The sequence below is a fragment of the Pseudactinotalea sp. Z1732 genome (genome assembly GCF_049724975.1).
Classification (GTDB): Bacteria; Actinomycetota; Actinomycetes; order Actinomycetales; family Beutenbergiaceae; genus CALKWS01.
This window is the reverse complement of the sequence record NZ_JBMPQC010000003.1, coordinates 342,463-398,598: the sequence shown is the minus strand read 5'-3', so window position 1 is coordinate 398,598 and position 56,136 is coordinate 342,463. Positions and strand designations below refer to the sequence as shown.

Annotated in this window: 56 protein-coding genes, 1 tRNA gene and 1 riboswitch (2 of these 58 cut by a window edge); of the genes, 33 read left to right on the top strand and 24 right to left on the bottom strand. The window is 69.9% G+C overall.

What is annotated here, in order from left to right; all coding sequences use genetic code 11:
• Positions 1–1,175 carry the 3' portion of an O-succinylhomoserine sulfhydrylase gene (locus tag ACPL7H_RS09095; protein WP_424796626.1) on the top strand. The gene continues 49 nt to the left of window position 1, outside the view, so only the last 1,175 of its 1,224 coding nucleotides appear in the window; the start codon falls outside the window, past its left edge; it ends in the stop codon at positions 1,173–1,175.
• Between the two features lie 80 nt (positions 1,176–1,255).
• On the opposite strand, the gene upp is transcribed toward ACPL7H_RS09095, so the two are convergent.
• The gene (gene upp, locus ACPL7H_RS09090) at positions 1,256–1,891 is read right to left on the bottom strand and encodes a uracil phosphoribosyltransferase (protein WP_424796625.1); all 636 of its coding nucleotides are present in this window, start codon (positions 1,889–1,891) and stop codon (positions 1,256–1,258) included.
• Between the two features lie 407 nt (positions 1,892–2,298).
• Between upp and tadA the strand changes: the two genes are divergently transcribed.
• Entirely contained in the window at positions 2,299–2,730 is a 432-nt protein-coding gene (gene tadA / locus ACPL7H_RS09085) for a tRNA adenosine(34) deaminase TadA (protein ID WP_424796624.1), read from the top strand.
• Positions 2,731–2,774: 44 nt separating this feature from the next.
• Here tadA and ACPL7H_RS09080 read toward each other — a convergent pair whose 3' ends face one another.
• Positions 2,775–3,605: an NAD-dependent protein deacetylase gene (locus ACPL7H_RS09080; protein ID WP_424796623.1), complete on the bottom strand. Its 831-nt coding sequence runs from the start codon at positions 3,603–3,605 to the stop codon at positions 2,775–2,777.
• Between the two features lie 119 nt (positions 3,606–3,724).
• Between ACPL7H_RS09080 and ACPL7H_RS09075 the strand changes: the two genes are divergently transcribed.
• The 3 genes from ACPL7H_RS09075 to ACPL7H_RS09065 all read left to right on the top strand — a co-directional run bounded on the left by ACPL7H_RS09075 (position 3,725) and on the right by ACPL7H_RS09065 (position 6,995).
• On the top strand, positions 3,725–5,062 hold the full coding sequence (locus ACPL7H_RS09075) for an ABC transporter substrate-binding protein (RefSeq protein WP_424796622.1): 1,338 nt from the start codon (positions 3,725–3,727) through the stop codon (positions 5,060–5,062).
• Positions 5,063–5,205: 143 nt separating this feature from the next.
• Positions 5,206–6,081: a carbohydrate ABC transporter permease gene (locus ACPL7H_RS09070; protein ID WP_424796658.1), complete on the top strand. Its 876-nt coding sequence runs from the start codon at positions 5,206–5,208 to the stop codon at positions 6,079–6,081.
• Entirely contained in the window at positions 6,081–6,995 is a 915-nt protein-coding gene (locus tag ACPL7H_RS09065) for a carbohydrate ABC transporter permease (protein WP_424796621.1), read from the top strand. The genes ACPL7H_RS09070 and ACPL7H_RS09065 overlap by 1 nt, the downstream gene beginning before the upstream one ends.
• Before the next feature lie 32 nt (positions 6,996–7,027).
• Here the strand turns inward: ACPL7H_RS09065 and ACPL7H_RS09060 are convergent, their stop codons facing one another.
• The 12 genes from ACPL7H_RS09060 to ACPL7H_RS09005 all read right to left on the bottom strand — a co-directional run bounded on the left by ACPL7H_RS09060 (position 7,028) and on the right by ACPL7H_RS09005 (position 19,752).
• A complete protein-coding gene (locus ACPL7H_RS09060; protein WP_424796620.1) occupies positions 7,028–7,522 on the bottom strand; it encodes a hypothetical protein in 495 nt (164 codons plus the stop codon).
• Between the two features lie 137 nt (positions 7,523–7,659).
• Complete coding sequence (locus ACPL7H_RS09055) at positions 7,660–8,994, bottom strand: YihY/virulence factor BrkB family protein (protein ID WP_424796619.1); 1,335 nt, start codon at positions 8,992–8,994, stop codon at positions 7,660–7,662.
• Between the two features lie 113 nt (positions 8,995–9,107).
• A complete protein-coding gene (locus ACPL7H_RS09050; protein WP_424796618.1) occupies positions 9,108–10,301 on the bottom strand; it encodes an amidohydrolase family protein in 1,194 nt (397 codons plus the stop codon).
• Complete coding sequence (locus ACPL7H_RS09045) at positions 10,298–12,001, bottom strand: DUF885 domain-containing protein (protein WP_424796617.1); 1,704 nt, start codon at positions 11,999–12,001, stop codon at positions 10,298–10,300. The genes ACPL7H_RS09050 and ACPL7H_RS09045 overlap by 4 nt, the downstream gene beginning before the upstream one ends.
• Complete coding sequence (locus tag ACPL7H_RS09040) at positions 11,998–12,936, bottom strand: ATP-binding cassette domain-containing protein (RefSeq protein WP_424796616.1); 939 nt, start codon at positions 12,934–12,936, stop codon at positions 11,998–12,000. The genes ACPL7H_RS09045 and ACPL7H_RS09040 overlap by 4 nt, the downstream gene beginning before the upstream one ends.
• Entirely contained in the window at positions 12,936–13,778 is an 843-nt protein-coding gene (locus ACPL7H_RS09035; RefSeq protein ID WP_424796615.1) for an ABC transporter ATP-binding protein, read from the bottom strand. Before ACPL7H_RS09035 ends, ACPL7H_RS09040 begins: the two co-directional genes overlap by 1 nt.
• Entirely contained in the window at positions 13,775–14,770 is a 996-nt protein-coding gene (locus ACPL7H_RS09030) for an ABC transporter permease (RefSeq protein ID WP_424786477.1), read from the bottom strand. Before ACPL7H_RS09030 ends, ACPL7H_RS09035 begins: the two co-directional genes overlap by 4 nt.
• Positions 14,770–15,723, bottom strand: coding sequence for an ABC transporter permease (locus ACPL7H_RS09025; RefSeq protein ID WP_424796614.1), 954 nt, complete (start codon positions 15,721–15,723; stop codon positions 14,770–14,772). The genes ACPL7H_RS09030 and ACPL7H_RS09025 overlap by 1 nt, the downstream gene beginning before the upstream one ends.
• Positions 15,724–15,730: 7 nt before the next feature.
• Positions 15,731–17,509 (bottom strand): ABC transporter substrate-binding protein, encoded by a 1,779-nt coding sequence (locus ACPL7H_RS09020; protein ID WP_424796613.1) that lies wholly within the window; start codon positions 17,507–17,509, stop codon positions 15,731–15,733.
• A 194-nt stretch (positions 17,510–17,703) separates the two neighbouring features.
• Positions 17,704–18,084, bottom strand: coding sequence for a VOC family protein (locus ACPL7H_RS09015; protein WP_424796612.1), 381 nt, complete (start codon positions 18,082–18,084; stop codon positions 17,704–17,706).
• A gap of 69 nt (positions 18,085–18,153) precedes the next feature.
• On the bottom strand, positions 18,154–19,230 hold the full coding sequence (locus ACPL7H_RS09010; protein ID WP_424796611.1) for an NAD(P)/FAD-dependent oxidoreductase: 1,077 nt from the start codon (positions 19,228–19,230) through the stop codon (positions 18,154–18,156).
• A 75-nt stretch (positions 19,231–19,305) separates the two neighbouring features.
• The gene (locus ACPL7H_RS09005; RefSeq protein WP_424796610.1) at positions 19,306–19,752 is read right to left on the bottom strand and encodes a GNAT family N-acetyltransferase; all 447 of its coding nucleotides are present in this window, start codon (positions 19,750–19,752) and stop codon (positions 19,306–19,308) included.
• A gap of 82 nt (positions 19,753–19,834) precedes the next feature.
• Between ACPL7H_RS09005 and ACPL7H_RS09000 the strand changes: the two genes are divergently transcribed.
• The gene (locus tag ACPL7H_RS09000) at positions 19,835–20,542 is read left to right on the top strand and encodes a YczE/YyaS/YitT family protein (protein WP_424796609.1); all 708 of its coding nucleotides are present in this window, start codon (positions 19,835–19,837) and stop codon (positions 20,540–20,542) included.
• 69 nt (positions 20,543–20,611) lie between these two features.
• Here the strand turns inward: ACPL7H_RS09000 and ACPL7H_RS08995 are convergent, their stop codons facing one another.
• Positions 20,612–22,006: an NAD-dependent succinate-semialdehyde dehydrogenase gene (locus ACPL7H_RS08995; protein ID WP_424796608.1), complete on the bottom strand. Its 1,395-nt coding sequence runs from the start codon at positions 22,004–22,006 to the stop codon at positions 20,612–20,614.
• 163 nt (positions 22,007–22,169) lie between these two features.
• Between ACPL7H_RS08995 and ACPL7H_RS08990 the strand changes: the two genes are divergently transcribed.
• Positions 22,170–23,612 carry an NAD(P)/FAD-dependent oxidoreductase gene (locus tag ACPL7H_RS08990; RefSeq protein ID WP_424796607.1) on the top strand — a complete coding sequence of 481 codons (1,443 nt, stop codon included), beginning with the start codon at positions 22,170–22,172 and terminating at the stop codon, positions 23,610–23,612.
• A gap of 45 nt (positions 23,613–23,657) precedes the next feature.
• Here the strand turns inward: ACPL7H_RS08990 and ACPL7H_RS08985 are convergent, their stop codons facing one another.
• Together ACPL7H_RS08985 and ACPL7H_RS08980 are read right to left on the bottom strand one after the other, a co-directional pair.
• On the bottom strand, positions 23,658–24,641 hold the full coding sequence (locus ACPL7H_RS08985; protein ID WP_424796606.1) for an SIS domain-containing protein: 984 nt from the start codon (positions 24,639–24,641) through the stop codon (positions 23,658–23,660).
• A 7-nt stretch (positions 24,642–24,648) separates the two neighbouring features.
• Positions 24,649–25,944, bottom strand: a complete 1,296-nt coding sequence (locus ACPL7H_RS08980) for a hypothetical protein (RefSeq protein WP_424796605.1) — start codon at positions 25,942–25,944, stop codon at positions 24,649–24,651.
• 128 nt (positions 25,945–26,072) lie between these two features.
• Here ACPL7H_RS08980 and ACPL7H_RS08975 point away from each other — a divergent pair, with 128 nt between their 5' ends.
• A complete protein-coding gene (locus tag ACPL7H_RS08975; protein WP_424796604.1) occupies positions 26,073–27,419 on the top strand; it encodes a nucleotide disphospho-sugar-binding domain-containing protein in 1,347 nt (448 codons plus the stop codon).
• A 12-nt stretch (positions 27,420–27,431) separates the two neighbouring features.
• Positions 27,432–28,886, top strand: coding sequence for an aminobutyraldehyde dehydrogenase (locus ACPL7H_RS08970; RefSeq protein ID WP_424796603.1), 1,455 nt, complete (start codon positions 27,432–27,434; stop codon positions 28,884–28,886).
• Positions 28,887–28,889: 3 nt separating this feature from the next.
• Here the strand turns inward: ACPL7H_RS08970 and thiD are convergent, their stop codons facing one another.
• The 3 genes from thiD to thiM form a co-directional block, all read right to left on the bottom strand.
• Positions 28,890–29,720, bottom strand: a complete 831-nt coding sequence (thiD, locus tag ACPL7H_RS08965; RefSeq protein WP_424796602.1) for a bifunctional hydroxymethylpyrimidine kinase/phosphomethylpyrimidine kinase — start codon at positions 29,718–29,720, stop codon at positions 28,890–28,892.
• Positions 29,717–30,385, bottom strand: a complete 669-nt coding sequence (gene thiE, locus ACPL7H_RS08960; RefSeq protein WP_424796601.1) for a thiamine phosphate synthase — start codon at positions 30,383–30,385, stop codon at positions 29,717–29,719. The genes thiD and thiE overlap by 4 nt, the downstream gene beginning before the upstream one ends.
• Positions 30,386–31,270 carry a hydroxyethylthiazole kinase gene (thiM, locus tag ACPL7H_RS08955; protein ID WP_424796600.1) on the bottom strand — a complete coding sequence of 295 codons (885 nt, stop codon included), beginning with the start codon at positions 31,268–31,270 and terminating at the stop codon, positions 30,386–30,388. It abuts the gene before it with no gap.
• A riboswitch (TPP riboswitch) is annotated at positions 31,259–31,356 on the bottom strand. Its footprint overlaps the gene before it by 12 nt.
• A gap of 257 nt (positions 31,357–31,613) precedes the next feature.
• Here thiM and ACPL7H_RS08950 point away from each other — a divergent pair.
• From ACPL7H_RS08950 to ACPL7H_RS08925, 6 genes are all read left to right on the top strand, one after another.
• Positions 31,614–32,813: an LLM class flavin-dependent oxidoreductase gene (locus ACPL7H_RS08950; protein WP_424796599.1), complete on the top strand. Its 1,200-nt coding sequence runs from the start codon at positions 31,614–31,616 to the stop codon at positions 32,811–32,813.
• An 18-nt stretch (positions 32,814–32,831) separates the two neighbouring features.
• The gene (locus ACPL7H_RS08945; RefSeq protein WP_424796598.1) at positions 32,832–33,449 is read left to right on the top strand and encodes an FMN reductase; all 618 of its coding nucleotides are present in this window, start codon (positions 32,832–32,834) and stop codon (positions 33,447–33,449) included.
• A gap of 119 nt (positions 33,450–33,568) precedes the next feature.
• Complete coding sequence (locus tag ACPL7H_RS08940; protein WP_424796597.1) at positions 33,569–34,762, top strand: LolA family protein; 1,194 nt, start codon at positions 33,569–33,571, stop codon at positions 34,760–34,762.
• Positions 34,759–35,769, top strand: a complete 1,011-nt coding sequence (locus ACPL7H_RS08935) for an ABC transporter ATP-binding protein (RefSeq protein WP_424796596.1) — start codon at positions 34,759–34,761, stop codon at positions 35,767–35,769. The genes ACPL7H_RS08940 and ACPL7H_RS08935 overlap by 4 nt, the downstream gene beginning before the upstream one ends.
• 4 nt (positions 35,770–35,773) lie before the next feature.
• Entirely contained in the window at positions 35,774–36,667 is an 894-nt protein-coding gene (locus tag ACPL7H_RS08930; protein WP_424796595.1) for an ABC transporter permease, read from the top strand.
• A 140-nt stretch (positions 36,668–36,807) separates the two neighbouring features.
• Positions 36,808–37,113, top strand: a complete 306-nt coding sequence (locus ACPL7H_RS08925) for a hypothetical protein (protein WP_424796594.1) — start codon at positions 36,808–36,810, stop codon at positions 37,111–37,113.
• Positions 37,114–37,231: 118 nt separating this feature from the next.
• Here ACPL7H_RS08925 and ACPL7H_RS08920 read toward each other — a convergent pair.
• Positions 37,232–37,304, bottom strand: a tRNA-Lys gene (locus ACPL7H_RS08920).
• 148 nt (positions 37,305–37,452) lie between these two features.
• Positions 37,453–38,286, bottom strand: coding sequence for a transglutaminase-like domain-containing protein (locus ACPL7H_RS08915; RefSeq protein WP_424796593.1), 834 nt, complete (start codon positions 38,284–38,286; stop codon positions 37,453–37,455).
• 146 nt (positions 38,287–38,432) lie between these two features.
• On the opposite strand from ACPL7H_RS08915, the gene ACPL7H_RS08910 reads away from it, so the two are divergent.
• From ACPL7H_RS08910 to pstB, 8 genes are all read left to right on the top strand, one after another.
• Positions 38,433–39,065 carry a hypothetical protein gene (locus tag ACPL7H_RS08910; protein WP_424796592.1) on the top strand — a complete coding sequence of 211 codons (633 nt, stop codon included), beginning with the start codon at positions 38,433–38,435 and terminating at the stop codon, positions 39,063–39,065.
• Positions 39,066–39,073: 8 nt separating this feature from the next.
• Positions 39,074–40,021, top strand: coding sequence for a mycothiol synthase (gene mshD, locus ACPL7H_RS08905; protein WP_424796591.1), 948 nt, complete (start codon positions 39,074–39,076; stop codon positions 40,019–40,021).
• A complete protein-coding gene (locus ACPL7H_RS08900) occupies positions 40,018–42,264 on the top strand; it encodes an RNA degradosome polyphosphate kinase (RefSeq protein ID WP_424796590.1) in 2,247 nt (748 codons plus the stop codon). Before mshD ends, ACPL7H_RS08900 begins: the two co-directional genes overlap by 4 nt.
• Positions 42,265–42,268: 4 nt before the next feature.
• Positions 42,269–43,246 (top strand): NUDIX hydrolase, encoded by a 978-nt coding sequence (locus tag ACPL7H_RS08895; RefSeq protein ID WP_424796589.1) that lies wholly within the window; start codon positions 42,269–42,271, stop codon positions 43,244–43,246.
• A gap of 217 nt (positions 43,247–43,463) precedes the next feature.
• Complete coding sequence (pstS, locus tag ACPL7H_RS08890; protein ID WP_424796588.1) at positions 43,464–44,534, top strand: phosphate ABC transporter substrate-binding protein PstS; 1,071 nt, start codon at positions 43,464–43,466, stop codon at positions 44,532–44,534.
• 102 nt (positions 44,535–44,636) lie between these two features.
• Positions 44,637–45,626 (top strand): phosphate ABC transporter permease subunit PstC, encoded by a 990-nt coding sequence (gene pstC, locus ACPL7H_RS08885; protein WP_424796587.1) that lies wholly within the window; start codon positions 44,637–44,639, stop codon positions 45,624–45,626.
• A gap of 2 nt (positions 45,627–45,628) precedes the next feature.
• The gene (gene pstA, locus ACPL7H_RS08880; protein WP_424796586.1) at positions 45,629–46,681 is read left to right on the top strand and encodes a phosphate ABC transporter permease PstA; all 1,053 of its coding nucleotides are present in this window, start codon (positions 45,629–45,631) and stop codon (positions 46,679–46,681) included.
• Positions 46,682–46,731: 50 nt separating this feature from the next.
• A complete protein-coding gene (gene pstB, locus ACPL7H_RS08875) occupies positions 46,732–47,511 on the top strand; it encodes a phosphate ABC transporter ATP-binding protein PstB (protein ID WP_424786445.1) in 780 nt (259 codons plus the stop codon).
• A 48-nt stretch (positions 47,512–47,559) separates the two neighbouring features.
• Here the strand turns inward: pstB and ACPL7H_RS08870 are convergent, their stop codons facing one another.
• Positions 47,560–47,994 carry a septum formation family protein gene (locus ACPL7H_RS08870; RefSeq protein WP_424796585.1) on the bottom strand — a complete coding sequence of 145 codons (435 nt, stop codon included), beginning with the start codon at positions 47,992–47,994 and terminating at the stop codon, positions 47,560–47,562.
• The gene (locus tag ACPL7H_RS08865; protein WP_424796584.1) at positions 47,994–48,629 is read right to left on the bottom strand and encodes a DUF47 domain-containing protein; all 636 of its coding nucleotides are present in this window, start codon (positions 48,627–48,629) and stop codon (positions 47,994–47,996) included. Before ACPL7H_RS08865 ends, ACPL7H_RS08870 begins: the two co-directional genes overlap by 1 nt.
• 320 nt (positions 48,630–48,949) lie before the next feature.
• Between ACPL7H_RS08865 and ACPL7H_RS08860 the strand changes: the two genes are divergently transcribed.
• The 10 genes from ACPL7H_RS08860 to ACPL7H_RS08815 all read left to right on the top strand — a co-directional run.
• A complete protein-coding gene (locus ACPL7H_RS08860; protein WP_424796583.1) occupies positions 48,950–49,729 on the top strand; it encodes a hypothetical protein in 780 nt (259 codons plus the stop codon).
• Positions 49,730–49,750: 21 nt separating this feature from the next.
• Entirely contained in the window at positions 49,751–50,338 is a 588-nt protein-coding gene (locus ACPL7H_RS08855) for an FABP family protein (protein WP_424796582.1), read from the top strand.
• 11 nt (positions 50,339–50,349) lie between these two features.
• Positions 50,350–51,450, top strand: a complete 1,101-nt coding sequence (locus ACPL7H_RS08850) for a YgfZ/GcvT domain-containing protein (protein WP_424786440.1) — start codon at positions 50,350–50,352, stop codon at positions 51,448–51,450.
• Positions 51,451–51,524: 74 nt separating this feature from the next.
• A complete protein-coding gene (locus tag ACPL7H_RS08845; protein WP_424796581.1) occupies positions 51,525–52,637 on the top strand; it encodes an FUSC family protein in 1,113 nt (370 codons plus the stop codon).
• A 57-nt stretch (positions 52,638–52,694) separates the two neighbouring features.
• Positions 52,695–52,949, top strand: a complete 255-nt coding sequence (locus tag ACPL7H_RS08840; RefSeq protein ID WP_424786438.1) for a type II toxin-antitoxin system Phd/YefM family antitoxin — start codon at positions 52,695–52,697, stop codon at positions 52,947–52,949.
• Positions 52,946–53,371 (top strand): type II toxin-antitoxin system VapC family toxin, encoded by a 426-nt coding sequence (locus tag ACPL7H_RS08835; protein ID WP_424786437.1) that lies wholly within the window; start codon positions 52,946–52,948, stop codon positions 53,369–53,371. Before ACPL7H_RS08840 ends, ACPL7H_RS08835 begins: the two co-directional genes overlap by 4 nt.
• 70 nt (positions 53,372–53,441) lie before the next feature.
• Entirely contained in the window at positions 53,442–53,771 is a 330-nt protein-coding gene (locus ACPL7H_RS08830; protein ID WP_424790284.1) for a DUF2516 family protein, read from the top strand.
• Entirely contained in the window at positions 53,768–54,790 is a 1,023-nt protein-coding gene (locus tag ACPL7H_RS08825; RefSeq protein ID WP_424796580.1) for an asparaginase, read from the top strand. The genes ACPL7H_RS08830 and ACPL7H_RS08825 overlap by 4 nt, the downstream gene beginning before the upstream one ends.
• Before the next feature lie 3 nt (positions 54,791–54,793).
• The gene (gene dtd, locus ACPL7H_RS08820; RefSeq protein ID WP_424796579.1) at positions 54,794–55,219 is read left to right on the top strand and encodes a D-aminoacyl-tRNA deacylase; all 426 of its coding nucleotides are present in this window, start codon (positions 54,794–54,796) and stop codon (positions 55,217–55,219) included.
• 132 nt (positions 55,220–55,351) lie between these two features.
• Positions 55,352–56,136: the beginning of an ATP-dependent Clp protease ATP-binding subunit gene (locus ACPL7H_RS08815; RefSeq protein ID WP_424796578.1), read on the top strand. It continues 1,771 nt past the right edge of the window; only the first 785 of its 2,556 coding nucleotides appear in the window; it begins with the start codon at positions 55,352–55,354; its stop codon lies off the right edge, out of view.

The window sequence follows — 56,136 nt, the reverse complement described above, 5'->3', positions numbered from 1 at the left end:
CCACCGTGGGCGTGCGCGGGGGCCAGCAGCGCACCGAGTTCGGCGAGATCGCCGAGCCGATGTTCCTCACCCAGGGCTACGCCTACGAACGGGCCGCCGACGCCGAGGCGGCCTTCGCAGGTGAACTCGACATCTTCACCTACTCCCGCTACTCCAACCCCACCGTTGCCGCATTCGAGGAGCGGATGCGCCTGCTGGAGCGAGCGGAGGCCTGCTACGCCACCGCCAGCGGGATGTCCGCGCTGTTCGCCGCGATCGCCCCGCTGGTGGAACAGGGCGGGCGGATCGTGGCCGGCAGGGCGCTGTTCGGGTCCACCTTCGTGGTGCTGGACCAGATCATGGGCCAGTGGGGGGTCAGCACCGACTACGTCGACGCCCACCGGATCGAGGACTGGGAGCGGGCCCTGGCCACCCCGGCTGACCTGGTGCTGTTCGAGACCCCCTCGAACCCGATGATGGACCTGGTCGACATCGCTGCGGTTTCACGGCTGGCCCACCGCGCCGGTGCGCTGGTGATCGTGGACAACGTGTTCGCCACCCCGGTGCTGCAGCGGCCGCTGGAACTCGGCGCCGACCTCATCGTGTACTCGGCTACCAAGCACATCGACGGGCAGGGCCGGGTGATGGGCGGGGCGGTGCTGGGCCCGCGCGAGATCATCTGCGGCCCGGTGCAGGACTTCATTCGCAACACCGGGCCCACCCTCAGCCCGTTCAATGCCTGGGTGCTCCTGAAGGGCTTGGAGACGCTCGCCCTGCGGGTGCGGGCCCAGAGCGCCGCGGCGTGGGAGTTGGCGACATGGCTGGAGGGGCATCCCGGGGTGGCCTCGGTGCGGTACCCGCTCCTGGACTCCCACCCCCAGCAGGTGTTGGCCAAGGAGCAGATGAGCGGCGGTGGGACCGTGGTCACCTTCGATGTGGCCACCGATGGCGCCGGTGCTGCCGAGCGGGTCAAGGAGCGCACCTTCGCGGTCCTGGACGCCCTGCGGATCGTGGACCTGTCCAACAACCTGGGCGATGTGAAGTCGATGGCCACCCATCCGTCCACGACGACGCATCGCAAACTGGGTGCGGCCGGTCAGGCCGCGATCGGAGTCACCCCTGCCACCGTGCGGCTGTCGGTGGGCCTGGAGGACGTGCCCGATCTGCGCGCCGACCTCGACCAGGCCCTGCGCTGACGTCGCGGCAGATGCCCTGATCTCGGGTTCGAGGTGGCGCGCGATCACGGTGGATGCCGCGAAGTCAGCGGGCTCCCGGGTCAGACGACGCCGTAGAGGCGGTCGCCGGCGTCGCCCAGGCCGGGCACGATGTAGGCCTTCTCGTTCAGGCCCTCGTCCACCGCGGCGGTCACGATCGTCACGTCCGCGCGGTCTCCCACAGCCTCCTCCACCGCGCCGAGCCCTTCGGGTGCGGCGAGCAGACAGATTGCGGTCACGTCGCGGGCACCGCGTTCGAACAGGTACTCGATCGAGGCCACCAGGGTGCCGCCGGTCGCCAGCATCGGATCCAGCACGAAGCACTGCCGCCCGGTGAGGTCATCGGGCAGCCGGTTGGCGTAGGTGATCGCCTCCAGGGTGTCCTCATCGCGCTGCAGGCCCAGGAACCCGACCTCCGCGGTGGGCAGCAGCCGGGTCATCCCCTCCAGCATGCCCAGTCCGGCGCGCAGGATGGGCACCACGATCGGCTGTGGATCGGCCATCCTGGTGCCGATGGTGGAGGTGACCGGGGTGGAGATCCGCACCGGCTCGGTGCTCACCTCCCGGGTGGCCTCATAGGCCAGCAGGGTCACCAGTTCCTCGGTGAGTTGGCGGAACGTGGGAGACGGCGTGCGCTCATCCCGCAGGGCGGTGAGTTTGTGGGCGATCAGTGGGTGCTCGACTACGTGCAGGCGCATGACGCCCAACCTACCGACCAGGCACACTGGCCACCATGACAACGGGCCCTCAGGAACCAGGTTCGGATCACACCGGCACCGCTCCGACCGCGGGTGCAGGTGCCGACCGCAGTCGTGGTGGTGGCGCCGACCGCGGCGGGGCGGACGGCAGGCGTGCGGGTGGTGCCGACCGCGGCGATGGGGGGGCGGAGGGCAGGCGTGCGGGTGGTGCCGACCGCGGCGATGGGGGGGCGGACGGCAGGCGTGGTGGTGGTGCCGACCGCGGCGATGGGGGTACCGACCGCAGGCGTGGTGGTGGTGCCCACCGCAGTCGTGGGGGTGCGGGCGGCAGCCGCAGCCCGCGCGCCGATCCCACTGCCGACCCCGCCGCCGATCCATCCATTCCCCGGCCCGGCGATGCGGCCGCGATGCGCCTGGCCCTGCGCGAGGCAGCCACGGCCGGCGCCGCCGGTGACGTGCCGATCGGGGCGGTGGTGCTCGACCCCGAGGGTGAGGTGATCGCCGTCGGGCACAACGCCAGGGAGGCCAGTGCCGACCCGACGGCACACGCCGAGATCCTCGCCCTGCGCGCGGCCGGGAGGGCGATGGGCAACTGGCGCCTGACCGGGTGCACGCTGGTGGTGACGCTCGAGCCGTGCGCGATGTGCGCCGGGGCGGCGGTGCTGGCCCGGGTGGCCCGGGTGGTGCTGGGGGCCTGGGACCCCAAGGCGGGCGCGTGCGGATCCACCCGTGACATCGTTCGCGACTCCAGATTGCCGCACCGAACGGAGGTGACCGGTGACGTGCTCGGCCCCGAGTGCGCGCAACTGCTGCGGGACTTCTTCGCCGAGCGACGCTGAGCGGCCCGCTTTCCAGAGGCGACCAGGGGAGCCGGTCCGGTCCGCTACAAGGGTGCCGGTAACGCTGCCACCAGCGCCGTGAGTGTCTCGGAGGTGCCGGCGTGCACCAGCACGTCGGCGAGCGCGTCGCCCCGGGTGCTGCCGCGGTTCACGATCGCCACCGGTTGTCCGTTCCTGGCGGCGTGCCGCACGAACCGCAGACCCGACATCACCGTCAGGGACGAGCCGAGCACCACCAACGCCTCGGCGTCGTCGACCATCGCATAGGCGCGGGCGACCCGGTCCTTGGGGACGTTCTCCCCGAAGTAGACGATGTCGGGTTTGAGGATCCCACCGCACACCGGGCAGGGCAGCACGCGGAAGCCCTCGGTGGCCTCGATCACCGCGTCGGCATCCGGGGCGATCTCCACGTCGGCGACGCTGACCTCATCGGCGAAACCCGGGTTGAGTTCCTCCAGTTCGCGGTGCAACTGGGTGCGGGTCATCCGATGGCCGCAGGTGAGGCAGATGACGGCGTCGTAGTGACCGTGCAGGTCGATCACCCGCTTGGAGCCGGCCGCCTGGTGCAGCAGGTCCACATTCTGGGTGATCACGCCGTTGACCAGTCCGGTGGCCTCCAGGGCGGCCAGTGCCCGGTGCCCACGGTTCGGTTCGGTGGTGCGCACGTGCCGCCAGCCCACGTGGTTGCGGGCCCAGTAGTGGCGGCGGAAGCCATGGTCGGACACGAACTGCTGGTAGGTCATCGGTGTCCGGGGCGGGGAGTCCGGTCCCCGGTAGTCGGGGATTCCGGAGTCGGTCGACATCCCCGCACCGGTCAGAGCGGTCCACTGCCTGCCGCGCAGCAGGTCCACCAGTTCATCCGTCAAGTCGCTCACGCCAGAAGCCTACGGCTGCGGGGCGGTGAGTGAGGTGCCGGGTGCTCGCCGTGCGCAAGGAAGGGCTCGGCGATATCGTCCACCAGACGGCCATGGCACGGAGGCGACGGAGGCGGGTCATGATCTCCCCTGACATCTCTCGACGACACCTCCTCGGACTGGGTCTGGGGCTCGGGGCGGGCACAGCGCTGGGGCTGGCTGGGTGTGCGCCCGCCACGTCCAACCCGAACGACGGTCCGACGCTGCCCCCCGCGGACGGTCCGATCCGGTTGACGTACTGGTCCTGGCTGAAGGACCTGCAGGTGGTCTGCGACATCTGGAACGAGGCCAACCCGGACGTGCAGGTGGAGGCGGTCTGGATCCAGGGCGGCAACGCCGGGGGGTACCAGAAGCTCTTCTCCGCCCTCGCCTCCGGCGGCGGCCCGGACATCGGGCAGGTGGAGTTCCGCCAGATCCCCGCGTTCCTGCTGGTCAACGGCCTGGTGGAGATCGGCCGGTACGGCATGGGCGAGGTCACCGACCGGTACGACGAGGCCCTGATCAACCAGATCACCTTCAACGACGGAATGTTCGGGGTGCCCCAGGACTCGGGCCCGGTGGGCTTCTACTACCGCCACGACCTGTTCGACTCCATCGGCGCGCAACCACCGGGCACCTGGGAGGAGTGGTTGGAACTGGCCCGCGAGGTCCGCGCCACCGGGGCGTACCTGGAGGCCTTCGACGTCGGGGACACCTCTCCGTTCGCCGCCTACGCCACCCAGGCGGGAGCGAACTGGTGGCAGATCGACGGCGATTCCTGGGTGGTGAACATGACCGATGAGGCCACCCTGGAGGTCGCGGACTTCTTCGACCGTGCCGTGGACGAGGACCTGCTGCACACCGGCTTCGGCCCCTACTCCCCGGGATGGTTCGCCGCGGCCGGCAACGATCAGATCTTCGCGGCCACCGGCGCCTCGTGGGCCGATGCCCTGATCCAGGGGGTGGCCGCCACCGAGGGGCTGTGGCACGTGGCCCCGATGCCGGCCTGGGCGCAGGGCTTCGGGTCGACCTACCTCGGTGGGTCCACCGCGGCGGTGATGGCCAATACGCGCTACCCGGCCGAGGCGCTGGACTTCTGCATCTGGATGACCACATCCGAGGAGGGGATCGACGCGATGATCGAGCACTGCGGCATCGGCTGGTCGCCGTCTCCGGACTTCATCGGTTCCTCCCGGAGGGAGCCGTCGGAGTTCTTCGGCGGGCAGAACTACAACGAGGAGGTCTTCGTGCCGGCCGCCGATCAGCAGAACCTGGAGTGGACCTGGGCACCGACGACGCAGCGCGTCTTCGACATTCTCGGTGACGGGTTCCGGCGCAAACTGACCGCGGGGCAGAGTTTCGTGACGTCGATGCACGAGGCCGAGGAAGCCACCGTGAAGGTCCTCGCCGATACCGGCCTGAATGTGAGGTCGGCATGAAGCGCGCCGAACCGGGGCGTACCGGGCCGGGCGGATCTGCCACCGCAACCGGGAATCGCCCGAGCAGGCGCGAGGACGCGGCCGGCGAGCGGAGCGCCGGTGCGCGCCCGGCCCGTGGTGGCAGAACCCACCGCAACGCCCAGATGCGGCGCGCGCCGTGGTTGTTGCTGACCCCGTTCGTGGTGGTGTTCTTCTTCGCGTTCCTGCTCCCGATCGCCTACGCGGTGGTGCAAAGCTTCGTTCGGGTGGAGCGCCAGGGCCTGTTCGGGGAGGAGGGCATCACCTCCACCTTCGCCGGGGTGGGCAACTACGCGGCGGCCCTGGAGAACGCCGAGTTCGTCGCCTCGATCGGGCGGGTGCTGCTGTTCGGCGCGGTGCAGGTGCCGGTGATGATCGTGTTCGCCACGGTGCTGGCGCTGCTGCTGGAGACCGCCTCGGCGAGATGGCCGGCCTTCTTCCGGGCCACGTACTTCATGCCCTACGGGGTGCCGGGGGTGATCGCCACCATCCTGTGGTCCTTCCTGTACCTGCCGGGCCTGAGCCCGATCGTGGACGTGGCCGAGGCGGTGGGGATCTCCATCGACTTCCTGGGGCCCGGGGTGGTGTTGTGGTCCATCGCGAACATCGTGACCTGGACCTACACCGGCTACAACATGCTCATCATCGTCGCCCAGCTCAAATCCATCCCGGGCGATATCTACGAGGCGGCGCGCATGGACGGCGCCGGTACCTGGCGGATCGCCGGGTCCATCCAGCTGCCGCTGATCCGGCCGGCGCTGATGCTCGCCACCGTCTTCTCCATCATCGGCACCCTGCAACTCTTCGCCGAACCTCAGGTGCTGCAGAGCGTCTCCCCGGCGATCAACAACGACTACACCCCGAACCTGTCGGCGTACAACTCCGCGTTCAACTACAACGACTACGGGGTGGCGGCGGCCCAGTCAGTCATCATCGCGCTGGCGGCATTCGTGCTGTCCTTCACCTTCCTACGCCTGGTGAACCGGAAGGAGAAGCTCTGATGACCGCGCTCGCCCCGACCTCCGCGCGCACCGCCCGGCGCCAGGACCGCGCCAAGAACAAGGCCAAGCCCGGCGGCACCCCGCAGTCGCGCATCATCGTCACCGGCCTGCTCGTGGTGGCGGCGCTGTACTTCCTGGTCCCGGTCTACTGGGTGGTCGTGGCGGCCACGAAGAGCACCGATGACCTGTTCGCTACCAACGGGTTCTGGTTCGCCGAGAACATCAACCTGCTGTCCAACATCACCCAGGTGCTCACCTATGACGGCGGCATCTTCGTGCGCTGGTTCGCGAACTCGGTCTTCTACTCCGGTGTCGGTGGTCTGATCGCCACCTACTTCGCCGCCGCCGGTGGGTATGCCCTGGGCAAGTACCTCTTCCCGGGCCGGGAACTGGTGTTCGGGATCGTGCTCGGTGGGGTGCTGGTGCCGGCGACGGCCACGGCGTTGCCCCTGTTCCTGCTGTTCAGCCAACTGGGGATGGCCAACACCTACGCGAGTGTGCTCATCCCCTCGCTGGTCTCTCCGTTCGGGCTGTTCCTGTGCCGGATCTACTCCACGGCCACGGTGCCGGACTCCCTGATGGAGGCCGCCCGGATGGACGGTGCGGGGGAACTGCGGATCTTCCACGTGATCGGGCTGCGGGCGATGGTGCCGGCACTGGTCACCGTGTTCCTGTTCCAACTCGTGGGGATCTGGAACAACTACTTCCTGCCGCTGGTGATGCTGGCCGACCAGGACCTCTACCCGATCACGTTGGGGCTGAACAACTGGCTGGCGCAGGTGGATCGCCTGCCGGAGTTCTATGAACTCACCACCGGTGGGGTGCTGCTGTCGGTGATTCCCCTGGCTATCGCCATGATCGTGCTGCAGCGCTACTGGCGGGGCGGGCTGACAGCGGGTGCGGTGAAGGAGTAATCGCCCCGGCGTCCGGCTGGACGGCGGCGGCCTCACCCCGCCAGCGGCCCCCACCCGGTGAGGAATCCCACGCCGGCCAGGCTGCCGGCAACCAGACCGCCCCACACGATCGCGGCGATGATCTGCCAGATCACCACGCGGGTGCGGGCGTAGCCGACGCTGACCATGATGAACGTGGTCAGGGAGATCGCCAGGACGGTCGGGGCCAGCAGGGAGGCCAGCGGTACCCCGTACCTGTCGGTGCGGGCCACGACCCGGGCCCGGCGGGAGTCGGAGGCGGCAGGCTTGTCGTGCCGCCGGTTCGCTACGGCGCCGCCGGCGAGGCTCGCGATGAGCACCGCGCCGGCGTTCCCCACCACCGCCGCACCGTAGGCCAGCAGCAGCGGTACGCCGGCCACACTGCCGATCGCTGTGCCCAGGTAGGACTCCACGAACGGCACCACGCCCAGCAGCGCGACGGCCAGCACCGAGACCACCGGTGGCAGGTCGGCGACGAAGACTTGAATGTCAGTGACGAACTGGTCCATGTCTGGCTCCTAGGGGCTCGGACCACCGGTGGCGGTATCTGCTGGGATATCTCCAGCATTCCCGCCGAACCTCTCCGTCAGTAGTGCACCGGTTCAGGGATCGCCGTGCATCTGACCCGGGCCGGCCGTGACAGCCGTCATGTGCGGGCCACGTCCGGGGCGGGGTTGTCCCGCTCTCCGGCGCCTTCGGGGGCCTCCCGCTCGCCGGGGTCCTCGGTGGCGTCCCGCTCGGCGGCGTCCCGGCCGGTCTTGTGCTGCAGTTCGGCGTTCAGCACCCCTCCGGTGAGCAGGGCGATGGAACTCAGCCACATCCACAGCACCCCGGCGAGCACCAAGCCGACGGTCTGCGCAGCGGCCTGGACCGCTGAGTCCTGTACCGGGTCCCCTTCCAGTACCGAGGTGCCCGTGTAGGCCAGGTACTGGCCGAAACCGAGGGAGATCCCGATCAGCAGGATGGTGCCCAGCACTGCCCCGGGCAGGCACCGGGTCCACACGGTGTCCACGTTCGGGCCGTACCGGTACAGCATGGTCAGGTAGAGCGCGACCACGGCCGCGACCGCCGGCCAGCGCAGCACGCCCCACGCGATCTCGAAGAAGGCACCGAGCCCGAACTGGTCGGCGATCTCCCGGCCACCGCCCAGCAACGGTCCCACCACCACCATCGCCACCAGTGCCAGCAGTGTGATGACCGCACCGAAAGCCAGCACCAGCCCGAGCGCCTGCAGGCTCAGGAATGCGCGGCGCTCCTGCACCGCGTAGGCATCGTCGAGTGCGCGGATCGCCGCGCGGAACATTCTGCTGGCCAGCCACAACGCCGCCAGGACCGATCCGATCGCCACCCCGGCCCGCTCCTGCGCGAGCAGCCCCTCGATCAGCGGCACCAGCACCTCATCGGTGACGTCGGAGGCGAAGACCGTTGCCACGGCCTCGATGAGGCTCTGTTCGATCTGCCCAACCTGCTCCGGGCCGAGGATCCGTTCCAGAAAGCCCAGGCTCGAGCCCAACGCCAGGCCCAGCGGCACCAGGGAGATCAGCCCGTAGTAGGTCATCTCCGCGGCCAGACCGGTGACTCGCACCTCTTGGACCCGGCGTACCGAGCGGAATGTCAAGGAGACCAGGTTGATCCGGCGCTCCCGGTCCTCCCGGCCCTCCACCCGGTGCTGGATGCGCGTCATCAGGTCCTGGTCGGGGGCGCGTGCGGCCCGGTACCGGCGCAGTGGGTCGAGCCCGAAGTGATTGATCGCCGCGCCCAGATGGGAGAGCAGCAGACCCGCGGCAGCGGCCCCGCCCAGGCTGATCACCGGGCGCCACGGCGCGTGCGTCACTTCCATCAGGCTCAGCCCGGAGGTGAAGGAGCCGAAGACCGACAGGATGGTGGTGGCGGCCGGACTGAGCCAGGTGCGCATCGGGGAGTACCGGCGAAAGGTGGCCGCCACGACGAAGCCCGTCAGCACTACGGCCACGAACAACACGACGACTCCCCGCTTCAACGCGCACTGGTGTGCTCAGGATGGCACGATCATCGGGCCGCGAGGAGCGGACATACCCGCCGGCGCCGAACTGAACGGCGAAGAGGTCCGGGGACTCAGCCCACCACGGTGCCCGCTCGGATCACGGTGCGCGGACGGGACTCGTCCCACAGCGCCGCAGCATCGGTGCGTGGATCGGCATCGAGGATGATCATGTCCGCCACGGCGCCAGGTGCGATCCGGCCCAGGTCCTCACGTCCTAGGATGTCCGCATTCACCCGGGTGGCCGACCGGAGCACGTTGTCCACGCCGTCGGCCTCGATCTGCAGGCGCATCCCGAGGAGCTGGTCGTCCTCCAGGTCACCCATCAGGTCGGTGCCGAACCCGATCGCGACCCCGGCGGCGCGAGCGGTCGTGATCGCCTCCTGGCCGGCGTGGAAGACCTGCCGGTTCTTCTCCTGACCGTCCTCGGAGAGCCCCACCGCGGCGCCCCGGCGGTTCATCGCGTCGTACGCGACCAGCGTCGGAACCAGGAAGGCACCGTGCGTGGCCATCTCCTGTGCGGCTGCAGCATCGAGCAGGTTGCCGTGCTCGATCGTGCGAACACCGGCTCGCACGGCGTGCACGATCGACTCGGGTGAGTAGGCGTGTGCGGCCACGTAACTGTGCCGTCGGGCGGCCTCGGTGCAGATCGCCTCCAGTTCCTGCTCGGAGTACTGCGGCAGCCGGATCGGGTCGGTGGGGGAGACGACACCGCCGGATGCCATCACCTTGATGCAGTGTGCCCCGGTGCGGAGCCGGTCCCGGACGGCAGTGCGCACCGCGTCCACGCCGTCGACCACCTCGGTGATGTGCCCGGACAACGCGCACGAACCCAGATCCGCCGGACGAGGATCGCCGTGCCCCCCGGTCTGGCTCAGGGCCGCGCCGGAGTAGAAGTACCGCGGCGCGGGGATCAACCCGGCCTCGATCGCCCGAGCCAGACCGATGTCCCCACCGGCCACGTCACGCACGGTGGTGAATCCCCGCGCCAGGGCCCGGCGCAGGCGCTGACCTGCGGCCAGCGCGACATAGCTCATCGGTGTCTGGTCGATCCCGAAGGCGTCCAGACCGATGCCGTAGGCGTGGAAGTGGGCGTCGATCAGCCCGGGGATCACTGTGCGACCGTGTGCGTGCACCACGGTGTCGCCGTCCTGGGGCTCCACCGCGCCGACTGCCTCGATGCGTCCATCGACCGTTCTGATCGAAGCGGCCGAGACCCGTCCGTCGTCAAGGATGGCGGCATCGGTGATCGTCAGTGCCCCGCTCACCGTGCACCGCCGTTGTGCACGCGGGTGGCCCATGCGGCCACAGCCCGCTGCACCTCGGTCCGCAACACCTCCAGTGGCACGCTGCCCAGGGCGAGGATCACGTCGTGGAAGTGCCGTAGGTCGAAGTGCTCACCGAGGGTGCCTTCGGCGTGCCTGCGCAGTTCCAGGATCGCCAGTTGCCCCAAGTAGTAGGAGGCGGCCTGGCCGGGCCAGGTGATATAGCGGTCCACCTCGGTGCTGATCTCGTGCTCGGACAACGCGGTGTTCTGCCGCAGGAAGTCCTGGGCCCGCTCCCGGCTCCAGCCCAGGGCGTGGATCCCGGGGTCGATCACCAGCCGGGCGGCCCGCCACATCTGGTAACTGAGCATCCCCATCATCTCGAACGGGGTGCGGTAGATGCCCATCTCCACCCCCAGGCGCTCGCAGTACAGCGCCCAGCCCTCACCGTAGGCGGAGATGTAGACCTCCCGCCGGTAGTCGGGGTTCTGCTCGGCCTCGGCGGCGAAGGCGCTCTGGAACGCGTGCCCCGGGGCCGCCTCGTGCAGAGTCAGCGCCGGCAGCGCGTACAGCGGCCGGGCGGGCAGGTTGTAGGTGTTCAGCGTGTACCGGTCCCGACCGCCGCGGCCGGCGGTGTAGTAGGGCGCCAGGTCCGGCGGCGGTTCGATGATGCCGAACCGGCCGCGCGGGACCAATCCGAAGAACTGATGGACGACGGCGTCGAACAGTTTGCACTGCCAGGCCGCCTCCTTGAGGAGCTGGGCTGGGGTGTCCACGTAGAACTGGGGGTCGGTGCGCATGAACTCCCGCATCGCCGCGGCGTCGTCGAAGCCGGCTTCCTCGGCCACCTGGGCCATCTCGGCCTGGATCGAAGCGACCTCGGCCAGCCCGATCCGGTGGACCTCCTGCGGGTCCAGGTCCGTGGTGGTGTACTCGCGCAACTGGGCGCGGTAGAACTCGGTGCCGCCGGGGGTGGCGGCCACCGAGACGTCCTCGGGTAGGCCGGGCAGATACTCGGTGACGAGGAAGTCCAGCAGGGCGGCGTAGGCGGGGATCACCGTCTGCTCGATCACGGCGGTAGCAGCCGAGATCAGGTCCCTGCGCCGTTCGGCGCCGACCGTGGCGGGCAGGTCGGTGAACGGACGCAGGTAGGCGACCTGGTCGGCGCTGGTGGCCTCGGCCACACTGCGGGCGGTGCCCTCCCGCCCGGCCATAGCCACCCTCGGTGGGGCGAACCCGCGGCGCAGGCCGGTGCGCATGTTCTCGATGTGCTGGTCGAACCAACGCGGCAACTGGCGCAACTGCTCCAGGAACGCCTGGGCCTGCTCATAGGTCATCGAGACCCGGGCCAGGCCCTGATGGTCGGTCCAGAACGCGGTGTCGGAGTTCATCGGGCGCTCAAACACCCGGTGGTCCACGTGGGCGATCAGGGCCTCGATCTGGGTGAGGTAGACCGCCAGGTCCACCCGGGCACGCGCCGAAAGCGCTGCGGTATCCAGGCCGGCCAGTTCCTCCTTGACCGAGCGCCAGTGCTCGCCGCGGGCCTGCCAGGCCGGCGCGGAGACGTCCGGCAGGCGCGCATCGACCTCCTGTCCCCAGTAGAACTGGCTGCCGAGTTCCTGGAGCCGCCAGGTCCACTCGGCCTCGGAGATACGCCGGAACTCGGTCTCGGCGGGGCTGCTGCCTCCGGCGGAGGTGCTCATCGGTGCTGGTCGTCCTTTCGTCGCTGACTGGTGGCCGCGTCGTCTGCCTCGTCTGCCGCAGTTGTCTCGTCGGCCGCAGCTGTCTCGTCTGTCTCGGCTGTCGCGGCTGCCGAGGCTGCCTCGGCGCGGATCCGGGCGGCATCCCATTCGGTGGGGATGCGCGGTACGGCAGCGAGCAGTTCCTGGGTGTAGGCCTGGCCGGGTGCGTCGAAGATCTGCGCGCACGAGCCCTGCTCGACCACCTTGCCCTTGTGCATCACGGCCACCTGGTCGGCGATCTCGCGCACCACGGCCAGGTCATGGGCGATGAAGAGGTAACTCAGGCCCAGATCGCGTTTGAGGTCCTGGAGCAGATCGATCACCTGGGCCTGCACCGACACGTCCAGGGCGGAGACCGCCTCGTCGCAGATCACGACCTTGGGGTTGACCGCCAGCGCCCGAGCGATCCCGATTCGCTGGGCCTGCCCGCCGGAGAACTGGTGCGGGTAGCGGGTGGAGTGATCGGGGTTCAGGCCCACCCGGGCCATCAGGTCCTTCACCCGGGTGCGGTAGGAGACCTTGGTGCGGATGCCTTGGTAGCGCAGGGGTGCCGACACGATCCGCTCCACGTCGTGGCGGGGATTGAGCGAGGAGTAGGGATCCTGGAACACCAGTTGCACGTTGCGGCGGAAGGTGCGCAGATGGCTGTCGGTGGCCTGGGTGACGTCGGTGCCCTCGAGGTAGACCGACCCAGCCGTGGCGGGGATGAGCAGGGAGAGCAGCCGGGCGCTGGTGGACTTGCCCGATCCCGACTCCCCCACCACCGCCAACGTCTGGGCCTGGTGCACCCGCAGGCTCACGTCATCGACCGCCAGTAACGTCTCGGGCCGGCGGCCCTTGGCCCTGGTGGTGTAACTCTTGGCCAGGTTGCGGCCCTCGAGCAGTACCTCACCCATCAGTGCACCTGCCCATCGATGCGTGGCGTGGCATGCAGCAACTGGGTGGTGTACTCGTGCTGCGGGGCGGAGAAGATGCGCTCGGCGGGGCCCGCCTCGACCTGTCTGCCGTGGCGCATCACGAGGATGTCATCGGCCATCTGGGAGACCACCGCCAGGTCGTGGGTGATGAAGATCATCGCGATACCGGTCTGCTCCTGCAGTCCGCTGAGCAGTTCCAGGATCCGTGCCTGCACCGTCACGTCCAGTGCGGTGGTGGGCTCATCGGCAATGAGCAGGTCCGGCTCGCACACCAGCGCCATGGCGATCATGATGCGCTGGCGCATGCCGCCGGAGAACTGGTGCGGGTAGTGGTCGTACCGGTCCGCCGGGGAGGGGATGCGCACCTGCTCCATCGCCTCGACCGCCACCGCGCGTGCCTGTTTGCGGGAGGCGTTGCGGTGCGCCCGGTAGGCCTCGGCGATCTGGAAGCCCACGGAGTAGTACGGGTTCAGGGAGGAGAGCGGGTCCTGGAACACGATCGAGATCCGGTTCCCGCGCAGCCGGCGCATCTGCGCATCGCTTCGGCCCAGCAGCGCCTCACCGTCGAAGACGACACTGCCGCTAGCCCGCGCCCCCACCGGGAGCAGGCCCATCAGGGCCAAGGAGGTCATCGACTTGCCGGACCCGGACTCACCCACCACACCCAGGGTGCGGCCACGCTGCACATGCAACGAGACCCCGTCCACCACGGCGGTGGCCCGGCGCGCTTCGCCGAACTCCACGGTCAGGTCCCGCACTTCCAGCAGGGGCGCGGTGGTGGGAGCGGTACCAGCCTCGGCGGTCGTACGGCGCGGGCTCATGAGACGGCCGTCCGCACGCGCGGGTCCAGCACCGGGTAGAGCAGGTCCACCACGATGTTCATCAACACCACGGCCACACCCGCCACGATCGTCACACCCATGATCACCGGTTGGTCGTTAGTGCTGATCGCGTCGTAGGCGAGCTTGCCCACCCCGTTCAGGCCGAACACGGTCTCGGTGATCAGGGCCCCACCGAGCAGGGCCGCGAAGTCCATCCCGAACAGGGTGGACACCGGGGTCAGTGAGGGTCGCAGGGCGTGCCTGGTCAGCAACGGGCCGCGGGACAGACCCTTCGCCCGGGCGGTGCGCATGAAGTTCTCCGAGAGGGTCTCCAGCACGTTGGCCCGGGTCAGCCGGGTGTACATCGCGGCATACATGAGCGAGAGCACCACCCACGGCATCAGGTAGGCCTGGAACCATCGCACCGGGTCATCGCTGAACGGCACGGCAGAGGGGAAGGGCAGGATGCCCAGTTGTACCACCAGCAGGTACTGCAGGATCAGGGCCACGAAGTAGTTCGGCAGCGCGATCCCGGCCAGGGCGGTGCCCATCGCCGCACGGTCCCACCAGCTGCCGGCCTTGACCGCGCTGACCAGGCCGGCGCTCACCCCGGCGAACAGCCACAGCACCGCCGCGCCGATCGCCACGGTCGCGGTGACCGGGAACCGGTCGGCGATCATGGTCAGCACCGACTGGCGGGTCTGGAAGCTGTACCCCAGGCATGGGGCGTCGCAGAACACCGCGGAGGCACCGGTGCCGTAGGAGCGGCCCACGAAGATTCCGGACAGGAAGGTCCAGAACTGGGTCAGGAAGGGGTCCTGCAGTCCCAGGCGGGTGCGGATGTCGTGGATACGTTCGGCCGAACAGGTCTGCCCGCAGATGCTCGCTGCCGGGTCCGGGGTGAGCCAGAAGAAGATGATGAAGGTGAACAGCACCACCGCGAACAACACCACGGCGGCTGCGAACAGCCGCCGGATCAGGTAGGTCAGCATCAGCCTTGCGCCCCCCTCGCCAGACCCTTCTGCAGGGCGTCTCCGAGCACCATGAACGACAGCACCGTCAAGGTCAGGAAGATGCCGGGGAAGATGAAGAACAGTGGGTGGGAGGCGTACCAGGGCACGGCCGCCGCCACCATCTGCCCCCAGGACGCCGTGGGCGGCTGCACCCCCACACCGAGGAAGGACAGGCCCGCCTCGGTGGCGATGAAGTTCGGGATCGACAGGGTCGCCAGCACGATGATCGAGGCCACCAGGTTCGGCAGCACCTCCTGGAAGACGATCCGGAGCCTGCTGGCCCCAGCCGCTCGGGCCGCTTCGACGAACTCCCGTTCTGTCACTGACATCGCCTGGCCGCGCACGACTCGGGCGATCGCCGGCCAACCGAAGATGGCCAGCACGAGCACCAGCATCAGGGGCCGGTTCCCGCCCGGGATCGCCGAGAGGATCGCGATCATGAAGATCAGCGCGGGGAAGGCCATCAAGAAGTCCATGATCCGGGAGATCACCTGATCGACCACCCCGCGCAGGAACCCGGCGAGCACCCCCAGGGTGACGCCCAGGGCCGTGGTCAGGACGGCCGCGGCCACCGCGATCGTCAGGGAGATCCGCGCGCCGTAGACGATCCGGGCGAAGATGTCGCGCCCGTTCAGCGGTTCCACACCGAACCAGTGGTCGGCGGAGATGCCGCCGTAGCGCCCCTCCGGGAGGCCCCCGCGGGCCGGGTCCAACTGGTCCTGGTGGAACTCCAGTGGACCCGAGCCGCTGATCGAGGTGAGCACCGGCGCGAGGATCGCCATCAGGGCCACGATCCCCAGGAAACTCAGCGCCAGCACCGCGGAGGGGCGGAGCAGGGCCCGGCGCATCGCGCTGCTGCGCTTGCCGGGTTGCTCCGCGTCCTCCTCGGGGCCGAGATGTTCCTCCGCCGTGAGCTGGGTGCTCAGGGTCATCGAAGACTCAGCCCTCTGGGTCGATCAGACCAACAGAGGCGTAGTCGATGTACCCGGTGCGGGCGGCGTGGGCGTAGGCGTCGCCGACGTTCTCCCCCACCATCTGCAAGGGGGTCTCCCGTACCAGCGGCACCACCGGGGCGTGTTCCATGATCTCCCGGTTCAACTCGGCGTAGGCAGCGTTCTGCTCGTCGATGTCGGTGATCATCTCGATCTCGCGGAACCGGTCGTTGATCTCGGGTTCGTCGAACTGGGACATGTTGGTGTTGCCCGATTCGGAGATCCGGGTGCCGTCGAACAGCGGCGTCAGCAGCGGGGTACCGGAGAGCCAGCTACCGCACCAGCCGTAGATGGCCATGTCGTTCTGCTGGGCCGGGGTGCCGATCGCCTCGTAGTAGGTTGCGCCGTCGATGACGTTCAGTTCCACGCTGATCCCGGCAGCCTGCAGGGACTGCTGGACGGCCTCAGCCTGTGCCTGCCATTTCGGAATGCCGCGCACGTCCATGACGAAGGACAACTCGTCCGCGTCGTAGCCGGCCTCCTCGATCATGCTGCGGGCGAGTTCGGGGTCACCCTCGGAGTTGTCGGTCGGGTAAAGGTCGAACTCTTCCCGGCCCGGCACCGTGGGCAGCAGCATCTCGGTAGCGACCTCGGCGACCGCCGGCCCGCCGGTGGCGGTGATCACGCTCTGCCGGTCGATCGCGTAGTTGAGGGCCTGCCGCACGGTCAGGTCCGACATCACGTCCTTGGTGGTGTTCAGGGTCAGGAACGTGGTGCAGGTCGGCAGGATCTGGATGGTGCGCTCCCGCAGCGTCTCATCATCGAGCACCCGGCCCAGGCTGGCCGGCAGCAGCGGGTTGGTGCTGGAGATGACCGCGTTGCGGTCATCCCCCTGTCCGGTCAGCGCGCGCTGGTCGATGGTGTTGGGATCCAGGCCGAAGACGAACTCGAACGCATCGGGCTGCGCCGCGCGGACCGGGTCGGTCTCCGGGTCCCACTCCTCGTTGCGCACCAGGGAGACGTGCGAGCCGCGCTCGTAGGACTCCACCCGGTAGGGACCCGAGGCGATGGGTTGGACGTCGATCTGCTCCACGTCCACCTCGCCGTCGGGGAAGGGGGTGAACGGTGGGTTGGCCGCCACGGCGTTGAAGTCGGCCAACGGCCGCTCCAGGGTGAACTCGATCGTGCGGTCATCGGGCGTGCTGATCGAGTCCAGGCCCTCCGGGGCGTCGTAGATGCCCGCGTACTCGCGGGCACCGTCGATCACCATGTGCAGGTCCGAACCGATCGCCAGGCCGGGGTCCATGGACCGTTCCAGCGCGTACTTCAGATCGTGGGAGGTGATCGGGGTGCCGTCCTCGTACCGCAGGCCCTCCCGCAGGGTGAAGGTCCACACGGTGGCGTCCTCGTTCGGGGTGCCCAGGTCCTCGGCGAGGTCCCCGACCAGCGTCATCTCCTCGGTCTCGGGGTCGTAGACGTAGTTGGTCAGGTGGCGGTAGATCAGGTGGTAGAAGTTGTTGACGTTGCCGTCGTTACCCATCGTCGGGTCCAGGTGGGAGAAGTCCACCGCGCCGAGGACGGTGACGGTCCCGCCGGGGCTGGCCGCGGGGGTGCGCAGGGCGAAACCGGCTTCGGTCAGCGTCACCTCCGACTCGCCGCCGGAGTCGTCCCCCGATCCGGTCGAACCGTTGCCGGTGCCGGCGCCGGCTCCGTTCGAACAGGCCCCGAGCGCCAGTGCGCCGGCGATGAGCAGCGCCCCCAGGGCCTTGCTGCGAGTTGACTTCATAGTCCTGAACTCCGTCTTTGGGTGAGTGGTATGTCACATAGTGGGGCAGCCTCCGGGCATGGTCAAGGGCGTCGTGCAAGCGTTACCTGTCCGTGATCGTGGTTTACCGGTGGGCGGGAAGTTGTGGGTCTCGGCGCGCCCGGGCGCACTCAGCCGCTACCGGCCTTGGCCGGCACGCGCGTCATCGCGTTGGCTCAGGTGAACAGGCAGAAGGGGTGGCCGGCGGGGTCGATCAGGACGCTCACCTGCGGCTGGGGTTGGACCTCGGCCTCGACGGCCCCGCACCGGAGCGCCCATCGCACCGCCGCGTCCAGGTCCTGCACCCAGATGTCCAGGTGCTGGGTGGCCACCTGTGCGCCGGGGCGGGCGGGCCAGACCGGGCGGGTGTGGTGACGTTCGAACTCGACGTTCAGCGTAGGCCCGGACCCCTCGGGGGCGCGGATCTGGGCCCAGCCGCCGTCGGGCTCCTCACTGGTGACCTGCAGTCCGAGCAGGTCGGCGTAAAAGGCGGCCAGCGCCGCCGGCTCCGGGGCACCGATCGTGATCGAGGTGAGTCTCATCGACGGTCGTTCCATGATGCTCCTCCGTTCTCATGGGCGGTAACCACGCAGCGACCACCCGGTGGCGGTACGGCCAGCCGGTGGCTAGTGGGGTGGCCCCCCCAACCGGGCCGCCGGCGCCAGGTCGGCGGGCAGATCCTCGCCCAGGGCAGCCTGGGCCAACGCCTGCCCGAGGGCGGGAGCCTGCTTGAACAGGTTGTGCCCGACGACGGCGCTCACCCCGGGTCCCTGCCACACGCCGACGCCGTCGGAGCCCCAGGGCAGTTCGGTGACCCAGCAGTGCACGTGCCCCACCGGGTCCGGGTCCAATCCGGGCAGGGCCGTGGCGACGTAGGCCCGGGCCTGCTCGGCCAGGTCGGCCAGGCGCTGCGCACCTCCGGGGGCGGTGAGGTCGGTGGTGCTGCTCAGGCCCAGGGAGTAGCGGGTGTTGCCGGGGTGGGCTGCGGCGTAGACCCCGGTTGCGCCGAACGCCCCGCTGGAGTCCTGCAGCGTCGCCAGTCGCTCCCGAACTCCCCCGGTCACCGCGAACGTCAGACGGACATGGGCGCTGAGACGCACCGGGATAGCCATGTCGGGCACCAGTTCGGCCGTGCGGGCGCCGGCGCAGACCAGCACATGATCATGCCGGCGCCGACCGGTCAGGGTGCGCACCTCCACCCGGGAACCAGCGGGACCGATGGTGATGACCTGCTCTCCGACGAGGCCTTGGTGCAGCGCCCCGGTCAGTGCCGCGATGGCGGTCTCGGTGCGGATCGATCCGCCGCCGGTATCGAGAACGGCCGGGCCGTCGTAGGGCGCCAGGATCGGGAGGGCTCGAGCGACCTGATCCGGATCAACCCGGGCAGCTTCGACGCCCTCGATGCCGGCCAGGATGCGGAGTTTGTCGAGGGCACCATCACCTAGCGACAGTGCGCCGTCAGCGGAGAGCAGTTCGGTGCCGAAGTCGCGTTCCCACTGGCGCCAGATGTGGCGGCTGCGCACCGCCCAGGTCACCATGCGCGGATCGTCGTGGGCGTGGCGGAAGATCCGCGAGCACCCAGCGGACTGCCCGCTGCCCGGCGCGGCCGGTTCGTACACAGTGACATCGGCCCCGCGCTGCCGCGCGGCGTAGGCGGCGGCCAGGCCCACGATGCCGGCACCGACGACGGCGACGTCGGCCATAGTGCCTCCTGGGGTACGCGGATACCGGCCTAGGCGTTCATCGTCGGGGCGACCGGGGGAGTCGTCAACCGCTGACTACCTCAGGTCCTTGCGCAGTTCCTCGTTGGTCTCGGTGGCGCGGCGGCGCGTGCCGTCCTCAGCGACGTAGGCGTAACTGACGGTTTCGGTGCGTCCGGTGGCGACGTAACCCAGGCGCAGGTACAGGGCGCGGGCCCGGTGGTTGCCCAGTTCCACCCCCAAGGTGGCGTGGTCGTGACCTTGTTCGCGAAGCAGGTCCTCGGCGGCTGCGATCAAGGCGGTGCCCACCCCGCGCCCCCGGGCGCGGGAGTCAACCTGCAGGTGCCGCAACTCGCCGCGGGCCACCAGCACACCACCGATCACCTCATCGGCCTCGCGGGCCACCAGGTAGGTCGCCTCCCCGGCGCGCCGGCGCGCGTCGTCCCCGACGGCGGCCGCGGCGCCGGGAGGTTCGCGGCGGGGCGCGGCGGTGACATCGGCCGGCACCGCCACACGCACGATCATGATCGGCCAGGGTACTGGCTGTGCTGCTGCCCCTCACCGCGCCCCCGGCCCGGTGAGACGCCCGGCAACAGGGAAGCGGGGTGTGGCAGCATGGCCGATCGTGCGTCGTTCCTTGGAGGATCTGGGTCTGCGGCGGATGACCCCGGCCCAGCAGTTGCGGGCCGGACGGTTGCCGCTGCGTTTGGGGACGCTCTTTCTGGGGCTGACCCTGTTCGGTGTCTCCCTCGCGGTGATGATCCAGGCGGGCCTGGGCATGATGCCCTGGGACGTGCTCCACTACGGCCTGTCCCGGCACCTGCCGCTGAGTATCGGCACGATCCTCATCGGCCTGTCGTTGCTGTTGCTGTTGCTGTGGATCCCGCTTCGGGAGATGCCGGGCGTGGGCACGATCGCCAACGCGATCTGGGTCGGGATCGTGCTGGACCTGGCGCTGATGGTGGTGCCGGCGGTAGAGCCCCTGGCCGCCCGGATCCCGATGATGGTCGGAGGCATCGTCCTGAACGGAATTGCCACCGCGATGTACATCGGCGCCCAGCTGGGGCCGGGACCGCGCGATGGCCTGAGCACGGCGCTGGCCCGGCTGCTACCGGTGAGCCTGCGCGTGGTGCGCACCGGGATCGAGGTGATCGTGGTGCTCACCGGGTGGATGCTCGGGGGCGTGGTCGGGGTCGGCACGGTGCTGTTCGCCCTGGCGATCGGCCCGCTGACCCAGACCTTCCTGCCCTTCCTGGCGGTGCGTTTGCCCCCGGTGCACCCGGGCCAGGGTTCGCGCGCGCCCACCCGCTCCTGACACCCGCGCCTGATTCACGCGCCGCGCCCCACCCGCGCCTGAGGCCCGAACCGCAACCTCTCGCAGTGGTCAGGATTGGGCGGACTCGACGTAGAACAGGCGCTTGTTCACGAACTCATCCATGCCCAGCGGACCCAGCTCGCGTCCGTAGCCGGAGCGTTTGACCCCACCGAAGGGCATGTCCGCGGTCTCGGGTGCCGGGGCGTTCGCCCCGGCCATCCCCACCTGCATCTGCTCGGCGAAGGCCTCTGCCCGGCCCGGCTCGGTGGCGAACACGGTGCCGCTGAGGCCGTAGGGGGAGTCATTGGCCAACCGCAGCGCCTCCTCTTCCGAGGCCACTTTGTACACCGCGGCGACCGGTCCGAACAGTTCCTCACGGTAGGCGCGGGCGCCGGCGGGAATGTCGGTCAGCACCGCCGGGGCCACGTAGTTGCCCGGCCGGTCCAGGTGGGTCCCGCCCACGTGCAGCGTGGCGCCGTGGTCGACCGCGTCGCGCACCTGCTCCAGCAACAACGCAGCGGCCGACGGCGAGGACAGCGGCCCGTAGGTGCCCTCGGCGCCCGTAGCCGGATCGGCCGGGGTCAACGCCGCTACCTGGGTGCGCAGTTCGTCCACGAACTCCTCGTACACATCGGCCAGGACGATCATGCGTTTGTTGGAGTTACACGCCTGCCCGGTGTTCTCCATCCGCACTGCCAGCGCCTCGCGTGCCGCCGCCCGCGGGTCCGAGCTGGACAGCACCACATAGGGGTCGGACCCACCGAGTTCGAGCACCACCTTCTTCAGGTGCCGCCCGGCCTGCTCGGCCACGGCCGCTCCGGCCCGCTCAGAGCCGGTCAGGGAGATCCCCTGGATCCGCGGGTCGGCGATGATGGTGGAGACCTGCTCGTGGGTGGCGAACAGGTTCTGGTACACCCCCGCCGGCACCCCGGCGTCATGGAACAGGCGCTGTACCGCCAGGGCCGAGGCCGGGCAGATCTCGGCATGCTTGAGGATGATCGTGTTTCCCAGCATCAGGTTCGGCGCCACGAACCGGGCCACCTGGTAGTAGGGGTAGTTCCACGGCATGATCCCCAGCAACGGGCCCAGTGCGCGGCGCTGGATCACGGCGCGCGCACCGTCGGCCTCGGTGAGCACCCGGTCGGCGGCCAGGCCCGGCCCCTCGGCGGCGTAATAGGAGAAGATGTCCCGGCAGAACTCCACCTCCTCGTGGGACTCGGCGATCGGCTTGCCCATCTCGGTGGTGATGGTGGTCGCCAACTCATCCGCGCGCTCGGTGAACAACTCACCGATCCGGGCCACGATCGCGGCCCGTTCCTCGATCGGTCTCGCGGCGAACTCGCCGAATGCCTGCGCCGAGGCCGCCAGCGCCTCCGCGATCTGGTCATCGGTGGCGAAATCGTAGGTAGCCAGCACCTCCCCGGTGGCCGGGTTCTGGGTGCGGTAGGCAGGGGACGTCGTCATGGGATGCTCCTGGGATCAGACCGATGATGCCGGCGGAACGCCGGCCCGGCGGGGTCGGTATGCACCGACCCCGCCGTCGGTGCCATCCTGACCAGGGCGGTAGGTAAAGTAAAGATGACGCGGCTGCCTCAGTGAGCACCGCACGGTCGGCGGAGGTGGCGCAGTGAGTACGTCAACGCCGCGTGGTTATGGCCACGACCTGCAACACGACGCCGCGTGGCTGCAGAGCAAGATCACCGGCGCCAGCCCCACCCCGTTCTGGCTGGACTCCCCGGCGCGGCCGGCTCCGCGCCCGGCCCTGAGCGGTGACGCCCGCGCGGACCTGGTGGTGGTCGGTGCCGGATACTGCGGCTTGTGGGCGGCTTTGATCGCCATGGAACGTGACCCCGGCCGGTCGGTGATCGTGCTGGAGGCGCGCCAGGCGGGCTGGGCGGCCAGCGGCCGCAACGGGGGCTTCTGCGAAATGAGCCTGACCCATGGCGAGGTCAACGGCGCCCGCCACTTCGCCGGCGAGCTGCCCGCGATCGAGCAGGTGGCCCGGGCGAACTTCCGCGGCCTGGAGCGGTCCATCGAGCGGTACGGCATCGATGCCGAGTACGAGAACACCGGCATCCTGGTGGTGGCCACCGAGGAACACCAGGTGGACCCGCTGCGCGCCGCAGCTCACGCCTCGCCGGACCCGGACTCGCGATTCTTCGACCGCGACCAGGTGCGCGAGCAGGTCGACTCACCGCTGTACCTGGCCGGCCGGTTCAAGAAGGATGGGTACTCCTTCGTCCATCCGGCCAAACTGGCCTGGGGGTTGCGCCGGGCCTGTCTGGACCTGGGCGTGCAGATCTATGAGCACACCCCCGTGCGGGGCCTGGTCCGGTCCAGCCGCGACGTTCAGGTGCGTACCGACGGCGGGACCATCCGGGCGCGGAAGGTGGCGCTGGCCACCAACGGCTTCCCAGCGCTGTTGGCCCGGAACCAGTGGTTCTCGGTGCCGATCTACGACTACGCGTTGATGACCCAGCCGCTCACCGACGCCCAACTGGAGGCGATCGGCTGGACCGGCCGGCACGGGATCACCGACTCCTCCCGCGAGTTCCACTACTACCGCAAGAGCGCCGACAACCGGATCCTCTTCGGTGGCTACGACGCGATCTACCACCGCGGCGGCAAGGTGCGCGGCGCGCAGGAGCAACGACCCGAGACCTTCCTACGCCTGGCCGATCACTTCCTCAGCACCTTCCCGCAACTGCAGGACATCACCTTCACCCACGCCTGGGGCGGGATGATCGACATGTCCACGAACCTGGTGGCATTCCACGGCACCGCCATGGGCGGGCATGTGGCCTACAGCGCCGGCTTCACCGGGCTGGGCGTGGGGGCCACCCGGTTCGGTGCCGAGACCATGCTCGACCTGCTCGAGGGCGATGAGACCCCGCGGACCCGGCTGGCCATGGTGGGCTCCAAACCGATGCCGGTGCCACCGGAGCCGCTGGCCTATCCGCTGATCCAGCTGATGCGCCGGGCGGTGGCCAAGTCCGACGCCCGCCACGACGGCCGGGACACCTTCCTGCTGCGCCTGGCCGACCGCTTCGGCGTGGGATTCGATTCCTGACCCACCTTGTCGGCAGGGCCAACCCGTAGCGGTCAGCGCTCTGACCTACCGGCCGCTCCACGTGAAGTCCGGGTCCGCCTCGTGCCACCGTGCCGCCACGAGTTCGGCCACCAGCACCTCGCTGAGCACCGCCAGCAGCGGGTCCTCATCCCCGGCGTAGCGCACCACGTGCGCGGCGCCGGGCAGGTCCGCTCCCACGGAGACGAACGTGGCACCGCGGTGCTCCAACCAGTCCAGGGCCTGGCCATCCCAGCGGGAACCGGCGAACAGCAGCACCCGGTAGTCCAGGGTGCGGGCCAGGTACAGGTCCACGTGTGCCCAGTCGCCGGTCTCACTGGCCCACGCCGGCCGGCGTGGTACCTCCCGCATCATCAACGCACCCTGCTGGGCACTGGCCAGCCGCTCGAGCGGGGCCAGCAGGAACGTGCCGTGGGGTCCCAGCAGCGTGCTGCTCACCTGCGGCAGCCAGGCCGGGGCCCCCTCGAGCAACTCGGCGTTGGCGCCGGCAGCCCGGCGAGCGCTCACCGCCGGCGCCACGGTCGGGGTGAACCCGTAGGTTCGCAACACCTCCGACAGCACCACGACCGTGTGCCGGAAGGTGCGGCAGGCCACGCCGGAGGCCTCCACCCCCGCGGTCAGGGGGACGAGGACGTCCGCCACCTCGGCGAGGGGGGAGTCGGTCTTGTTGGTCACCGCCACGAGCCGGCCGGTCCCGGCGTAACGGGTGACGGCGTGCAGTACCTCGGCGCTGCCGCCGGTGGCCGAGACTGCGATCACCACCAGGTCCGGCGCCGGGGGTGGGAGCAGCTCGGCGCTGGCCAGCGATACCTCCACCGCGACCCCCTGCGCGCGGGCGGCCTGAGCCACCAACCCGGCCGCGTAGGCGCTGGATCCCATCCCCAGCACCAGGACCCGGCTGGCCGCCGGAAGCAGGTCCACACCGGGCAGGCCCGCCTCGAGTGCCCCGGCAAGTGATTCCAGATGGTGCGGGACGAGGGCAAGGTCTTCGTGAAAGCGGGTGACGTCCATGGCACCATCATCCCCCGTAGCGGAAGGTCAGCGCGGTGTCGGCGGCGTACTGCCAGCGGGGCAGGTACGTGGCGGCATAGGTCAGTTCGCGCAACAGTTGCGCCACGATCAGCCCTTCCAGCGCTGCGGCGTCGAGGAGTCCGCAGGACTGTCTCGCCGCCAACTCGGCCCGGTAGGCGGCCAACACCTGTGCACGCCCGGCGCCGGCCCAGGTGCGCAGGGTCTGCTCCGCGCCGTCGCGTCGTCGCGCACACACTGAGGCCACCAGCTCCACCGAGGTGAGCAGATGGGCCACGTCCCGCGCCGCCAGGTCGCGACGGTGCTGCTGAGCCGCGGGCTGTTGCGGGTCACCGTCGAAGTCGATCACCCAGTAGCGCTCGTTCGCACGCAGCACCTGTCCAACGTGCAGGTCGCCGTGCAGGTGGATGGTGGGCGCGGTCAGGTCATCGGGGATGGTGTCCAGCACCTGCTCCAGGACGCCGCGGCGATCGCGCAGGCGCCGTCCGGCGTCGCCGCCGGTGACCGCCAAGGCCTCGGTGAGCGCGTCGTGTGCATCGGCGCGCACTCGTCTGCCATGGGCCGGTGGCCCTTGACCCATCCGGGCCAGGTCGGTATGCAGCCGGGCCGCGAGCGCTCCCAACTGTCGTGGCCAGGTGGGTTCGGGTCCGCCGTCCAGGTGGGCCAGCACGTCATCGACCGCCCAGGTCCACCCGTCGGTGGCGCCGGGAATGAGTTCGGTGACCATCGCCACGGTGGCCCGGCCCCGCGGGTGCACCCAGTCCAGCCGGCCCCGCAGCGCCGGTGTGACGCCCGAGCCGATCGAGGCCAGGTGGTCCAGGATCACCCCGGCCCGGTCGGCGCTGCCCCAGGCGTGGATCACCTTGACCACGGACTGCCCCACGGCGACCGACCAGTTGGTCATGTCCACCCCGAAATCGCGTTCGTCCGCGCCGGTGAGAGGTCGTGACCGGCCGGCGGACGACGGCGCAGGACCGGCCGCCGGCGCAGGACCGGCGGCGGACGGTCCGGTCGCGTTCTGGCCGGGCCGGGTGATCTCCACATGCCCCGGGGTGGCCGGCAGATCGGCCGCGCGGGCCTGGTCGGGCGGGGTGGGTGCTACGGAGGCGGCGCCTGCAGACGGCGCGGGTGCGTCGTCGTCGGCCGGCCCTGCCGTGATGGCATTCACCAGGTCCGCAGCCAGTCCGTCGCCGGCACGGGCCGGCACACCACGGGCGCTGAGCGCCTGCACCCGCCCGTCCTCGTCCAGCGCCAGGCGCCCGTGCCGGGTCCTCACCACGTCCATGGGCCACAGCCTCTCAGGTCCCGCCCGCTGTCGGACGGGAGCAGGCGTTGACGCGCGTGGGGGCAGCGGCGACGTTCAAGCTCGGGCTAGGCTTGCGCAGCCAGGCGCACATCGATGAGGAGACCTCCGTGACAAGAGAATCCCTGACCTTCCTGTTCCTACCGGAGAGTGCCTACGGGCCGACGAACAACTGCATCGGGGTCGGTAAGGAACTGGTGCGCCGCGGGCACCGGGTGGTCTTCGCGTCGGAATCCTCTTGGGCCGGCCAACTCAGTCCGCACGGGTTCGTCGAGGACCTGGTGGACCTGGAGCCACCAGCGCAGGACGAGGCCGAGCAGGACGCGGGGGCATTCTGGAAGAACTACATCCAGGAGATCTCCCCGGAGTTCCTCAAGAGCACCCAGGAGCAACTGACCACCGTGAGTCGCCCGATCCTGGAGGCGCTGATCGAGGGGGTGAAGTACTCCGCACCGGCGCTGCGAGAGGTGGTCGAGCGTAACCAGCCCGACGTGACGATCCTGGACAACGTGCTCACCTTCCCCGCCCTGATGACCTCCCCGGCGAAGTACGTGCGGGTGGTCTCCTGCAACCCGCTGGAGGTTCCCGGGGAGAACATCGCCCCGGTGTTCTCCGGGTTGGGGCAGGACGACCGGGAAGGCTGGGCCACCTTCCGCGAGGCCTACGAGCGCTCCCACCGGGAGGTGTGGGAGGACTTCAACGCGTGGGTGCAGGAACAAGGTGCTCCGCCGCTGCCCTACCTGGAGTTCAGCCACGCCGGTGACCGCAACCTGTACCTGTACCCCGCCGAGATCGACTACACCGACGCCCGTCCGCTGGATTCGACCTGGTACCGGATCGACTCGGCGGTGCGCGAGACCGAGGCCGAGGCGGACATCCCGGCGCACTTCCTGGACGGATCCAAACCGCTGATCTACTTCAGCCTCGGCTCCCTCGGGGGCGCCGACGTGGGGCTGATGCGCAGCGTGATCGCCGCCCTGGCCGAGACCGACTATCACATCATCGTCTCCAAGGGCCCGCTGCACGCCGAGATCGAACTCGCCGACAACATGTGGGGCGCGGAGTTCCTCCCGCAGACCACGATCATCCCGAAGGTGGACCTGGTGGTCACCCACGGCGGCAACAACACCGTCACCGAGTCGCTGCACTTCGGGAAGCCGATGGTGCTGATGCCGCTGTTCTGGGACCAGTACGACAACGCCCAACGCGTGCACGAGAAGGGCCTGGGACGGCGCGTGGACACCTACCGGGTGAGCGCCGCCGAACTGCGCCAAACGGTGGCGGACCTGCTGGCCGACACCGCGATGCGGGCCGAGGCCGAGCGCATCGGGGAGCGGATCCGGGCCCGGCGCGGCTTGCACAGGGCGGCGGACCTGCTGGTCGAGATCGGGCGGGAGGGTGTGGCGGAGCGAGCCGGCTCATGGCGTGCGCGAACCCCCGAGCCACCGGGCTCGTGAGAGGCTCGGCCCATGACTGACTCCGTCTCCACCGAACGGCCCTCGGCCGCCGCGGGCACACTCCTGGACCTGATCAACCCCGCCACGGGGGAGGTCACCCGCACGGTGCGCCTGTCCACGATCGACGACGTCGATGCCGCCGTGGCGAGCGCGGGTGCGGCGGCGCCGGACTGGGCCGGGCGAACCCCCTCCGAACGCGCGCGGGTGCTGTTGCGGCTCGCCGATGCGCTGGAGGCGCACACCGATGAACTGGCGGCGTTGGAGGTGGCCGAGACCGGTAAGCCGTGGACCGTGGTGGCCGAGGGGGAGATCCCGTTCGCCGCGGACAACCTACGCTTCTTCGCCGGGGCGGCCCGTTCCACCGACGGCACCGGGGCCGGGGTGTTCTCCGACGGGTACACCTCGATGATGGTGCGCCGCCCGGTGGGGGTGGTGGCCAGTATCGCCCCGTGGAACTTCCCGCTGGTGATGGCGGTGTGGAAGATCGGACCCGCACTGGCCGCGGGCAACTCGGTGGTGATCAAACCGGCCCCGTTGACGCCGAGCAGCACCGTTCGGATCGCCGAACTGGCCGCCGAGTGCGGGCTGCCCGAGGGGGCGCTCGGGGTGGTCGCCGGAGACGGTGATGTGGGCGCGGCGCTGGCCGGGCACGCCGGGGTGGACATGGTCAGCGTGACCGGGTCCACCCAGACCGGCAAGGCGGTGATGCGCGGGGCGGTCGAGGGCGTCAAACGGGTGCACCTGGAACTGGGCGGCAAGGCCCCGGCGGTGGTCTTCTCCGACGCCGACATCGCCCAGATGGCCCACGCGGTGGCGATGGGCGCCACCTACTCCACCGGTCAGGACTGCACCGCCGCGACCCGGGTCTACCTGCAGCGGGAGATCTTCGATCAGGGGGTCGATGCCCTGCGGGCCGTCATGGAAACCGTGGTGGCCGGGGACCCCCACGACCCAGCGACCCACATCGGACCACTGATCTCCGCCGCCCACCGGGAGCGGGTGCACGGCTTCGTCACTCGCGCGGTGAGCCAGGGGGGCGAGGTGCTCACCGGCGGGGAGCCGCTGGAAGGGCCGGGGTTCTTCTACCCGCCCACCCTGGTGGTCGGCGCCGCGCAGGACTCCGAACTCGTCCAGGGCGAGGTGTTCGGACCGGTGCTGGTGGCGCTGCCCTTCGACGATGAGGAGCAGGCGGTGGCTCTGGCCAATGACAGCGCCTACGGGCTGGCCTCCTCGGTGTGGACCTCCGATGTGGCCCGGGCGATCCGGGTCAGCCACCGGTTGGAGGTGGGGGTGACCTGGATCAACGACCACCTGCCGATCGCTTCGGAGGCCCCGCACGGGGGAGTGAAGGGGTCAGGCTTCGGCAAGGACATGAGCATCGAACCGGTGCTGGACTACTCGGTGACGCGGCACGTGATGATCCGGCACCAGGTGCCCCCGGAGACCACCGGGTTCCGGCCCGCCTGAGGCTCACCCGCGCCGGGCGCGGCGACCGGCCCCGGGTGAGCCCGCGAAGTGGTGCAGTGGGCCGTGGCCGGAGCCGACCTGGAGGTCATCGGCAGCGGCCAGGGCGGTGGTGAGCCAGGCCTTGGCCACGCGCACGGCGGACTCCCAGTCGCCCTCACGCTCGACCACCCGGGTAGCGATCGCCGAGGAGAGCGAGCAACCGGTGCCGTGGGTGTTGGGAGTGTCGATCCACGCCGAGGACACCTGGGTGACGCTGCCACCGGGCCAGACCAGCAGATCGGTGGCCCGTTCCCCGGGCAGGTGCCCGCCCTTGGCCAGCACGCTCACCCCGTACTTCCTGGCCACCTGGCGCGCCTGCGCCGTTGCCTCCTCCCAGTCCCCAGCGGTCTCGGTTTCGGCGAGCACAGCCAGTTCGGGGATGTTCGGGGTGATCAACCCGGCCCGTGCGATGAGGCCGGACAGCGCCCCGGAGGTATCGGCGTCCAGCAGTCGGTCTCCGCTGGTGGCCACCATCACCGGATCGAGCACCACGTAGGCTGCCGTGCTGCGCTCCAGCCACCCGGTGACCACCTCGATGGTGGCCGTGTTTGCCAGCATCCCGATCTTGACCGCATCGACCCGGATGTCCTCGCTGATCGCCTCGAGTTGGTCGACCAGGAACTGCGGTGGGGGGACGTGCACACCCCGGACCCCGCGGGTGTTCTGTGCGGTCAGCGCAGTGACCGCCGCCATGCCGTATCCGCCGTTGGCCGCGATCGACTTGATGTCCGCCTGGATCCCCGCGCCCCCGGAGGGGTCGGATCCGGCGATGGACAAGACGCGCGGAATGCTCATGCGCCGGCCTTGCCCGGGCCGGATCCTGCGGCGTCCCAGTCGGTACGCAGCCCCCGGGCCACCGTCTCGGGATCCGGCGCCGCACACAACGCCGAGACCACTGCCACCCCGCCGGCCCCGGCCCGCCGCAGCGGCCCGGCGTCCTCGGGCCGCACGCCGCCGATCGCCACGCACGGCAGCGGCGTCCGGGCGGCGAACCGGCCGAACCCCTCGATACCGAGCGCGTCCGGGTGGTCGGTCTTCGTCGTCGTCGGCCGGATCACCCCCACTCCCAGGTAGTCGACGGTGCCCCCGGGTAGGGCGGCGACGGCTTCTAGGTGCGCGACTGTATTGGCAGTGAGACCGACGATCGCCTCCGGTCCCAGTTCCGCACGGGCCGCGACCGCTGCGTCATCGAGTTGCCCCAGGTGCACCCCGTGCACCGGCAGGCCGCGGCTGCGTGCGGCGACGACGGCGTCGAGCCGGTCGTTGACGAGCAGGCGCGCCCGGCCATCGATCACCTCGGCGAGGTGCGTCAACTGACGCAGGTGATCGTCCAGGTCGGCCTCCTTGTCCCGCAGTTGCACGGTGTGCACCCCCCCGGCCACCGCGGCTGCCACCGTGGCGGGCACGCCGCGCGGTGCGCACAACTCGCGGTCGGTGACCAGGTAGATGCCCGGCTGCATTCAGGCCTCCTGCGGGTCCGGCGCCGGTGCCGCCAGCACCTCGACCCGAGCCTGCTCGATCACCTGCTCCGGGGTGATGCCGGCCAGTGCGTCCAGGAACGCGGGCAGGAACGTGCCCGGGCCGTGAGCGTCGGTGGCAGCCTGTTCGGCGGCGATGCCGTAGACCACGTGCGCGGCGGCTACCGCGGTCAGCGCGCTGGTGGTCCCACGGGCACCGAGCATCGCGGCGATGATCGAGCCGAGTGCGCAGCCGGCGCCGGTGATCCGGGTGAGCAGCGGGTGGCCGTTATCGACCCTGATGGCCGCTGACCCGTCGGTGATGAGGTCACGCGCACCGGAGACCGCCACCACCATCGAGGTCTCGCGGGCCAGGGCTGCGGCGACCGGGGCGGCTGTGTCGGTGTCGTCTGCGGAATCCACCCCGCGCCCACCGGCCCCGGCGCCTGCCAGTGCGATGATCTCCGAGGCGTTGCCGCGCACTGCCGTGGGCCCGGCGGCGAGCAGTTCGGCGGCGAAACCGGTGCGCAACGGCAGGGCTCCGATCGCCACCGGGTCAAGCACCCACGGGGTGCCGGCTTCGCTCGCGGCGCTCACCGCCGCCCGGCCGGCGTCGCGCTGCTGATGGGACAACGTGCCCAGGTTGATCAGCAGTCCGGAAGCCATCGGGGCGAACACCCCCGCCTCCTCGGCCGTGTCCACCATGGCCGGTGCCGCCCCGATCGCCAGTAACGCGTTGGCGGAGAAGTTCGTAGCCACGTGGTTGGTGATGTTGTGCACCAACGGGCTGTGCTCCCGCAGGGCTCGCAGCAGGTGCGCGGCCTGCTCTGTCACGTCGACCGCCTCCGGAAGGCCTACCGATTCGGTGTGACCGGAGACATCAGTCATGGACATTCCCTTCGCTAGTACGAACTAGTGCAGGTTCGACGGGTGTCATCTCAGCCGCGCGGTGGGCGGCACCCCGTGTCGTGATCTCCGAGTCTAACAACCCCACCCCGCAGAAGGTCGGGTCACCCCACACCGGCCGCCCCCCCGCCGCCACCCACGCCGCCCTCACCGCAACCACCACCGCCGAGGGCGACCCTGGCGGTCGAGGGCGAGTGGTAGGAACGTCGCCGTCGACCACAACGCTCGTTCTCGAGGGCGGCAGTGTGCCGGAATAGATCCGGTGGCGGTGATGTTTGTAGGGGTGTATATGCAAATGCATCGAGTTTCTTGAGAGGCCTGCACCATGCAGTTCGGAATCTTCAGCGTCAGTGACGTCACCACTGACCCCAGCACCGGTCACACGCCGAACGACACCGAGCGGGTACGGGCGATGATGACCATCGCCCAGCACGCCGATCAGGCGGGGTTGGACGTCTTCGCCACCGGTGAACACCACAACCCGCCGTTCGTGGCCTCCTCGCCCACCACGATGCTGGGCTACCTGGCCGGGACCACCAAGCACATCACGCTGTCCACCGCGACCACCCTGATCACCACCAACGACCCGGTGAAGATCGCCGAGGACTACGCCATGCTGCAGGTGCTCGCAGACGGCCGGATGGACCTGATGTTGGGCCGCGGTAACACCGGCCCGGTCTACCCCTGGTTCGGCCAGGACATCCGCCAGGGCGTGAACCTCGCGATCGAGAACTACGCCCTGCTGCGCCGCCTGTGGACCGAGGACGTGGTGGACTGGGACGGGAAGTTCCGCACTCCGCTGCAGGGCTTCACCGCCACCCCCCGCCCGCTGGACGGGGTGCCGCCGTTCGTGTGGCACGGCTCCATCCGTACCCCCGAGATCGCCGAGCAGGCCGCCTTCTACGGCGACGGGTTCCTGCACAACAACATCTTCTGGCCGATCGACCACACCAAGAAGATGGTCAGTTTCTACCGGAAGCGCTTCGAGCACTACGGCCACGGCAAGGCGGACCAGGCGATCGTGGGCCTGGGCGGACAGTTCTTCGCCCGGAAGAATTCCCAGGACGCGTGGAACGAGTTCCGGCCCTACTTCGACAACGCCCCGGTCTACGGTCACGGACCCTCGATGGAGGACTTCACCCGCGAGACCCCCCTGACCGTGGGTTCACCGCAGCAGATCATCGACCGCTACGCCACGATGCGCGAGCACGTGGGCGACTATCAGCGGCAGTTGTTCCTCATCGATCACGCCGGGTTGCCGTTGAAGACGGTGCTGGAGCAGATCGACATCCTGGCCGAGGAGATCGTGCCGGCGCTGCGCGAGATCAACGAGGCAGCCCGTCCCGCGCATGTCCCCTCGAACCCGCCCAGCCACGCCGACCGGGTGGCCCAGGTCGCCGAGGCCGGCACGTCCCAGGGCCAGCACGTGGCCGGCGAGGACCGCTGGACCGGCCGCCGAGCCGAGGACGACGTCGCTACCGCCGCCGCCGGCGCCGCCCAGCGTGGCGCCGCGTTCGGACTCTGAAGAAAGGACTCACCCCTGATGACTACCCGCACGATCGTCGCCATCTCCGGTGGCCTGAACAAGCCCTCCTCGACCCGGCTGCTCACCGACCGGCTGGTCGAGGCCGCCGTGAGTGAACTCAAGGCCCGCGGCGTCCAGGCGCAGGTGGAGGTCGTGGAACTGCGCGACCACGCCCACGACACCGTCAACGCGATGCTGTCCGGGTTCCCCTCCGGAGACCTCAAGGGAGTGCTGGAGCGCCTCGCCGCCGCCGACGGCGTCATCGCCGTCAGCCCGATCTACACCACCGGAGCGTCGGGGTTGTTCAAGTCCTTCGTGGACATCATCGAGAAGGAGGCCCTGACCGGGATGCCGGTACTGCTGGGGGCCACCGGCGGTACCGCGCGGCACTCCCTGGCGCTGGAGTACGCGATCCGGCCGATGTTCACCTACCTGCGGACCGACGTGGTCACCACCGCGGTGTTCGTCGCCACCGACGACTGGTCCGGTCAGGCCGACGACGTCAATCCGCTCCCGGCCCGGATCAGCCGGGCCGGTCGCGAACTCGCCGAACTCGTGGCGGCCCGGGACGAGACCCGCCCGGGCGACCTGTACGACGACGTCCCCTCCTTCGAGGCGATGTTCTCCAAACTCTGAGCAACGCTCAGCCGAGGTCCGTACCCGCCGCGGGCGCCTTATCGCACCGGGAATGGTGAGTACTGGTCGGCGGCCACGGCGGGGCGTATGGTCGAACCAGCACTCTCAAGGAGGTCACGATGACCCGCAGATGGCACCGCTGGCTACCGGCCGCAGTGGTCGGCGTCGTGATCGCGGGCGGGGTCGGGCTCGCGGCGCAGGCCGATTCGGCCGACCTGCCCGAGAAGTCACCCGAGGACGTCCTGACCATGGTGGCCGAGCACTCGGTGGAGGCATTCTCCGGGGAGTTCCAGACGAGCACCGAACTCGGACTGCCCGATCTGTCCGGCCTGGATGGTGCCTTCGGCCACGGGAACCGCGGCGGCATGCCGGCACCGGATCTCGCTGAGGATGCCGCACCGGAGCAGACCCAGGGCGCCGGTGATGAGAACGCCGGGCAGCGCGGCGGCTCCGGAGTGGGTGAGGTCCTGGAGTTGCTGACCGGCGAGCACACCGCACGGGTCTACGTCGACGGGCAGCAGGGGCGCATCCAGGTGCTGGACGATCTGGCCGAACGGAACGTGATCCGCACCGAGGAGGAGGTGTGGTTCTACGACTCCCGTGAGAATGCCGCCACCCACCTGGCGTTGCCGGCACCCGGCGACGAGGTGTGCCGCCCCGGCCAGGGGCCACACGGTTCCTGGTTCGACCACGGCGGCCAGCCGCCTGGCCCCGGGCCGGTCCCCACACCGGATGAGGTCGCCGCCGACGTTCTGCAGGCCCTGGAGACCGATACCGACGTCACCGTCGGCGCGGGCGAACGCGTGGCCGGGCGTTCGGCCTACACCCTGGTGCTGGCGCCCGGCAGCGAACACTCCCTGGTGGAGCAGGTGGCCTTGGCCGTCGACGCAGAGACGGGCTTCCCGCTGGGCGTCACCGTGCACGCCCGCGGCCAGGACGAACCGGCGGTTCGGGCCCAGTACAGCGCGATCACGTTCGAGCCCCCCGATGCCACGCTCTTCGACTTCACCCCGCCCGCCGGGGCGAGCGTGGAGGAGGTGGAGCTCCCGCCGTGCCCGGAGGGGGCCGGGACCGGGGCACCCGAGAAGCCGGACGACCACGTGGTGATCGGGCAGGGTTGGGACGCGGTCCTGGTGCTACCGGTGGACGAATCCGGCGCACTGGATGATCCACTCGTGCGCGAACTCACCCAGGACACCGGCGCCGGGCGTCTGCTGTCCACAAACCTGCTGTCCGTGCTGGTAACCGACGACGGGCAGGCCCTGATCGGTGCCGTCACCCCGGAGTACCTGCAGTCCCTCGCCGGGTCGTGACCGAACTCGCCGTCCGCACCGAGGGCCTGACCAAGACGTTCGGTACGCACAAGGCCGTCGACGACCTCGACCTCGTGGTCCCGCGCGGAAGCGTGTTCGGGTTCCTCGGGCCCAACGGCTCGGGCAAGACCACCACGATCCGACTGCTGCTCGGGCTGGCCTCGGCCACGGCCGGCACCGCGCACGTGCTCGGGCACCACATGCCACAGGGCCTGGGTGAGGTCCTGCCACGAGTCGGCGCCCTCGTGGAAGGACCCGCGCACTATCCCTACTTGTCCGGTGCGGCGAACCTGCGGCGCCTGGATGCGGCCAACCCTGCCGCCCCGCCCCGCACCCGGGAGACCCGCGTGGCGGCGGCACTGGAGAAGGTCGGTCTGAGTCACGCCGGAACCAAGCGGGTGCGCGCCTACTCCCTGGGCATGAAGCAGCGACTCGGGATCGCCGGCGCCCTCCTGATGCCACGGGAACTGCTCGTGCTCGACGAACCGACCAACGGGCTGGACCCGCAGGGCACCCGGGAGGTGCGGACGCTGGTGCGGTCCCTCACCGGGGAGGGGGCGACCGTGCTGGTCTCCAGCCACCTGCTGGCCGAGGTGGAGCAGACCTGCAGCCATGTCGGAGTGATGAGCCGAGGCCGGTTAGTCGCCCAGGGCAGCCTGGCCGATCTGCAGGATCTGGGGCAGGCGCGGGTGCGGGTGGTCACGCCCGACCCGCAGTGCGCCCGCGCGGTGCTGTCCCGGATCGGACTGCGCACCTCCGACGACGAGGGACCGGGGACGGGGAACGCTGCGGACGCGGCGACCGACCTTGCGACGCCCCCGGTCTCCTCGACGCCGGAACGCGTCGCCGTCGTCACCGCCGTTCTGCAGGAGCGACACCTACCGGAGACCATCGCGGCCGAACTCGTCGCCGGCGGGGTACGGCTCAGAGGCTTCGGCGTCGTGCGCGAAACGCTCGAGGAGCGGTTCGTCGCGCTGACCGGGGAGGGGTTCGACGTTGCCGGGTGAGGCGATGGACGGGCGGAGCACGCCGACCACCGCGAAGGCCGAGGACGCCGGGCGTACCGGTCCCGCGGCCGGAGCGGGCGGGAGCGGTTGGTCGATGTGGGCATCGGAACTGACGCTGCTGCTGCGGCGGCGCCGCACCTGGGCGATGCTCGTGGCGCTCGCCGCGATTCCGGTGCTCATCGCTGTGGTGGTCAAGGTCTCTGCCGACCCGGTGCAGCCCGGCCAGGGGCCGCCGTTCCTTGACCGGGTCACCCAGAACGGGCTGTTCGTCTCGATCACCGCGCTGGTCGTGACGATCCCTCTGTTCCTGCCGCTGACCGTCGGGGTGGTCGCCGGGGATGCGGTCGCCGGTGAAGCCGGGCTGGGCACCTTGCGGTACCTGCTGCTCGCGCCGGTGCGGCGGGGGCGGCTGCTCCTGATCAAGTTCGCGGGCATTGCGATGTTCTGCGTGCTCGCCACGGCGGTGATCGTCACGGCTGGGTCGGTGATCGGGGCACTGCTCTTCCCGGTCGACCCGGTGCCGTTGCTCTCCGGGGACACCATCGGCGCCTGGGAGGCGCTCGGGCGAGCACTTCTCGTCGGCGCATTCGTGAGTGTGTCGATGCTGGGGCTGGGGGCGGTCGGACTGTTCATCTCCACCCTGACCGTGGTGCCGGTGGGAGCGATGGCGGCCACGGTCGTGGTGGCGATCGTGATGCAGGTGCTCGGGGCGCTCGACCAGTTGGCATGGCTGCACCCGTGGCTGCTGAACTACTACTGGATGGACTTCGCCGACCTCCTGCGCCAACCGATCGCCTGGGGCTCCTTCGCCGACAGTGCGCTGCTGCAGGCGGGTTACGTGGCGGTGTTCGGCGCCCTGGCCTACGGACGGTTCGCCACCAAGGACGTGTTGTCCTGACCCAGGCGCGCAGCGCGCGATCGATCGCCGCCCATGGGTGCGACGCGGCTCGACCAAGAGGTCGCATACCTCAGCAGGGGCCCGGAGGAGCCGGGGAATTCTGATGGACCGCGCCGGGCGCGCCGCATTAGATTCAAGGAATGCAACGGGACAATGTGAGGTCCTTCATCTCCGGGGTGCTCTGCGCGAACAGCCTGCCTCATCTGGCCACCGCCGCCGCCGGACACCAGCACATGAGTCCGCTGGGCGGGCGAACGTCGGGCCGGTGGGCGAACCTGGTGTGGGGCACCGCGAATCTCGCCGGCGGGCTGGCCCTGGTTTCGCGGCCGCCAGGTCGGGGTGGCCGCTGGGGGCCGCGGTACCGGGCATTCGGCCACGGCGTCGCGGCGTTCTCCCTGTGGGCTGCGGTGGCCGAGAACTTCTTCGCGATGAACGTCGACCCGTGACCTGACACCTGGGGGCACACGTGACAGTGCTCGACCGCCTGCCGGCGGAACATGGTGGCGGACGAGACGCTTGCGCGTCCGCGCTCCTGGCGTTGATGCAGGTCAGCGGGGTGTTGGGTAGGCCCCCCGGGGCTCGAACCCGGAACCCACGGATTAAAAGTCCGTTGCTCTACCCATTGAGCTAGAGGCCCGCGCAGGCGATGCTCCCACCGTGCGTGGGACCCAGGGTATCGCCGTCGGTGCACCGGTCGTAACACGGCCCGCCGGATGCCGCGTCGGGGGCGTCGGCGACGGCACAGGTGGGCACCGTGCCCGCTACGCCCCCGATACCACTGCGCGTCAGGGCAACCGCACCGCGGCGGCGTGATCATCGATCGGCAGCTCCCCCTCCAGGGTGGCCATCACCGACTGTGGGCCGAGCCGCACCCCGGCGCCGTAGGAGGACATGAACGCGGTATCGGCCGCGTCGCGCCCGGTGGCGATCCGCACCAGCGACTGCCGGGGGGCAAGCCGGGTGGCGTCGACCACCTGCCAGTGCCCCTCCACCCAGGCCTCGGCCACGGCGTGGAAGTCCATCGGGGACAGCCCCGGGGCGTACACGGCCGCACACCGGGCCGGCACATCCAGGCCGCGCAGCAATGCCACCACCAGGTGGGCGTAGTCCCGGCACACCCCGCGCCGGGCCAGCAGGGTGTCCACGGCTCCGTCGGTGAAGTGGGAGGATCCGCGCACGTAGGAGAGGCGCTCGTGGACGAACGCGGCGACGGCGTCCAGCAACTCCGGACCCTGCAGACCGTTGAACTCCTGGCGTGCGGTGGGCAGCAGCCGGTCGGACTCGGCGTAACGGCTGGGGCGCACGTAGGTGAGCAACTCGGTGGCTGAGGGCTCCTCCGCCTGCTCCGCACCCGCCCGGGAACCCCCGGTCACCTCGGCGCGGTAAGCCACCTCCACCTTGCCCGGAGCGTCCGCGCCGGCGTCGACGTCGAGCAGGTGGATGCGTCCGTGGTGGGGGGCTGGGGCCTCGGTCACCTCGACCGGGCTGCCGTCCATGCTCACCGTGAAGTCATCGCTGACCTGCAGCCCGGGCACCTTGGCCACGGCCACCATGAAGGCCACCCTGGTGTGACCGGTGGACATGGTGAAGGCGATGTCGGCGCGGATCGTCCGGTGCACGCGAGGTACCTCTCGAGTTAGGGGCCGCGGCCAGCGTAGGCCGTGCCGTCACCGTAAGCCACCGCAGGGTACCGGGCTGCGCCCTCATCACGCTGCGGCGTATCGTGACGTCCAGACCAACCACACCGTGACCCAGGGAGGATTCCGTGGAGCAGCATCGGTTCCGCCGCCCGGCGATGCTCACCCCCGAGCAGGCCGAGGCGATCGTCGGGGAGGAGGATCCGGCCGCGCGCTCTGAGATCGCCCACACCACTGCGCAAGCGATGGTCTCCGGTGGTCGGGAGGGCGCCGAGGACCCCGAACTGGTGGAGCGCCTGATCGCCCTGGTCGACACCGAGGGCCTGGAGGCGGTGGCCGAGATCTGGTCCCAGAGCCCCCCGGACACGCTGCCCGGGGCACTCTGGCGGCTGTACCTGCTGCGGGAGTGGGGCCGGCGGGACCCGGACACGATCGCGGAGCGGTTCCGGCTCGGTGCCAACCGCGCCGAGGTGGCCGGCGTGGTCGCCGGTGTGGCCGATCCGGTGGGACCCGAGGAGATCCGGCGCATGCTCGACGCCGTGCTGTCCGGGGTCTACCGTGGCGACCTCGGTGTGGCGCTGGAGCGGGCCGGGTCCTTCCTGCGGGTGCTGGCCACAGGTTCGGCCCTGGATGCGGACTGGGTGGATACCCACGACGCCGACACCGCCCAGATCCTCACCCGTCGCGCCGGGTCGCTGCTGGACACGGCGGCGGAACTGGAGGAGGCCGCATCGCTGCACCGAGCCGGACGGCTCACCTGATGGAGCCGGTGCGCACGCAGGAGTTGAGTCCTGCCCAGGTGGAGGCGGTGCGGAACCTTGCCCGAGACGTCGAGACCGACGACGGCGTGGCCGCCTTCGACGAGGACACCCTGCTCACCCTGACTCGCCCGGGCAGGCCCCGGTACCTCATTCCCGGCGGTGACGGCGCCGCACAGGGCCGCGACGGCGACACTGACGACGCGGACGACGTACTGGCCGGCTTCGCCCAGGTGAGTCTGGACTCGGCCGAGATCGCCGTGCATCCGCAGTTTCGCCGTCGGGGCCTTGGGAGCGCGCTGGTGCGCACGGTCCTGGCCGACCACCCCATGGTGCGTCTCTGGGCCCACGGGAACCTCCCGGGCGCCAGGGCGACCGCGGCCGCGCACGACCTGGTGGTGGTGCGCGAGCTCTGGCGGATGGGCCGTCCGTCGCCGCAGCCGGCGCAGATCGAGCCCGTGGTGGTGCCTGAGGACCTCCGGATCCGCACCTTCGAGGTCGGCGCCGATGAGGACGCCTGGCTGCAGGTGAACGCCCGAGCGTTCGCCGACCACCCCGAACAGGGCCGCCTGGACCACGCCGACCTGCGGGCCCGGCAGCAGCAGGACTGGTTCGACCCGACCACCTTCTGGCTCGCCGAGGACGCCGGCAGCGGGGAACTGCTGGGCAGCATGTGGGTCAAGATCACCGACGACGACGGTGCGCGCACCGGGGAAATCTACGCCCTCGGCGTCGATCCGGCCGCGCAGGGCCGCGGGGTGGGGACCGTGCTGACCGCGGTGGCCATGGACCACTTCGCCCGGACGGGCCCGGACCGACTCGAGTTGTACGTCGAGGGTGACAATGCCGCCGCGATCAGTACCTACCGGCGCGTGGGGTTCGAGCGGGACGCCATTCACGTGCAATACACCGCGACGACCTCCCCAGACCGCGAGCGACCTGCCACGATAGGGCCATGAGCGAGTCCGTAGGCAGCCGTGAGGGTGCGGTGACCACCACCCTGGCACAAGCGCCGGAGGTGCCGGAGGTGCCGGTGTCGACCGACGGTGCCCCGGAGCGCGCCGGCGAGGCTGAAGTCGAACTGCCTCCGGATCGGTTCGCCGACCGGGAACTGAGTTGGCTGCAGTTCAACGAGCGGGTGCTGGAACTGGCAGAGGACCCGGACATCCCGCTGCTGGAGCGGGTGCGGTTCCTGGCGATCTTCGCCTCCAACCTCGATGAGTTCTTCATGGTGCGGGTGGCTGGACTGAAACGGCGGATGGCCACCGGGATGGCCGTCACCGCCGCCTCCGGTCTGCTCCCGAGGCAGGTGCTGGAGATGATCTCGGCCAGGGCCCATGAGCTCACCGCCCGCCATGCCGCCCTGTTCGCCGACGTCCTGCGCCCGGCGCTGGATGAGCATGGCATCACCTCGGTGCGTTTCGAGGAACTGCACGAGGCCGAGCAGGAGCGGCTGCACAAGTACTTCCGCAAGAACATCTTCCCGGTGCTGACCCCCCTGGCGGTGGACCCGGCCCATCCCTTCCCCTACATCTCCGGGCTGTCGCTGAACCTGGCCGTGATCGTGCGCAACCCGGCCACCGGTAAGGAACACTTCGCCCGCGTCAAGGTGCCACCCCTGCTGCCCCGCTTCATCGCAGTGGACCACCGGGGTCGCCCGCACCGGGTGCAGGATGCCCCGGACGATCACGGCGTGACCTCGCTGGTCCCGATCGAAGAGGTGATCTCCTCCTTCCTCTACTACCTCTTCCCCGGGATGGACGTGGTGGAGCACCACGCCTTCCGGGTCACCCGCAACGAGGACCTGGAGGTGGAGGAGGACGACGCGGAGAACCTCCTCAAGGCGCTGGAGAAGGAGTTGTTGCGTCGCCGCTTCGGTCCACCGGTGCGGCTTGAACTGGCCGCCGGGTTCGCCCCGCGGCTGCGGGAGATGCTGATCCGGGAGTTGTCGGTCTCGGAGTCCGACGTCTATGACGTTCCCGCCCCGCTGGACCTGACCGGGATGAACCTGGTGGCGGACCTGGACCGGCCCGAACTGAGTTACCCCAAGCATGTGGCCACCACCGCCCGTGGTCTGGCCGAGGTGGAGTCGGCCAACCCGACCGACTTCTTCGAGGCGATCCGCAACCGCGACATCCTGCTGCACCACCCCTACGACTCCTTCTCCACCTCGGTGCAGCAGTTCCTGTCCCAGGCCGCCGCCGACCCGAACGTCCTGGCCATCAAGCAGACCCTGTACCGCACCTCCGGGGACTCCCCGATCGTGGACTCCCTCATCGACGCCGCAGAGGCGGGCAAGCAGGTGCTGGCGATCGTGGAGATCAAGGCCCGGTTCGATGAGCAGGCCAATATCTCCTGGGCGCGCAAGTTGGAGCAGGCCGGGGTGCACGTGGTGTACGGCATCGTGGGCCTGAAGACGCACTGCAAACTTTCCCTGGTGGTTCGCCAGGAGGCCGACGGCCTGCGCCGGTACTGCCACGTGGGCACCGGCAACTACAACCCCAAGACCGCCCGGCACTATGAGGACCACGGGCTGCTCACCTGCAGCAGCGACGTGGGCCAGGACCTGACGCGGTTGTTCAACCAACTGTCCGGGTACGCACCCAAGTCCAAGTTCCACCGGCTGCTGGTGGCCCCCCGCTCCATCCGCGCCGGCCTGCTGGAGCGGATCGAACGGGAGATCGCCAACAAGAAGGCCGGCAAGCCGGCCTGGATCCGGTTCAAGATGAACTCCATCGTGGACGAGGCCTCGATCGATGCGCTCTACCGGGCCTCGGCGGCCGGGGTGCCGGTGGACCTGGTGGTGCGCGGCATCTGCGGGCTCAAGGCCGGGGTGCCGGGGATGAGCGAGAACATCCGGGTCCGGTCCATCCTGGGCCGCTTCCTGGAACACTCCCGTATCTACGCTTTCGCCAATGACGGTGACCCCGAGGTCTACATCGGCAGTGCCGATCTGATGCACCGCAACCTGGACCGACGGGTGGAGGTGTTGGTCCGGGTGGTCGATCCCGGTCAGGTCAACGACCTGGTCTCGTTGCTGGACCTCTCCGTCGACGACGGCACCGCCTCATGGTGGCTGGCGACCGGCGAGCAGGGCGAGCCGCACTGGCGGCGGGTCCACCAGGACTCCCGCGGCGAACCGTTGCTGGACCTGCAGGAGCATCTCATGGCGATCCGCCGTCGCACCGGTTCGGACCGCTGATCAGGTGGGCAAGAAGCGCGAGCGCGTCTACGCCGGCGGTGCCCTGGTGTGGCGGGTGAAGAAGCGCAGCCTGCAGGTGCTGCTGATCCATCGGCCCCGGTATGACGACTGGTCCTGGCCCAAGGGCAAGGTGGACGTGGGGGAGTGCCTGCCCGCGTGCGCGGCCCGGGAGGTGGCGGAGGAGACCGGGTACCACGTGGAACTCGGGTTGCCTCTGCCGGTGGTGCAGTACCCGTTGAACTCCACCAAGACCAAGGTGTGCGTGTACTGGGCGGCCCGGGTGATCGACGGCGATCGTGGGTCCGTGCGGGCGCGCGGCCGGATCGAGCCCGCCGAGGGTGAGGTGGACGAGGCCCGCTGGGTTGACGCCGGCAGGGCCTGGAAGATGCTCACCCGCAAGGCCGACCGGGAGCCGTTGGGTGCGCTGATCGATCTGCATGAGGATGGCTTCCTGGATACCTGGACGGTGTTGATCGCCCGGCACGGACGCGCCAAGAAGCGCTCGGCCTGGCAGAAGGGTGAGGACACCAGGCCGTTGACCAGACCCGGACATGCCCAGGCGCGGGCGCTGGTGCCGTTGCTGGCCGCCTACGGCGCCGAGGAGATCATCACCAGCCCGTGGGCACGCTGCCACGACACCGTGGTGCCGTACTCGCAGGCCTCCGGCATCGAGTTGTTCATGGCGCCGCAGATCACCGAGCACGCCGCGAAGGAGGACCCACGCAGCGTCCGTGAACTGGTGGCGGAGTTGCTCGGCCGCAGGGATGCCCCGGTGCTGATCTGCACTCACCGCCCGGTGATGCCGGCGATTCTGGACGCGGTGGAACGCAAGAGTCCGCACCGGGTGCTGCGGGTGCTGCCCGAGGCCGATCCCTATCTGCGCACCGGGGAGGTGCTGGTGCTGCATCTGGCCAGGCCGGGCAAGCGCAAGGTCCGGGTGGTCTCGATGGAGATGCACCGCCCCGCCAGCGCCAACGCCTGACCGGTCTCCGCCCGGCCGAGGCAACGTGCCCTTCCTCACACGCACTGTGACGGCGTGTTCATCCCGCGTTCACCTCCGCGGCCCCGGTCCGTCACCCGGGATGCCTAGCGTCACGTCTGTACCGCGCGGAGAACCGTGCGGAGACCTCGATCAGAACGGGACCAACGTGAAGGCTGGATTGAGCCGCCGAGTGGCGGGCGTCGCCTCGATCGGTGCGATGGCACTGGTACTCGCTGCCTGTGGGGGCGACAACGGCACGGACGACAACGGCACCGACACCGGCGCCGGAAACGACGTGGAACTGTCCGGCAGTATTGCCGGCGCCGGCGCGAGTTCGCAGGAGAACGCGATGGTGGGTTGGCAGGCCGGTTTCACCGAACGCACCGGAGTGGACGTCAACTACGACTCGGTGGGGTCGGGCACGGGGCGGGAGCAGTTCCTGAACGGAGCCACCCTGTTCGCCGGTTCCGACGCGATGTTCTCCCAGGAGGAGATCGACGCCGGCGCGGAACGCTGTTTCGGTGGTGACGTGATCGAACTGCCGCTGTACATCAGCCCGATCGCGGTCATCTATAACCTGCCCGGCGTGGAAGCCGAGCACCTCAACCTCGACTCGGACACCATCGCCGGGCTCTTCAACGGCGATATCACCAACTGGTCCGACCCGGCCATCGCTGAGGCCAACCCCGATGTGGACCTGCCCGACCTGGACGTCATCCCGGTGAACCGCTCGGACGACTCCGGCACCACGGACAACTTCACCGATTATCTGTCCAAGGCTGCCCCGGACGTCTGGCAGCACGAGCCGGACGGCGTCTGGCCCATCGACGGCACCCAGTCCGGTGCCCAGACCCAGGGTGTGATCGACGTGGTCAGCGGAGCCGCGGGCGCGATCGGCTACGCCGACGCCTCGCGTGCCGGTGACCTGGGCACCGTGGCCGTGGGTGTGGGCGATGAGTACGTTCCGTTCTCCCCGGAGGCCGCTGCCCAGGTGGTCGCCAACTCTCCGGCGGCCGAGACCGCCAGCGAGTGGCGCTTGACCGTGGACCTGGCGCGCGACACCGATGAGTCCGGTTCCTACCCGATCGTCCAGATCGCCTACTCCAGCCTGTGCTCGGTGTACGACGACGAGCAGGACGCGGCGAACGTGGCCGAGTTCTTCCGGTATGTAGCCAGCGAGGACGGCCAGAACCGGGCCTCCGATCCCGGCGTGGCCGGCTCGGCTCCGATCTCTCCGGAAATGCGTGAGCGGGTCGAGGAGATCCTCGACCAGATCTCGGTAGCCTGATCATTTGCCCAGGTTGACAGCGCACAGGTTGGTGCCGCAGGTTTGCTGCGGCACCAACCTGCCTGCGCGTAGTGGCATCCCGGTGTGCCGTAAGGAGCGTTCGTGAGCACCCTCACCAAGCCGCGACGGACGAGCACCCACGACCGCGAGCTCGCGGTACGACCGGGCAGGGCCCCGGGCAGGCTCGGCAACCGGATCTTCGCCGGGATCTCCACCGGCGCCGGCGTCGCGATCCTGGTGATCCTCGCGGCCGTCGCGGCGTTCCTCCTCTGGCGGTCCTGGCCGGCGCTGATCGCCAGCCAGGCGGACTACGACACCGTCAACATCATGCGCGGGCGCAGCCTCGCCGGCTATGTCGCACCGTTGCTGTTCGGCACCGTCCTGTCATCGGTGATCGCGCTGCTGATCGCGGTGCCGCTGAGCATCGGCATCGCCCTGTTCATCTCCCACTACGCCCCCCGCCGCCTCGCCCAGGGCCTGGGGTACCTGGTGGACCTGCTGGCCGCGGTGCCGTCGATCATCTTCGGGCTCTGGGGTATCCAGTTCCTGCAGCCGGTGCTGCATCCACTGTTCGACTGGCTCACGAACAACCTGGGCTGGATCCCGCTGTTCGCCGACTATCAGGCACCGGCGCGCAACATCATGACCGGCGGCATCGTGCTGGCGGTGATGATCCTGCCGATCATCACCGCGACCATCCGGGAGGTCTTCCTGCAGACACCCCGGTTGCACGAGGAGGCCTCCCTCGCCCTGGGTGCCACCCGTTGGGAGATGATCCGTCAGGCGGTGCTGCCGTTCGGGCGCTCGGGCATCATCTCTGCCGCCATGCTCGGGCTGGGCCGGGCCTTGGGCGAGACGATGGCCATCTTGATGGTCATCTCACCAGGGTTCATGATCAACTTCTATCTGCTGCAGCCGGGCCAGCACCAGTCGATCGCCGCGAACATCGCCAGCCAGTTCCCCGAGGCCTCCGGGCTGGGTGTGGATGTGCTGATCGCATCCGGTCTGATGCTCTTCGTCCTCACCTTCGGGGTGAACATGGCGGCCCGCGCCGTGATCGCCCGCCGCGCCGAGTTCTCCGGAGCGAACTGATCATGACCACGACTGCACAGGCGACCGGCGCCGTGGGCTCCCGCAGGCTCCCTGGATGGGCGCCCTGGGCCGTGCTGGGGGCCAGCCTGGTGGCCTCCCTCGGTCTGGGGATGCTCGGCGAGACCGGCCCGAGTGTCGCCGGGGTGCTGCTGGTCGGGACCCTGATCTTCGTCGTCGCCCTCACCGCGACCTCCCTGTTCGTGGAAGGTGAGCGGTACGCCAAGGACCGCCTGGCCACCACGTTGGTGACCGTGGCCTTCCTGCTCGCGCTGGTTCCGCTGGTCTCGGTGGTGTGGACGGTGCTGGCCAACGGCATCGGCGCGCTGTCGGCGGAGTTCTTCACCACCGACATGGTCGGGGTCTTCGGTCAAGACAGCGGCGGCGGCATCTACCACGCCATGATCGGCACCCTGTACGTCACCGGCATCGCCGCGGCCATCTCGATCCCGTTGGGAATCTTCACCGCGATCTACCTGGTCGAGTACGGCGGTGGGCGGATCAAGCGCGCCATCACCTTGCTGGTGGACGTCATGACCGGAATCCCCTCGATCGTGGCGGGGTTGTTCGCCTACTCCCTGTTCCTGCTGATCTTCGGGCCCGCCTACCGCTCGGCGCTGGTCGGCGGGATCGCGCTGGCGGTGCTGATGACCCCGGTGGTGGTGCGTTCGGTGGAGGAGATGCTGCGGTTGGTGCCCAACGAACTGCGCGAGGCCGCCTACGCGCTCGGGGTGCCGAAGTGGCTCACCATCGTCAAGGTCGTGTTGCGCACCGCGGTGGCCGGGATCACGACCGGTGTGATGATCGCGATAGCCCGGGTCACCGGGGAGACCGCCCCGCTGCTGATCACCGTCGGGCTGGCCAACAACGTCAATTACGACGCGTTCGACGGACGGATCGCCACTCTCCCGGTGTATGTCTACCGCCAGTACGCCCAGGGCGGGGCCAGCGTGGACCGTGCCTGGGGCGCGGCGCTGACGCTGATCGCCATCGTGATGCTGCTGAACCTGATCGCCAGGCTGGTCAGCCGCTACTTCTCCCCGAAGGGCATCTCATGACCCGCCCCGTTCCCACTCGCGCACGCGTGTTCCAGCAGGAGGTATGAGTTGTGTCCAAGCGCATCGATGTCACTGACTTGAACGTCTTCTACGGTGACTTCAAGGCCGTGGAGGACGTCACGATGGTGATCGAGGCCCGATCGGTGACCGCACTGATCGGGCCCTCCGGCTGCGGCAAGTCCACTTTCCTCCGCACCATGAACCGGATGCACGAGGTGATTCCAGGGGCCTACGTCACCGGGAGGGCCGTCATGGACGGCCAGGACCTGTACGCACCGGGGATAGACCCGGTGGTGGTTCGTCGCCAGGTCGGCATGGTGTTCCAGCGGCCTAACCCCTTCCCTACGATGTCCATCTACGACAACGTGCTGGCCGGGGTGAAACTGAACAACCGGCGGATGAAGAAGTCCGACGCCGACGACCTTGCCGAGTCGGCGCTGACCGGGGCGAACCTGTGGAGCGAGGTCAAGGACCGGCTCGACCGGCCCGGGTCATCCCTGTCCGGTGGCCAGCAGCAGCGCCTGTGCATCGCCCGGGCGATCGCCGTCCAACCGGAGGTGCTCCTGATGGATGAGCCGTGCTCGGCGCTGGACCCGATCTCCACCCTGGCCATCGAGGACCTGATCCACGAGTTGAAGAACGACTACACGATCGTGATCGTGACCCACAACATGCAGCAGGCCGCCCGGGTCTCGGACCGCACCGGCTTCTTCAACATCGCCGGGACCGGCAAGCCGGGCCGGCTGATCGAGATGGATGACACCGCCACGATGTTCTCCGCCCCCTCGGTCCAGGCCACCGAGGACTACATCTCCGGTCGGTTCGGCTGAGCACGACCCCTCCTGTGCCTCGCCCGGGGAACCTACCGCCCGGGGAACCTACCGCCCGCTGTCCTGGAAGCCGCCGGTGGTGGTGCCCTCGGGGAGGTAGGCCACGCACCAGACGTCCCGCCCGCCGGTGTTCTGCCAGCTCTCCTGCGTCGGCCGGAACCAGTCCAGACGCAACTGTGAGTCGGCGTAGTCGATCCCCACGAACTCGGTGAAGGCCTCCAGACACCCGGGTTCGGCGACGTCGTCGATCGCCTCCTGGCCGGGGAAGGTCTCGAAGTCCACCTCGAAGGTTCCCACGAACTGGGCGCTGTGCTCCTGCTCGCAGTCCACCACCTCCACGCCCGCACGCGGGGCCTCCTGGAGCTGGTCCCATTGGGCGCATGCGCCCACCTGCACCGATTCGGTGCTGCAACCGGCCAGCGCTCCCGCCAGCATGGCCACCGTCGCGAGGGCCGCCAGCAGTGGCCCGCGGCGGGCGCGCATCAGGACTCCTTGAGGTAGATCGACTCCACGATGTTGGCCACCTTCTCGAAGTGGTCGGCAGCGGCTTCCAGGGAGTCGACCACCGTACGGATCTTGATCAGCTGCACCACCCCGGCCGGGCTGTCCAGGTACTGCGGGTCGGTGAACAGGTCCGCGGTGAGCCCGCGGTAGATCCGGTCGGCCTGGTTCTCCAGCCTGTTCACCTCGATCCAGTACGCCTCCAGCCCGTTCATCTTCCGCAACTGGGGCATCGCCGCAGCGGTCAGTTCCGCGGCCCGCTGCAGCGTGGCGACCTGATCGGTCACCGCCTCGGGCAGCTCGCCGATGCGGTAGAGCACCACCGCGTCGGTGGCCTCCTCCATGGAGTCCATGCAGTCGTCCATCGAGGAGGTGAGGTCATACAGGTCGTCCCGGTCGAACGGGGTGGCCGAGGAGCGGTTCAGGTGCCGGATGATGGCGTGGGTGGACTCATCCGCCAGGTGCTCCACGTCGCGCATCCGGTTGGCCAGTGCCGGACGCTCAGCCGGTTCGGAGCCGATCAACTGGGCGAGGATGTCCGCACCGGTGACCAGGTGGTCGCCCAACTCGGTGAGCAGGTCGAAGTAGACCCTGCGGGGGGTCAGGGTGAGTCGCACTCATCTGTTCCGATCTGTACAGGCCTTTGCCCAGCAGCGTAGGCCAGCGATGCACATCCCAGGCAGGGGGTCGCACCCGGAGGTGAGGTTGATGACACCGGGCCGCCCAGCGCCTGACGGCGCGAAGGCCGCTCGTAGCGGCTGATGTTGGAGCCCGGGGCTAGCGCGACCCGGCGTCGCATCCAGTGTAAAGGCACCTGCCGGGTGCGCACGACGGCGGAATCCGAGCCGGTGTGCGCCGCACCTGACATCGGGTCATGCCGGGCACTCGTGTTCACCCCCTCCGGGGTATGCCGGTAGCGTTCGCCCCAGGAGCCGCGGTGTCCTGCCCGGCAGCAGCCGCACCGGAGAGAGGGGGTCGAGCGCACGTGCTGAGCAAGTCCTTCCGCGCCGTGGTCACCGCCACCGCCTCGGCCGGGGTGGGGCTGACGGCATTCGGGGACCGGCCGCTGCTGATCACCACGGTGGCCGGGATGGGCGGCATATTCGCACTCGGCTGGCCGGGACTGCTCGGACTGCCGGCCCGTCAGGGCACCTCGGTGCTGTTGCTGGCCACGATAGCCGCAGGGGTGTCGCTGCAGTGGCTCACCGGTGACCTGGCCTATGCCGCACTCGGGTTCGGGGTCGTCGTCGTGGCCGCCTTCGTCCTGCAACTGCTGCGCCGCGACGGCCGCCCCCGGTTGGTGGAGTCCGTCGCCGGGGCGGTCACGGGTGCGGCCGTGCTGACCTCCGGCGTGGGGTGGCTGGCGGTGGGCACCGGTCCGACGTCGGTTGGGCTGTTGCTGGTGGGGGCGGTGACCCTCGCGGCTGCGGCGATCGTCACCGCGATCCCGCTGCCCGCCACCTGGGGGTGGCTGGTCACCACCGCGGTCGCGGCAGGGGTGGGCCTGGGGGTGGGAACCGTGATCATCGCGGTGGGCCCGGTCACCGGGGTGCTGGTCGGGCTCGTGGCCGGCGTCCTCAGTGCGGCCGTGCATCACCTGCTGGGTCAGTTCCCCGCCTCGGTGCGGGCGTGGCCGGCGTTATCGGCGGCCGTGCTCCCGGTTTTGGTCTGCGGTGCGCCGGTGTACGTGCTGGGCCGCATCCTGCTCCTGCTGTGATGGCGCGATAGCATCGCAGGTGTGGCATTCCAACTTCCTGACGACCTGGCCCCGGAGGCGTACCCGCTCGCCTGGCTGATCGGCCGCTGGCGCGGTCCCGGCTTCGTGGCCTACCCCGACATCCCCCAGCGCGGGGTTCTCGTCGACGTGGAGTTCGGTCACGACGGCGGCCCGTACCTGACCTACAGGTGCACCACCCACCTGCTGGAGAGCCCGCTGGAGTCCCTGGAGGGGGACATCGACGTCGCGGCGCTGCAGGCCGGGCAGGTCTGGAGCGCCGAATCCGGCTACTGGCGGGTCGCCCCGACCGACGCAGGCACCGACGGCAAAGGGAACGGAACGCCCGACGGCGGCGTCCCGGCGCACGCGCTGGAGGTGCTGCTGGCCGAACCCAGCGGGCACGTGAACGTCTACCTGGGCCAGGTCCAGGGCCCCCGGGTGGAACTGAGCACCGACCTGATCGCCCGCACCTCGACCGGCGCCGACATCGCGGCCGCGGCCCGGATGTACGGCCTGGTGCGGGGGGAACTGATGTGGGCGACCGACCTGGCCGCGTTCGGCCACGAGTTGCAGTCCTACTCCTCGGGCCGGCTGCAGCGACACGAGTGAAGGAGAGCGCGATGAGTGCCAGTGCGTTGATGACCAGGCAGGGCGCCGTAGCCGCTGCGGACCCTGATGAGGGTGTAGCCGCGCACTACGGCGAGCCCATGCACGAACAGCGCGCCCTCGAGCAGGGCCGGGCGGTAGTGGACCTGTCCCACCGGGGCGTGGTCACCGTGGCCGGTGCCGACCGGCTTACCTGGCTGCACTCGATCACCTCCCAGCACCTCAACGCCCTGGAGCCGGGGATGAGCACCGAGATGCTGGTGCTGGACCCCCACGGCCGGGTCGAGCACGCCGCCGCCGTCATCGACGACGGCGCCACGACGTGGCTGATCACCGAGTCCGGGACCGCAGCGGGACTGGTGGCGTACCTGGAGTCGATGAAGTTCGCGATGCGGGTGGAGGTCGGCGCTCGCACCGACCTGGCCGTGCTCGGCACCAGCGCGCACGGGCCCACGATCGACGGTGCGCTGATTCAGTGGCGCGACCCGTGGCCGGTGACCGCCCCGGGATCGACCCGCTACGGGCCGGACGATCACGAGCACCCCGGCGCCCAGTGGCAGGGGGCGTTGTGGCTGGTGCAGCGCGACGATCTGCCGGCCGCGGTGAGCCAGGCCGAGGGAGCTGGTGCGCGCCTGGCCGGGGTGTGGGCCTGGGAGGCATTGCGGGTGGCCACCTGGCGGCCACGGCACGCCCGGGAGTGCGATGAGCGCACGATCCCGCACGAGTTGGACTGGCTCCGCACCGCCGTGCACCTGGAGAAGGGGTGTTACCGGGGCCAGGAGACGATCGCCCGGGTGTTCACCATGGGCCGGCCCCCGCGCCGGCTGACGATGCTGCACCTGGATGGCTCCGAGCACATCACCCCCGAACCGGGGGCCACGGTCGTGCACGGTGAGCGCGAGGTCGGCAGGGTCACGAGCGTGGTCCGTCACCACGAGCTGGGTCCGGTGGCCCTGGCGGTGCTGAAGCGGTCGGTGGATCCCGAGGCCACGCTGAGCGTGGAGGGCCTCGCCGCCGGGCAGGAGACGATTGTGACCCCGGAAGGTTTCGGCACCGGGCGACCACCTCCCCAGGACAGGCCGCGACCGAACCCGGCGCTGCGTCGTCGTCCCTGATCGAGTGGGCCGTGAAGCGACGGGCGTGGGGCCGGTCCGAACCGGACCCCGGGGGGACACCCCCGGTGCCCTCGGTGGAACGTCCCACATTGCGCCAGGTCCGGGTTTCGGCACTGGCGCGGGCCCGTCGGGGGCTGCGCCGCACCCGTAGCGACCTGTGGCCGATCCTGACCGCGGCGGCAGCCGCCGGTGTCGCCTATGCCATCGCGTTGTACGGTCTGGGGCACCGCTACCCGCTCTTCGCCGCCATCGCGGCGTGGATCAGCCTGGGGTTCAGCCACGACCGCCGCCCCCGCAAGGTCGCTGAACTGGCCTTCGGCGTGGCGATCGGGGTGTTCTTCGGGGAGGCCTTCTCCGCCCTGTTCGGGTCCGGCCCGATCCAGATCGGCGTGGTGCTGGTCCTGGCCGTGCTCGCGGCGCGGCTGATCGATGCCGGGCAGATGCTGGCGATCCAGGCCGGGGTGCAGTCGGTGGTGGTGGTGGCCCTTCCGGGATACCTGTTCGGCGTCACCGGGGCCATGGACCGGTGGTTGGACGCGGTGATCGGTGGGGTGGTGGCCCTGGCGGTGGCGGCGCTGCTGCCGATCGACGTGCGCAAGCAGGTGCGCTCGCTGGCCCGCGCGGCGCTGCAGGAGGTTTCCCGGACACTGGGTGGGGTCGCCCGGGGCCTGGCCGCCCAGGATCCCACCGCGGTGGGTGATGCCCTCGTGCAGGCCAGGGGTTCCCAGGCGGTGCTGGATGAGTGGCATGAGGTGGTGCGCGGATCCTTGGCCGCCACCCGGTTCACCCCGCAGTGGCTGCGGCACGACGACGAGATGACGCGGCTGGACCGGGCCGCGATGCTGTGTGACCGGGCGATGCGCAACACCCGCGTGCTGACCAGGCGGGCCAGCGCCGTCGCGATGGATCCCGACGACGGGGCGCTGCTGGCCGACCTGCTGGAACAGACCTCCGCGGCCGCCGAGGCGTTGGGCACCGAACTGGGCAACAACGACGACCCCGCGAAGGTGCGCCCGCAGTTGGTGCGGATCGCCGGACAGTTGGACCCGCAGGCCTTCTCCGGCTGGCGGGCCCAGACCGAGGTGGCGCTGCTGCGCTCCCTGCTGGTGGATCTGCTGGGCATCACCGGCTGGACCGGGGAGGAGTCGCGGGCGGCACTGGCCGAGCCCGGTTCACTCGGGGAGTGAGGCCACCTGCCCGGATATCGGTACCGCGGCCGGTACGCCGCGGCTAGGGTGTACAGCATGGACGTCCCCGTCAGTACATTCCGGTCCCAACTCAAGCACTGGATCGAGCGCGTGGGGGCGGGCGAAGAACTCATCATCACCGAACGAGGGGTGCCGGTGGCCCGGCTCACCGGTGTCGACGGAGCGGACCTGATCGCCTCCCTGGAACGGGATGGCCTGTTGTCCGCCCCCGAGGCGGACCGGCCCAGCGCACCCGCGGTGGAGGGCAGGCACTCCTCCGTCTCGGAGCTGGTTCGCCGGTTGCGACGATGAGCCTGGTCTACTTCGACTCCAGTGCGCTGCTGGCGCTGGTGCACCACGAGAGCACCTCGGCCCTGGTGCGCGCTCTATGGGACCGGGCCGACGCGGTGTTCGCCTCCCGGCTGGCCGACGCCGAGGTGCGTGCGGTGCTGCGCGCCGGGGAGCGCAGTGGCAGGGTGAGCAAGGAAGTAGCGGGGCAGGCGCTGGAGCGCTGGCACCGGATGTGGCCCGCGCTGCGCAAGGTCGAGGTCACCGCGGCGATCGCCGAACGGGCGGCGGACCTGGCCGAGGAGCACGGGCTTCGTGCCGGGGACGGAATCCAGATGGCCTCGGTGGAGTTGCTCGCCCCGGCCAACCCGATCGTGGCCCTCACCGACGCCCGCCTCGCGGGCGTGGCCACCGCCTTGGGCCTGCGCGTGCTCCCGCAGCAGTAACCCTCGACGGACGTGCGCCCGGCTCCGCCTGCGCGTGGGCTGATCGCGTGGGCTGAACTAGAGTCATGGGGTGATCGTCGTCGGCACCATTCAGAACTACCTGTTCCTCGCGCTGTCCCTGGTGGTGGTGGGCATGTGCGCACTCGCGCTGTTCGATGCGCTGCGACGCCCCGGGGAGGCATTCAGTTACGCGGAGAAGCGCACCAAAGGCTTCTGGGCCGGTATCCTGGCTCTCGCCCTGCTGTTGGCCTTCCTCGGCATCCCGCCGCCACTGGGCCGTTCGGGCCTGATCATCTTCCTGGTACTGGCGGCGGTGCCGGCCGGGATCTATCTGGCCGATGTGCGCCCGGCGGTTCGTCACTACCGGGACAACCGTGGCGGTGGAGGATCGCCTTGGTGAATCCGGGTCAGCCCCACACCGTCGTTCCCGCCCCGTCCGTGCCGCACCCGATCAACCCGGGCGCGCCCCTGGCCTGGGTGGTGCGCGGCGACCTCACCGAATCGGTGCACACCGGCCATCTGAGCACTCTGCACGCCGACGGCAGCACCGGGCTGAGCGTGGGCGCGCCGGCGCAGACCATGTTCCCGCGCTCGTCGGTGAAGCCGGTGCAGGCGCTCGTGGCGCTGCGCACCGGGGTGGTGCTGGAACCGGAACAGATCGCCCTGGCATGCGCCTCCCACAGCGGGGAGGCGGCACACCTGGAGGTGGTCCGAGCGATCCTGGCCCGCGCCGGGTTGAGCGAGGCCGACCTGGGCAACACCCCGGATCCGCCGTTGTCGGCCCAGGCCGCGCGCGCCTGGCGCGACGCGGGCCACGAGCCCTCCTCGCTCACCCAGAACTGCTCGGGCAAGCACGCGGTGATGCTGGCGACCTGCGTGCACAACGGCTGGCCCACCGACACCTACCTCGACCCGGCGCACCCGCTACAGCAGGCGGTCGTGGCCACGATCGCCGAGCTGACCGGCGTCGCGGTGGGCCACCTGGCCGTCGACGGGTGCGGAGCGCCATTACCCTCGACCACCACTGAGGGGCTCGCCCGGGCCTTCGCGACCCTGGCCACCGCGCAACCGGAGTCACCGGAGGGTCGCGTCGCCGCCGCCATGCGGGCGCACCCGTATCTGGTCGGGGGACAGGGCCGGGACGTCACCGAGGCGATGCGGCAGGTGCCCGGTCTGATCGCCAAGGACGGCGCCGAGGGCGTCTACGCCGCGGCCCTGCCCGATGGGCGCGCCCTGGCCTTCAAGATCGCTGACGGCGGCTCCCGGCCCCGCCCCGCGGTGCTCGCGGCGGCGCTGGGCGTGCTGGGCGAGGAAGCGCCCCCCGAGGGATGGCCCTGGGCGCGGGTGCCGGTACTGGGCCACGGCCGGCCGGTGGGGCAGGTGGTCCCCGCCGTCGGGTCCGCCACCGGGGGGAACTGAACGGTGCGTGCCGTACTGCAACGCGTCAGCTCCGCTTCGGTGGAGGTGGAGGGGCAGGTGGTGGGGCAGATCGGTACCGGCCTGCTCGCCCTGATCGGGGTGACCCACACCGACACCGAGGCGGATGCGCAGCTCATCGCCCGCAAGATCGCCGACCTGCGGATCCTGCGCGGTGAGACCTCCCTGACCGAGAACCCCGACGCCGGGGTGCTGGTGATCAGCCAGTTCACCCTGTACGGGCAGACCCGCAAGGGCCGCCGCCCCACCTGGTCCGAGGCGGCCCCTGGTGAGGTCGCGGAGCCCTTGGTGGGCGCCGTCATCGAGGACCTGCGCGGGCGCGGCCTGACCACCCGGACCGGGGTGTTCGGTGCGGACATGGCCGTGTCGCTGGTCAACGACGGCCCGGTCACGCTGGTGCTGGAGAGCTGATCGGCCCCGTCCGGGCCGATCAGCCGATCACGCCGCTGGCGAACACGGGCAGGAAACCCCTGTGCCCACGGTTAGCATCAATGTATCTGCCACGACCAGTCTTGCCCTGGTCCCGGCCCTTGGGAGCTGTACATGTTCGAAAGATTCACCGACCGAGCCCGTCGCGTCGTCGTCCTCGCCCAAGAAGAGGCGCGGATGCTGAACCACAACTACATCGGTACCGAGCACATCCTGCTCGGTCTCATCCACGAGGGTGAGGGTGTCGCCGCCAAGGCCCTGGAGTCGCTGAGCATCTCCCTGGAGGCCGTGCGTCAGCAGGTGCAGGAGATCATCGGGGAGGGCCAGCAGGCTCCCTCGGGGCACATCCCCTTCACCCCGCGCGCCAAGAAGGTGCTGGAGCTCTCCCTGCGTGAGGCCCTGCAACTCGGACACAACTACATCGGCACCGAGCACATCCTGCTCGGCCTCATCCGTGAGGGCGAGGGCGTGGCCGCCCAGGTGCTGACCAAACTCGGCGCGGACCTGAACCGGGTCCGTCAGCAGGTGATCCAGTTGCTCTCGGGATACCAGGGCAAGGAAGCCGTCTCCACCGGTGGGCCCAGCGAGGGTACCCCGTCCGGTTCGGCGGTGCTGGACCAGTTCGGCCGGAACCTCACCCAGGCCGCCCGCGACTCCAAGCTCGACCCGGTGATCGGGCGGGGCAAGGAGATCGAGCGGGTGATGCAGGTGCTCTCTCGCCGCACCAAGAACAACCCGGTGCTGATCGGTGAGCCCGGCGTCGGAAAGACCGCCGTGGTGGAGGGCCTGGCCCAGGACATCGTGCGCGGCGACGTGCCCGAGACCCTGAAGGACAAGCAGCTCTACACCCTTGACCTGGGTGCGCTGGTGGCCGGCAGCCGTTACCGCGGTGACTTCGA

Coding starts and splice junctions, on each gene's coding strand:
- ACPL7H_RS09010 (WP_424796611.1), bottom strand. CDS start 19,230: ATGGCCGACGTCGCCGTCGTCGGTGCCGGCATCGTGGGCCTGGCCGCC.
- ACPL7H_RS08985 (WP_424796606.1), bottom strand. CDS start 24,641: ATGGACGTCACCCGCTTTCACGAAGACCTTGCCCTCGTCCCGCACCAT.
- thiM (WP_424796600.1), bottom strand. CDS start 31,270: ATGACTGATGTCTCCGGTCACACCGAATCGGTAGGCCTTCCGGAGGCG.
- thiD (WP_424796602.1), bottom strand. CDS start 29,720: ATGAGCATTCCGCGCGTCTTGTCCATCGCCGGATCCGACCCCTCCGGG.
- ACPL7H_RS08945 (WP_424796598.1), top strand. CDS start 32,832: ATGACTACCCGCACGATCGTCGCCATCTCCGGTGGCCTGAACAAGCCC.
- ACPL7H_RS08835 (WP_424786437.1), top strand. CDS start 52,946: ATGAGCCTGGTCTACTTCGACTCCAGTGCGCTGCTGGCGCTGGTGCAC.
- ACPL7H_RS08940 (WP_424796597.1), top strand. CDS start 33,569: ATGACCCGCAGATGGCACCGCTGGCTACCGGCCGCAGTGGTCGGCGTC.
- ACPL7H_RS08995 (WP_424796608.1), bottom strand. CDS start 22,006: ATGACGACGTCCCCTGCCTACCGCACCCAGAACCCGGCCACCGGGGAG.
- ACPL7H_RS09035 (WP_424796615.1), bottom strand. CDS start 13,778: ATGAGCCCGCGCCGTACGACCGCCGAGGCTGGTACCGCTCCCACCACC.
- tadA (WP_424796624.1), top strand. CDS start 2,299: ATGCGCCTGGCCCTGCGCGAGGCAGCCACGGCCGGCGCCGCCGGTGAC.
- ACPL7H_RS09070 (WP_424796658.1), top strand. CDS start 5,206: ATGCGGCGCGCGCCGTGGTTGTTGCTGACCCCGTTCGTGGTGGTGTTC.
- ACPL7H_RS09045 (WP_424796617.1), bottom strand. CDS start 12,001: ATGAGCACCTCCGCCGGAGGCAGCAGCCCCGCCGAGACCGAGTTCCGG.
- pstA (WP_424796586.1), top strand. CDS start 45,629: ATGACCACGACTGCACAGGCGACCGGCGCCGTGGGCTCCCGCAGGCTC.
- ACPL7H_RS09020 (WP_424796613.1), bottom strand. CDS start 17,509: ATGAAGTCAACTCGCAGCAAGGCCCTGGGGGCGCTGCTCATCGCCGGC.
- ACPL7H_RS08970 (WP_424796603.1), top strand. CDS start 27,432: ATGACTGACTCCGTCTCCACCGAACGGCCCTCGGCCGCCGCGGGCACA.
- ACPL7H_RS08850 (WP_424786440.1), top strand. CDS start 50,350: ATGAGTGCCAGTGCGTTGATGACCAGGCAGGGCGCCGTAGCCGCTGCG.
- ACPL7H_RS09060 (WP_424796620.1), bottom strand. CDS start 7,522: ATGGACCAGTTCGTCACTGACATTCAAGTCTTCGTCGCCGACCTGCCA.
- ACPL7H_RS08925 (WP_424796594.1), top strand. CDS start 36,808: ATGCAACGGGACAATGTGAGGTCCTTCATCTCCGGGGTGCTCTGCGCG.
- ACPL7H_RS08930 (WP_424796595.1), top strand. CDS start 35,774: ATGGACGGGCGGAGCACGCCGACCACCGCGAAGGCCGAGGACGCCGGG.
- ACPL7H_RS08950 (WP_424796599.1), top strand. CDS start 31,614: ATGCAGTTCGGAATCTTCAGCGTCAGTGACGTCACCACTGACCCCAGC.
- ACPL7H_RS09005 (WP_424796610.1), bottom strand. CDS start 19,752: ATGATCGTGCGTGTGGCGGTGCCGGCCGATGTCACCGCCGCGCCCCGC.
- thiE (WP_424796601.1), bottom strand. CDS start 30,385: ATGCAGCCGGGCATCTACCTGGTCACCGACCGCGAGTTGTGCGCACCG.
- upp (WP_424796625.1), bottom strand. CDS start 1,891: ATGCGCCTGCACGTAGTCGAGCACCCACTGATCGCCCACAAACTCACC.
- ACPL7H_RS09040 (WP_424796616.1), bottom strand. CDS start 12,936: ATGGGTGAGGTACTGCTCGAGGGCCGCAACCTGGCCAAGAGTTACACC.
- ACPL7H_RS08980 (WP_424796605.1), bottom strand. CDS start 25,944: ATGGACGTGGTGAGGACCCGGCACGGGCGCCTGGCGCTGGACGAGGAC.
- ACPL7H_RS09025 (WP_424796614.1), bottom strand. CDS start 15,723: ATGACCCTGAGCACCCAGCTCACGGCGGAGGAACATCTCGGCCCCGAG.
- ACPL7H_RS09030 (WP_424786477.1), bottom strand. CDS start 14,770: ATGCTGACCTACCTGATCCGGCGGCTGTTCGCAGCCGCCGTGGTGTTG.
- ACPL7H_RS09075 (WP_424796622.1), top strand. CDS start 3,725: ATGATCTCCCCTGACATCTCTCGACGACACCTCCTCGGACTGGGTCTG.
- ACPL7H_RS08900 (WP_424796590.1), top strand. CDS start 40,018: ATGAGCGAGTCCGTAGGCAGCCGTGAGGGTGCGGTGACCACCACCCTG.
- ACPL7H_RS09065 (WP_424796621.1), top strand. CDS start 6,081: ATGACCGCGCTCGCCCCGACCTCCGCGCGCACCGCCCGGCGCCAGGAC.
- ACPL7H_RS08840 (WP_424786438.1), top strand. CDS start 52,695: ATGGACGTCCCCGTCAGTACATTCCGGTCCCAACTCAAGCACTGGATC.
- ACPL7H_RS08870 (WP_424796585.1), bottom strand. CDS start 47,994: ATGCGCGCCCGCCGCGGGCCACTGCTGGCGGCCCTCGCGACGGTGGCC.
- pstS (WP_424796588.1), top strand. CDS start 43,464: ATGGCACTGGTACTCGCTGCCTGTGGGGGCGACAACGGCACGGACGAC.
- ACPL7H_RS09015 (WP_424796612.1), bottom strand. CDS start 18,084: ATGGAACGACCGTCGATGAGACTCACCTCGATCACGATCGGTGCCCCG.